Genomic DNA, 49,918 nt, shown 5'->3' with positions numbered 1-49,918 from the left:
CTGGCCCGCGGTGAAGTACTTCCCCGAGCTGTTCTTCACCATGATCCTCGGCGGCGAGGAACCGATCGATCACCTGCAGAAGTCGCTGCTGCGCGGTGGCGTGGACATGCACCCGATGGTCCACCGGGTGATGCAGATCCACGTGGCCGAGGAAGCCAGGCATATCTCGTTCGCGCACGAGTACCTGCGCAAGAACGTGCCGTCGATGAATCCGCTCACGAAAACCGTACTGTCGGTGGCCTTCCCGATCGCCATGCGGGTGATGCTGTCGATGATCGCGACGCCGCCGAAGGAATTCGTGGACAAGTTCGGTATCCCGGACGAGGTGATGCGCGAGGCGTACTGGGGCAGCCCGGAGTCACAGGCCACCAAGCGTGACGTCTTCGGTGACGTGCGTGCGCTGGCGGTCGGCACCGGCCTGATGAACCCGGTCGCCAAGCTCACCTGGCGTCTGCTCGGCATCGACGGCGCGGCCTCTCGCTATCGCAGCGAGCCCGCCCGCCGGGCCGCCTGAACCACGACGATCCGCTCCGACGGGCCGGTCTTCGATAGCCGGCCCGTCATCCGAACCCTTTCTCTGGAGTACTCCGTTGACTGCCGACCCCACCCGATCGCGCGCCGAGACCTGGTCGGCCCCCGCCTGGGCCGTCCTGCCCGACAACGACCCGTTCTATCAGCCACGGGCCGGATTCGAGCAGCACGCCGAGGGCACGATCCTGCGGTCGCGACCGATCGAGCTCGCCGCCTTCGGCCTGATCCCGCTGAAGGTGACCGCGTGGCAGTTGCTGTACCGCACCACCGACCTGAACGGACGGCCCGAAGCCGCGGTGACAACCGTGATCGCACCGGTCGGCGGACCCGGACCGGCGACGCCGCTGCTGTCGTTCCAGTGCGCGATCGACGCGGTGTCCTCGCGCGGCTTCCCGTCCTACGCGCTGCAGCGCGGCTCGCGCGCGATCGGCACGTTCGCCCACGTCGAACTCCTGTGTTTCGCCGACGCGCTGAGCCGGGGCTGGGCCGTCTCCATCCCTGATCACGAAGGCATGCTCGGTGCCTGGGGCGCCCCGCGCGAGCCCGGCTACCGGGCCCTCGACGGCGCCCGCGCCGCGCTGTCCTTCGCACCGCTGGGCCTGGATCCGCGGGCGCAGGTGGGTCTGTGGGGGTACTCCGGCGGTGGCCTGGCGACCGCGTGGGCGGCGGAGATGGCGCCCACCTACGCGCCGGAGCTCGACATCGTCGGCGCGGTCCTCGGCTCTCCGGTGGGGGATCTGCTCTCGACCTTCCATCGGCTCAACGGCAGCCTGCACGCCGGCCTGCCGACCCTGGTGGTGTCCGCGCTGCGCCGGGTGTATCCGGCCTTCGACGCCGTCCTCGGCGAGCATGTCAGCGAAGCGGGTCACGCCGTGCTCGAACGGGCGGCCCGCTCGACCACCGGTGGGTCGGTGCTGCGTCTGGCGCGCTATCACGTCGACCGGCACACGACCATGCCGATCGCCGAGCTGCTCGCGCTCGAGGAACTGGTGGCGGTGTTCGCCGATGCCGAACTCGGCACCAGGGCGCCGTCGGCGCCGCTGCTCGTCGTCCAGGCGGTGCACGACCAGATCATCGCGGCCACCGATATCGACGCCCTGGTCGACCGCTATCGCGCCCACGGCGCGCACGTCACCTACCTGCGCGACCGGCTCAGCGAGCACATCACGCTGCTGGCGTTGTCGACCCCGCTGAGCCTGAACTGGCTGGCCGACCGGTTCGCCGGCGCGCCTGCGACACCGTCGCAGACGCGCACGGTGTGGAGTGTGCTCGGGCTGCCCGCGGGCAGGCACGGCCTGGCCGGGTTCGTCCGGGCCGCCGCGCAGGTGCTGTTCGGACGGCGGCTCTCCGGCCCGGCGACCGGGCCCGCCGCCGGTACGCGGGCAGGCGCGGACCGCCACGCGGCGTGACGACTCGACAGGTGAGCACCGCCCGGCGGCGGTAGCGGGTGAAGTGAGGGGTTCTGTGGTGCTGGGGATCGTGGCCGACGCGCGCCGGGCGGTGCGCAATGTGTGGTCGGTGTCGTTCGGTGACGGGCTCGAATCGGCGCGGCCCGCGCCGTCGAGCACGGTGTACTCCGGTGCGCACCGGCAGTTGCGGCGCTTCGACCGCGCGACACCGGGCACCGGGAACCCGGTCCTGCTGGTGCCGCCGCTGGCGGTGACGCCCGCCTGCTTCGATCTGCGTCCGGGCCAGAGTCTGGTGCGCTTCCTGCTGGCGCAGGGCAGGCAACCGTATGTCCTCGACTACGGCCGATTCGGTTACGCCGACCGCGATCTCGGGCTCGAGGACTGGACGCACGACATCCTGCCCGAGGCGATCCTGCGGGTCGCGCACGAGCACGACGGGCCGGTCGACGTCATCGGCTGGTCGCTGGGCGGTGCGATGGCACTGCTCGCTGCGGCCGCCCACCCCGACCTGCCGATCGCCTCGATCACCGGCCTGGCCACGCCGATAGACCAAGCACGCACCCCGATGCTGGTGCCCCTGCGGTGGGCCGCCCGGGTCACCGGCGGCCGCGAGATGGCTGTGGCCACCCGGCTGATGGGCGGGATTCCCGAGGAATTCGTGCAGCTCGGCTTCCGCTTGCAGGCCATCGACCGGGAGCTAGCCCGGCCGATGTTCCTGCTCCGCAACGCCCTCGACACCGAGGCGCTGGCCAGGATGGAAGCCACGGACCGTTTCATGTCGAGCATGCCCGGCTATCCGGGCCGCTCGTACTGGCAGATCTATCGCAGCCTGGTGCTGCGCAACGAACTGGCCGACGGATCGATCCGGCTGCGCTCCGACCTGGTGATCGAGCTGGCCAAGGTCACCTGCCGGGTGCTGCTGGTCGGCAGTCGCGCCGACCTGGTCGTGCCCGCCCGCGCGGTGCGGCGCGGGCTGGACATCCTGCCGAACGCCGCCGAGACCCACTTCGTGGAAGTCCCCGGCGGACACCTCGGCCTGCTCGCCGGTCCGGCCGCGGCCGAGACCACCTGGCCGGCGATCGAGGAATTCCTCGGGCGCTGACCGCGGCCCACGCTGCCGAAAGGGTCCCGGCGGACTGGTGTTCCGAGTCTGCCGGGACCGGTGATCGATGTGCTCAGTTGCTGGTGACGGGCGCCGAACCGTGCAGCTTGCGCAGTTCGTGCTTGACCACCTTGCCGCCGGCATTGCGCGGCAGCATGTCCACCACGACGAGGTCCTTCGGGTGCTTGTAGCGGGCCAGGTGGGCGTTGAGGTGCTCCTCGAGATCGGCGAGGCCGATCGCCTCGGCGTCCTCGACGGCGACGATCGCCACCGGTACCTCGCCCCACTTGTCGTCGACGCGGCCGATCACCGCGGCCTCGCGGATCCGAGGATGGCTGAACAGCACGTTCTCGACCTCGGCGCAGTAGATGTTCTCGCCGCCGGAGATGATCATGTCCTTCTTGCGGTCGACGACGTAGACGAATCCCTCCTCGTCCTGGCGGACCAGATCGCCGGAGTGGAACCAGCCGCCGGCGAACGCGTCTGCGGTGGCGCGCGGGTTGTTCCAGTACTCGCGCATCAGGGTCGGCCCGCGATAGACGATCTCGCCGATCTCGCCGGGCGCGACGTCGTTCATCTCGTCGTCCACGATCCGGGTGGCGATCGTCGGGATCGGCTTGCCGACCGACCCGAGCTTGCGGATCGCGTCCTCGCCGTCGAGCACGCAGGTGATCGGCGACATCTCGGTCTGGCCGAAGACCGCCACATTCAGCGCGTCGGGGAAGGTCTCGGCCATGGCGCGCAGCACCGTGTCCGAGGCGGGGGCCGCGCCCCAGCTGATCACACGCAGGCGCAGATCACGCTGTGGCACCGAGGGATCGGCGCAGACGATCTGCCACTGCGCCGGGACCAGGAACACCGAGGTGGCGCGCTCGCGCTCCCAGGCGTCGAGGACCTCGGTGGCGTCGAAGGCCTTGAGCGGATGGATCACCGTCAGCGAGCCGAGCACGAAACAGGAAGCGATCGAACCCAATCCGGCGATGTGGAACAGCGGCGACGCGCAGAAGGCGATGTCGTCGCTGCTGTAGCGCATGGCGCGGATACAGGTGAGCGCCTGGGCGTTCATGTTGAGGTGGGTCAGCACCGCGCCCTTGGGGTTTCCGGTGGTGCCGGAGGTGTACATGATCAGGGCGGCGGTGTCCTCGGGCACGTCGAGCGGCTCGTGCGGTTCGCCCTCCTCGGCGAGCAGGTCGTCGTAGCCGAGCATGCCCTCACAGGTGCCGACGCCGACCACGATGCGGGTGTCGAGCCCGCCGGTCTGCGCGGCGACCGCGGTGACCAGCGGGGCGAACATCGCTTCGGTGATGATCGTCGAGGCGCCGCTGTCGGTGACCAGGTAGGCGATCTCGGGCGGGGTGAGCCGGAAGTTCACCGGGACCGCGATGGCGCCGAGGGTGTTGATCGCGAACACCGATTCGATGTACTCGGTGTTGTTGAGCATCAGGATCAGCACCCGATCGCCCGCCCCGACACCGCGCCGGGCCAGGGCGTCGGCGAGCTTGTGCACCCGCTCGTGCAGCTCGCGCCAGGTGGTGGTCTCGCCGAGGTAGCGCAGCGCGGGCGCGTCCGGGATGGTGGTGGCGTGGATCGCGATCTGGTTCATCCAGTGATTGCGTCGCGAGCGCATCGGTTCTGCGGCAATGGACATCGTCGTCTCCTCGAAGGGAACTAGGCCGGGTCGGCGATCGGGCGGGGAGCGCCGGCGAAAATCGGGGCGCGGCGGGTCAGCATCGCGGTCATCCCCTCCAGGAAGTCGGCGGAGGTGAGCAGTTCGGTCTGGCCGTCCTTCTCCCGCGCGAGCGCGCCGTCGAGCTCGGCCAGGGTCGCGGCGTTGATCGCGGCCTTGGTCAGCTCGAGTGCCCGGCGGGGACCGGTCGCGAGTTTCGCGGCGGCGGTGTCGACGTGCTCGGTGAGGTCCGCGGCGGGCACGGACCGGGTGATCAGGCCTGCCGCGGCGGCCTCGGTCGCGGGCAGGCGCGCGCCGAGCAGCGCCATCTCCGCGGCCCGCGCGCGTCCCATCGCCGCGGCCACCATCGCCGTCGCGCCACCGTCGGGCATCAGGCCGATGGAGGTGAACGGCAGCAGCAGGTAGGTGTCGTCGGCGGCGTAGATGAGATCGGCGGCCAGCGCGATCGAGGCGCCCACCCCGGCAGCGGGCCCGTTGACCTGCGCGATCACCGGCAGGGGCGAGTCGACGATCGCCCGGATGACGCTGTTGGCGGTGTCCATCACCAGTTCCGGCGTCGCCTCGTTGCCGCCGGCGGCGGCCGCCGCGGCGAGGTCGGCGCCGGTGCAGAACGCCTTGCCCGCGCCGGTCAGCACGATCACCCGGGTGGTGGGCTCGGCGGCGGCCGCGGTGATCGCCTCGGACAGTTCGGCCATGGTCGCGAGGTCGATCGCGTTCATCCTGGCCTGACGATCGATCGTGATGCGCAGGACACCGTGCTCGGAGTCGACGTGCAGGCTCTCGCTCATCGGGCGACCGCCTCGACGATCGTGCCCGACAGCCGGCCCGCGATGAGGTCCTCGGCCTCGCGCACGATGCGCGCGACCAGTTCGGCACAGGTCGGGATGTCGTGGATCAAGCCCTGACACTGACCGACGCTCCAGATGCCTGCGTCGACGTCCCCGTCCTCGTAGACCTTGCGGCCACGCGCGCCCGCGACCAGCTCGCGCACATCGGCGAATGTGCCACCGGCGCGCTCGATCTCGACGACCTGGCGGCTGACGGCGTTGTCGGCGACCCGGGCGGTGTTGTTCATGGTCCGGAAGATCAGCTTGGTGTCGAGCTCGGTGTTGGCCACGATCTGCTCCTTGACCGTGTGCGCGATCGGCGACTCCACCGTGCACAGGAACCGGGTGCCCATGTTCACGCCGTCGGCGCCCAGCGCCATCGCCGCGACCAGGCCGCGCGCGTCGGCGATGCCGCCCGAGGCGATCATCGGGATCTCGAGTTCGCGGGCGGCGGCGGGGATCAGCACCAGGCCGGGGGTGTCGTTCTCCCCGGGGTGACCGGCGCATTCGAAGCCGTCGATGCTCACCCCGTCGACGCCGACCTGCTGGGCCTTGAGCGCGTGCTTGACGCTGGTGCACTTGTGCAGCACCTTGATCCCGGCGTCCTTGAGGAAGGGCAGATGGGTGGCCGGATTGCCGCCCGCGATCTCCACGATGGGCACACCGCCGTCGATGATCGCCTGCCGGTACTCCTCGTACGGCGGCGGCGTGATCGACGGCAGGATCGTCAGATTCACCCCGAACGGCTTGTCGGTGAGGTCCCGGGTGCGGGCGATCTCCTCGCGCAGTGCCTGCGGCGTGGGCTGGGTCAGCCCGGTGACGATGCCCAGGCCGCCCGCGTTCGACACGGCCGCGGCGAGCTCGGCCCGGCCGACCCACATCATTCCGCCCTGCACGATCGGGTGCTCGACACCGAAAGCCTCGGTGAATCGGGTGCGCAGCATCGCGCCCTCCCTCTGGATTCGACGTTCCCGTCGGTCGCAGTCCGCTGGGAATGCTTTGCAACCGACGAGAACCATGATTAACTTAACGAGAATTGTGATTAACTTAACGGCGGTCGGCGCGACCTGTCAACAGTCCGCGCCGCCCCATTGGATCCCAGGAGTGTCCTGCTCGGCCGTCCGGCCGCGGGATGACCACCGAATTGGCTGAAGGATGGTCGAGGATGACCGAAACCCCCACTACCGCCCCTGTTTCTGCGACAATGATCGCCACCGCCAACCCGGCCACCGGCGCGCCGGTCGGCAGCTGGCCGGTCGACGACGACGCCGCGGTCGGCGCCGCGGTCGCGCGTGCCCGCGTGGCGGCGCAGACCTGGCGTGAACTCGGGTTCACGGAGCGGAAGCGGGCCTTACAACGGTGGGCAGCCCACCTCGTCGTCCACGTCGACGAGTTCAGCGCGCTGATCAGCGCCGAGAACGGCAAGACCGTCGACGACGCCTATCTCGAGGTGGTCACCGCCGTCGAGCACCTGAACTGGGCCGCGGTGAACGCCCGCAAGATCCTGGGGCCGAAGAAGGTGTGGCCCGGGATGATGATGGCCAACCACGAGGCCGTGATCGAGCAGCGACCGCACGGCGTGGTCGGCGTGATCGGGCCGTGGAACTATCCGGTGTACACGCCCAACGGCTCGATCGCCTACGCCCTGGCCGCGGGCAACACCGTCGTCTTCAAGCCCAGTGAGCTGACCACCGGCGTCGGCCACTGGTACGCCGACGCGTTCGCCGCGGCGAATCCCGAACTGCCCGAGGGCATTCTGAGCGTGGTGTCCGGTGCCGGAGAAACCGGCCGCGCGCTGGTCGAATCCGGCGTCGACATGATCGCGTTCACCGGGTCGACCGCGACGGGCAAGCGGATCATGGCGGCCGCCGCCGCGCGCCTCACCCCGGTCGTGCTGGAATGCGGCGGCAAGGACGCCGCGATCGTCGCCGAGGACGCCGACATCGCCGCCGCGGCCGACGCGATCGCGTGGTCGGCGATGGCCAATTCCGGGCAGACCTGTGTGGGCACCGAGCGCTGCTATGTCGTCGCCTCCGTGCTCGACGAGTTCCTGGCCGAGCTCACCAAGCGGGTCAGCGACCTGCGGCCCGGAACCGGCCCGGATGCCTCCTACGGTCCGATGACCCTGCCGAGCCAGGTCGACGTGATCACCAAGCATGTCGAGGACGCGCTGGCCAGGGGCGGTACCGCCGTCGTGGGCGGGCCCGCATCGATCGAGGCGCCGTTCGTCGGCCCGATCGTGCTGCTCGACGTGCCGGAGGATTCGGTCGCGGTCCGGGAGGAAACCTTCGGGCCCACCCTCACCGTGCGCTCGGTGCGCAATGTCGAGGAGGCCATCGAGCTGGCCAACGCCTCCGAATACGGGCTCGCCTCGTCGGTGTTCTCGCGCAAGCGCGGCATGGAGATCGCCCGGCAGCTGCGCGCGGGCGCGACCTCGGTGAACAGCCCGGCCGCCTACGCGGCGATCCCGGCGCTGCCGTTCGGCGGCGTCGGCGAGTCCGGGATCGGCCGTATCCACGGCGCCGCCGGCCTGCTCGGGTTCACCCGGCCGCACTCGATCGCGCGGCAGCGCTTCGTGATTCCCGGCATGGCGTTGCTCTCCTTCGCCCGCACCGAGTCGACGCTGTCGACGGTGCGCAAGCTCACCGCTCGCCGCTTCGGTCGAGCCAAGTAGACCCATCCATCGATCGGTACGGAAAGAAGAGGGACAGTATGGGCGTCGAATTCAGCCCGGAACAGAAGGATTTCGCCGCGGCAGTGGCCGCGTTCGCCAAGCGCGAGGCGGGGACGCGGGAGCAGCGTGACGCGCTGACCGATCACGACAAGGAACAGCACAATCCCGGCGTGTACGCGAAGATGGCCGAGCTCGGCTGGCTGGGTTTGACGGTGCCCGAGGAGTACGGCGGCTCGGACGCGTCGATGGTCGACATGTGCATCCTGCTCGAGGAATCGCTGCGCGGCATGCTCCCGATCGGCGCCATCGGCCCGACGCTGATCACCGGCGGCGCCTACGCCAAGTTCGGTACCGAGTCGCAGAAGGACACCGTGCTGCGCGGCATCGTGCGCGGTGCCTCCCAGTCGATCTCGATGTCGGAGCCCGAGGCGGGTTCGGATGTGGGCAACCTGTCGACCAAGGCGGTCAAGACCGCCGACGGCTGGCTGATCAACGGCCAGAAGACCTGGTGTTCCAACGCGCACATCTCCGAGAACATCCTGCTGGTGGCGCGCACCTCGAAGGAGGGCGGCAAGCACGAGGGCATGACGATGTTCCACGTGCCCGTCGACACCCCCGGTCTGCAGATCACGCCGATCGAGCTGATGGGCAATCAGAAGGAGACCAACGACCTGTACTTCACCGACTGCGTGCTGCCCGAAGACGCGGTGGTCGGTGAGGAGGGCAACGGCTGGCGTCAGCTGATGACCGGGCTCAACTTCGAGCGGCTCATCCTCGCCGCCATGAGCCTGGGCGCGGCCGAGCGGGCGTTCGAGGACACGATCGCCTTCGTCACCCAGCGCAAGCAGTTCGGCAGGCCGGTCGGTTCGTTCCAGTCGCTGCGGCACCGCCTCGCCGATCTGGCCACCGAGATCGAATGCACCAAGCTGCTGATCTACAGCGTGGCCAAGGAAGCCGACGCCAACCCGACCAAGGTGCTGGCCCGGGAGGCCTCGATGGCCAAGCTCAAGGCCACCGAGGTGAGCAAGCGGGTGGCGCTGGAGGGCATGCAGATGATGGGCGGCTACGGCTACGCCCGCGAATTCGACATGGAGAAGCACGTCCGCGGCGCGCTCGTGTCGACCATTTTCGGTGGTACCAGCGAGATCCAGCGCGACATCATCGGTCGTACCCTGGGTCTGTAGCGGTCCACCGACCCCTCGCCGCCGCTCCCTCTCGCAGGCGGCGGCGAGGGGTCAGGCGTGGCCGAACAGGGTGGTGCGGTGCAGGGTGGTGACGCGGTTCTGGGGGGCGATGCCGTCGTCGCCGAAGGCGCGGCCCAGGTCGACGACCAGGGCGAAGCCGGCGTGTACCAGGATGCGGGCCTCGGCGTCGGAGAGCTCGGGGCGGACCTGGACCAGGAGTTTGGTCCACTCGGCGATGACGAGCTGCTGGATGTGCTGCAGGGTCACCCGGTCCTCGGCGGCGACATTGCCGAACTCGGCGTAGTACACGTAGGTCAGCGCCCGCTCGGCGAAGGAGCCCTCGACGTACAGGTCGATCAGGCCAGACAGCGCGTCGGCGGGGGTGGCCGACGCGGCGACCATCGGGCCGATCGCGCCCGAGACGATGTCGGCCGCGCGGCGGAACGCCGCGGCGAGCAGGTCGCTCTTGCTGCGGTAGTAGCGATACACGGCCGAGGCGGTGGCCAGGTCGGCGGCGGTGGCGATGTCTTCCACGCTGACGTTCTGATAGCCACGCTCGTGGAACAGTTCGACCGACTTCGCCAGCAGCACCTCGTGCATGAACGGCGATCCGGGCTCCGGCTCGGCCGGGAGCGCCGTGGGCTCCGGTGTGGGCAGCTCGACGTCGATCAGCGCCCGGCAGGTCGCGGCCAGCAGGGGCGTGAGCAGCCGGGTCGGCAGGGTCGCGTGGTGATCGCCGATGCTGCTGACCACACTGAACACCGCCACCGAACGGACCGCGACATCGTCGCGGGCGAGCCCGGGGCGCACCTCGCGCACGATGCCTCCGAGCAGGCGCACGGCCTCGGCGAACTTGCCGTCGAGCGCCTGGCGGTCGTCGTCGTCGAGGTAGCGGCGTTCCCAGCGGACCAGCGCCGTGGTCGACCGGTTGGCGACGGTCTTGGCGATGACGGCGTCGATGACGTGATCGAGGCGTTCTCGCGGTGTCCACGCGTCCGCGTCCTCGGGCAAGGTCACCGCCTGCACGGTCACCTCGGCCAGGCGGAACAGCTCCTCGCGGAAGAGCGCGTACTTGCTGCGATAGTGCCGATACAGCGCCGCCGAACTGATCCCGAGCCGACCGGCGATGTCTTCCATACTCACACCGTGATACCCGTGCGCGCCGAACGCGGTGGCCGCTTCCGCCGCGATCTGGGCGCGCCGGTTCTTCGGCCGCCGCCGTACCACCCGTTCCGGCGCAGCCGTCTGCGTACCGGCTTCGGGCGCATTCGTTTCGGCCCGATGGTCGGTGTGGTCGGTGACGCTCATGGATCGATCGTACGGAGCCGCGCGTGTCGCCCGGACCCGTGGTCGCCACACCGCGTGTCTATCCGGTGCTTGCGCCGGTGGTATCGCGCGACAACTGAACGGCGAGGGCACCGAGGATGAGCACCAGCGCCAGGACGACGAGCCAGGCGGGCAGCCAGTAGGCGGCGATCGCGGCGAGGCAGAGCACGACCGCGCCCAGGACGCGGGGAATCCAGCCGGTGCCGGTTTCGCGACGGAAATAGAAGGCCTGCGACAGCAGATAGAGGGCGGGACCGACCAGGACGAGCACCCCCGCGAGCTGCGCGTCGGCCACGTGGGCGTCGGCCAGCAGGGTCTCGGCGCCCGCCGCGAACACGACCAGACCGGCGACCACGCCGTAGATCGCGCTCAGCCCGAGATGCACGGCCGCGATCGGGTCGGCGCTGCTGGTCAGATGGTCGACCACCTGCTGCTCGGCGCGGGCGAAGTACATCTGCCACAGGCAGACCAGCGCGAGGAAGAAGCCGAGGGCGAGGGTGATGCTGATGCCGAAGGGCCCGTGCGCGGTGGCGACATCGCGAACGGGCCCTTCGTCGGGGGTGCTAGCTGGTCACCGGGGTGTTCTCGACCGCCGGTGCGGGCGTCTCGGCGGGAACGCGGGGCAGCGTGAACGTCGCCACGACCGACAGGACGGCGACGACGAAGCAGGCCAGGGTGTACCAGAGGTTGCCGATGGGGTCGCCGTTGGTGGTCTGCCCGTCGACCGCGTCGAAGAACGCGGGCAATGCGGCGATCCAGAGACCGGCCAGCACGACCAGATACACGATGGCGTAGCGCTGGACGAAGGGGTTGGTATAGCGCGGTTCCGTCGCGCCGCCGCGGCGCAGCTCGCGCCAGCGCCGGACCAGCACGACCGCCGCCACCACCGAGAGCGCGATCAGCTCCAGCGCGTAGACCACACCGCGCACCGTGGTGCTCCCCGCGCCGAGCACCGTCGCGGGCAGCGGCAGCAGGAAGGTGCCGACCGAGGCCAGCAGGCCGATCACGACGGTGCGCCAGACCAACTCGACACCGCTGAAATCGCGGCCCTGGTCGACCTGACGTCCGACGAAGTACTGCACGCAGAACGCCAGCGACATCGGCCACAGCGCCGCGAACACCACGACACTGCCCACCGGAACCGAGTCGAACATCGGCTGATTGAGGGGATTGTCGACCGACCACTCCCACCACCGCAACTGCGGTCCGAGGTGGTCGAAGATCTCGTAGAACGCGTGGTGCACGAAACCCACACAGGTCGCGCCGACGAGGACGCCGTAGCGGCGGAAGACACCGAGCATCCGGACGATCCCGAAGGCCAGCGTGGCCATCAGCGGATAGATCGCGACGATGTAGATCGGCAGCCTGCCCCACAGGAAGTCGACGGTGAACACGTTGTGCGCGAACATCGTGTCGACGTGCTCCTCGATGCCGAACGCGGCGGGGAAGTACAGCGGCGGCTCGATCACGAACAGGTAGGCGGTGGCGCCGAACCACAGCACCAGATCGGTGGGATCGCCGTGGCGGCGCAGACGCACGATCGCGTAGACGAGCGCGAGCACCGCGCCGAGCACGATGGTGAGTTCGAGGACGGGCAGGGTCCAGTTCTCGAGGGCGAACGGATTGCGGAACTCGACGAGTCCGCCGGCCTCCTCGCAGGAGAAACCCAGCTGGGTCGCGAGATCGGCGAAGGTGGGGGAGCAGTGCTCGGCCATCGGGGTGCTCCTAGGAACTCACGGAATCGGCGGTGTACCAGCGGGTGACGTCGTAGCCCTCGTCGTAGCGGCGGAACCACTCGTCGGCGAGCGCGGGCAGATTCTCGTGCGCGGGATTGTGCCGCGGCATCTGGCTGCGGATGATGCCGCCCAGGGCGACGAGCTGCTCACCCAAGCCGAGATCGTCGAACGCGCGCGGCATGGTGCCGTTGTCGGCGGGGCGCAGCCCGGGCAGCAGCCGCCGCAGGGTCTGCCCGCGCCGGTAGTTGGCGAACATCGACAGCGCGTCGACCTGCCGATCCGCCAGGGGCACATGCTCGTTGAACCCCTCGCAGGCCACCCGGATCACCTGCAGGACGTGCCGGAAGATCGAGGGCGCCACCCGCATCCGGTACAGCTCGCTGTTCACCACGGAGTTGAAGATGATCAGCGCCGAACTACGGTGCTCGACCTCTTCGACGAAGTGCCAGATGAACAGGGAGGCCACCCGGTCGTCGCCGGGGGCGAACAGGGTGGCGTCGTTGTCGAGCATCAGCTTGAACACCGGCGTGAAAGTGGCCTCGAGATCGGCGGTGTAGGCCAACCGGTACTTGACCGGGGTGCTCGCGGTGAGCTTGTCGAACTCGGCGATCACCGCGTCGAGGGTCTGCTGCAGGCCGGGGTAGCGCCGGATGAGTGCCTTGACGTGCTGGCGGTGGGCGGTCGAGTGCTGACCCTCCTGGCGCATGAACGCGTCGGCCTCCTCGGCCACCTCGGGGTCGGTGATCTGCGGCTTCGCCTGCGTGATCAGCTGCACGATCATCTTCTCGAAGCCGATCGCCAGGAACGACACGGCGTTGGCCATCGAGGAGAAGGCCGGGTTCTGCGGGTTCCACAGGAACGGCACATCGTAATCGGCGAAGGCGAAGTCCATTTTGCGGACGTGGAGTTCGGTCACGGTGGAGTACCTCGTTGTCTCGGGCGTGCGCGAGCCGCTCGGATGGATTGAGGTAATCATACGAATAGGCCGTCGTGTGTATGATCACTTTCGCGGAATTCGCGCTGACCTGGGGTTGTGCTAGCGTCCACCCGGTGGCGCGCAGACGTGGATGGGGTGGCAGTCCACCGGTGGACGATGCGGAGGCGTCGGCGCGGATCATCGCCGCGGCCGTGGATCTCATCGGCCGGACCGGCGCGGAGATCAGCATCGCCGACGTCGCGGAATCGCTCGGGGTCATCCGCCAGACCGTCTACCGGTATTTCCCCAGCGCCGACGCGCTGATGACGGCCGCGGCCATCGCCTCGGTCGACGGCTTCCTCGACCGGCTGACCGCGCACGTCACCGGGCTCGGCGATCCGGCCGACGCGATGATCGAGGCCGTCGTCTACACCCTCACCGAGGTCCGCCGGACCCCGCACCTGGGCATCTTGCTGTCGAGCTCGTACTCGAACCTGCACGCCGACAGCCTCACCTCCGACGAGGCACAGGCCTTCGGCATGACGATGATCCGGCGCTTCGATGTCGACTGGCCCGCCTACGGATACGACGAACCGGCCCTGCGCGACCTCGTCGAGTACGCGCTGCGCACGATGCAGTCGTTCTTCCTCTCACCGGGCGATCCGCCACGCACCGACGACGAGCTGCGGCGCTACCTGCGCCGGTGGATGGGCACCGCGATCAGCGCCCAGACGGCGTTCACGCCGGGCCGCTGAGATCGGCCAGGGCCGTGTCGACGTCGGGCCCGGTCAGCGCGTGCCGGACGCTGCGCAGGACCAGCCGGCGCGGGCGCGGGCAATCCGCGGGCCCGGTATCGACGTCGGTGGGCACGATGCGCGCCGGGGCGCCGAGCCGGTCGCGCACCCGGGTCAGTAGTTCGTAGCGGCTCACCGTCTCCGGGCCCGCGAGATGGACCACGCCGGTCTCGTCGAGGAGCTGTTCGAGCAACGGCGCCAGACTGGGCAGATACAGCGGCGTGCCGACGATGTCGGTGCGCGCCGGGATCGAGGGCGCGGCGAAGCGGGCGAGGAATTTGTCCGAGCGAGGGCTGCGGCCGTAGACCAGCGGCAGCCGCACGACCAGGTGCCCGGCGCGGGCGAGCACCCGCTGTTCGGCACCGGCCTTGGTGCAGCCGTAGACATTGATCGGGGTGCGCAGCGCCGTTTCGTCGTAGGTGTCGCGGGTGCCGTCGAAGACGTTGTCGGTCGACAGGTACACCAGTTTGGCGCCCGCGTCGTCGACCGCGTCCAGCAGCGCCGCCATCGGCGCCACATTGGCCGCGTAGGCGGCGTCCGGATCACGTTGGGCGGTGGCCAGATCCACGATGCCCGCAGTGTGGATCACCACGTCGACGCGGTCCGCGACGAGCGCGCGGACCGCCGCGGCGTCGGCCAGATCCAGGGGTATGAGCCCGGCTCCGCGCCGGCTGGTCCCGACGACCTCGTGCCGTGCGCCGAGTTGCGCGTGCAGCGCGCCGCCGACGAAGCCCGAGGCGCCGAGGATCAGGATCCGCATGGTGGTCAGCGGGCCTGCCAGTTGGGCTTGCGCTTCTCGGCGAAGGCGAGGGTGCCCTCGCGTACGTCCTCGGTGCGCGCGACGCCCATGATCTCGCGGTTGGTCAGGTCCCAAGCGGCGTCGTCGTCGATCTTGCCGTCGACGAGACCGAGGGCGACCCGCTTGCTCGCCTGCACCGCCAGCGGCGCGTTCGCGGCGATCCGGCCCGCCAGCTCGAGCGCGGCGTCGAGCACCAGATCGGCCGGGACCACCCGATTGATCAGCCCGAGCTCGAGCGCCCGGGCGGCGGTGATCGGTTCGCCGGTCAGGATCATCTCCATGGCGACCTTGCGCGGCAGTTGCTCGGGCAGCCGGAACGCGCCACCGGCGGCGGCGAACAGGCCACGGGCGACCTCGGGCAGGCCGAAGGTGGCCGTCTCGGCGGCGACGGCGAGGTCGCTGGCCAGGACGAGCTCGGTGCCGCCACCCAGCGCGAATCCGTTGACCGCGGCGATGGTGGGCTTGCTGATCGGGTGGCGGACGTAGCCGGCCAGGCCCCACGCCTCGTTGCCCGGCGCCAGGATGTTCTCGCCGCGACCGATCGCCTTGAGGTCGGCGCCGGCGCAGAAGGCGCGCTCGCCCGCGCCGGTGAGCACGACCGCGCGGATCAGCGGATCGGCCTCGGCCTGCTCGAGCGCCGCGCCCACACCGGTGCTGACCTCGGCGTCGACCGCGTTCATGGCCTGCGGCCGGTTGATGACGACGACCAGCACATGCTCGCGTTGCTCGACGAGGACTGCGCTCACGATGGACTCCTAGACTCTCTGCCCGTCCGCTGACACGCGTGACAGGTCCCCTCGAGATGTATCACGTTGGGGCGCGATGGGTCCTCGGATCGGGCTACTCGCCGGTTCTCGCGCGGTCGCCGGTGGCTGTGGAAAACTCGGGGAAGAATATTTCGGTCGGTTGTCGATCGGTGTCGCAGCCCGTTCGACCTAGGGATGAACACGGACCCGCACCGGGTCCACGCCTACCCGAGGAGACAGACCATGAAGTACATGCTGATCATGCGCGCGACCGACGACGCCTGGGCCAAGGCCGCCGAGCTCGACTTCGACGAGATGCTGGAAACGATGGGCAAGTTCAACGACGAACTGATCCGGGCCGGCGTGCTCGTCGCCGCCGAGGGCCTCGACGACGCCGCCGAGACGGTGGTCGTCGACTACGCCTCGGAACCCCCGATCGTGACCGACGGGCCCTACGGCGAGACCAAGGAACTGTTCGGCGGCTACTACATCCTCAACGTCGCCTCCAAGGAGGAGGCGGTGGAATGGGCCAAGCGGATGCCGATGACCGGTCCCGGCGTCAAGACCGAGATTCGCCGCGTCCCCAGCATCGACGAATTCCCGCAGGACAACACGTGGATCCTGAAGGAGCGGGCCTGGCGCGAGGCCACCGGGCAGCTCTGAACCGGACGACGGTGATTCAGTCCTCCGGCCGGGAGGCGGTCGCGGCGGTCTGGCGGATCGAATCGGCCCGCATCGTCGGCGCGCTCGCCCGCTACACCGGCGACTTCGCGATGGCCGAGGATCTCGCGCAGGAAGCGCTCGCCGAGGCACTGGTGACCTGGCCGCGCGACGGGGTGCCGCGGCAACCGGCCGGCTGGCTGCTCACCGTCGGCCGCCGCCGGGCGATCGACGCCTACCGGCGGCGCGCCGCGCTCGACGACCGGTACGCCACGCTCGCCGGACATCTCGGTGAGGGTGGCGTGCTGACCGGCGGCGAGGCGGCCGATCCGGTCCGCGCTGCCGAGGCGGTGCTGTGGGATCCCGACCAGATCGACGACGACGTGCTGGCGCTGATCTTCATCGCCTGCCACCCGGTGCTCTCGCGAGAGGCACGGCTGGCGCTGACCTTGCGCGTGGTCGGTGGCCTGACCAGCGACGAGATCGCCAAGGCGTGCCTGGTGCCGACCGCTACCGTGCAGGCCAGGATCACCAGGGCGAAGAAGACGCTCGGCGCGGCCGAGGTCGCCTTCGAGGTGCCGCCCGCCGCCGAGCGCCACGCCCGCCTCGGCTCGGTGCTCGGGGTGATCTACCTGATCTTCACCGAGGGCTCCTCGGCCAGCGCGGGCGAGGACCTCATCCGCTTCGACCTGGCGGGCGAGGCGCAGCGCTTGGCCCGGGTGCTGGCTCGGCTCATGCCCGGCGAGCCCGAGGTGTACGGACTGCTGGCGCTGCTGGAACTGACGGCGGCGCGGTTTCCGGCCCGGACCCGGCCCGACGGCGAGCCGGTGCTGCTCGAGCAGCAGGACCGCCGCCGCTGGGACCACTCCGCGATCCGGCGTGGCCGGGCGGCGCTGGCCAAGGCCGCCCAGGTCGGTCGCGGGCTGGGCGCCTACGGGCTGCAGGCCGCGATCGCCGAATGTCACGCCGTCGCACCGTCGGTCGAGGCGACGAACTGGGAACGGGTGGTGCTGCTCTACGAGGCGCTGGGCCGGCTCGCGCCCTCGCCGGTGGTGGAGCTGAACCGGGCCGTGGCGGTGTCGATGGCCGACGGGCCCGCCGCCGCGCTGCCGATCGTCGAGGAGCTGGCGGACGGGGGAGCGCTGGGGCAGTCGCACCTGCTACCGAGTGTGCGCGGTGAGCTGCTTACCCGCCTCGGCCGCACCACGGAGGCGCGCGCCGCGCTCGCCGAGGCGATTCGCCGGTGCGGGAACGCACGGGAAAAGGCCGTCCTCGCAAGCAAACTCGCCGCCCTCGGCTGAACGCTACCCCGGGCCGCGACGCACGGCCGCGAGTGCGTCGTCGCGCGAGCAGATCATCGGCAGCGCGGTCAGCCACCAGGTCGCGCCCGCGCGCACGTACGCCTCGCGCTCGCGGTTGTCGGCCGCGGCGATGACCACCTCGAAACCGGACAGGTCGCCCCGGTGCTCGGCGATGATCCTCAGCATCTCGACGAGCTGATCCGGGCTCGCCTCGGGACACAATCCGTCGAAGCGGGCCGCGCGCCGCAGGGGCGCCTGCTTCACGGATTGGGCGGCCACCCAGATCGGGATGCGGGGGCGCTGTACCGGCCGGGGCAGGAATCGCAGTCCGTCGACCCGGTAGGCGGGTCCGTCGTGGTGTACGGCCTCCCCCGACCAGAGTGCGGTGAGTACGGTCAGTGCCTCGTCGAGGCGCCGGGCGCGATCGCGCGGGGCGGCGACCTCGCCGAGCCGGGAGAACTCGCCGGTCGCCTCCGAACCCAGGCCGACCCCGAGGGCGAGACGGCCACCGCTGAGCAGATCGAGCGCGACCGTCTCGCGGGCCAGGTCCTGCGGTCGCCTGCGCGACAGCGGCGTCACCCGCGGACCGAGTACCACCCGGCTGGTCGCGGCGGCGATCGCGGCCAAGCCGATCCAGGCGTCACCGACGGCGAGCCCCGGCTCCTTCGGACGGGCCACGTGGTCCCAGAGGAAGACGCCGTCGAAACCCGCCGATTCCGCCTCGGCCGCCAGCTCGGCCAGTACCCGAGGGTCGGCGAGTTCACCGAACGGCGGCAGATAGACCCCGTGGCGCAGCGGCATCTTCGCAGTGTAAAAGGGGTCTCGGGGGAATCGTCGCACAGTCGTAAAGTTTGTCCGCCCCCTTGTCGGGTAGCCCGTAGAGGCGACGACGAGAGGTTTGTGTAGATGTCACAGGAATCGAAATCGGTGCTGCATCGCGCGATCGGTGCTTCGGCGATCGGCAATGCGGTCGAATGGTTCGACTACGGCGTCTACGCCTATCTGGCGACCTATATCGCCGCGTCTCTTTTTCCCGGTGACGGTGCCGGGTCGAGCGTCGTCTACACGCTGCTCGGATTCGCCGTTTCCTTTTTGATCCGCCCGATCGGCGGCATGATCTGGGGTCCGCTCGGCGACCGGATCGGCCGCAAACGGGTGCTGGCGACGACCATCGTGCTGATGGCGGCCTCGACGCTGGCCGTCGGCCTGATCCCCAGCTACGAGGTCATCGGGATCGGCGCGCCGATCCTGCTCTACCTGCTGCGGATGGTGCAGGGCCTGTCGGCGGGCGGTGAATACGGCGGTGCGGCGACCTTCATGGCCGAATACGCGCCCGACCGCAAGCGTGGATTCTATGGCAGTTTCCTGGAAGTCGGCACGTTGGCCGGTTTCACGCTCGGCAATCTGGTCGCCCTGCTGCTGGTGAATATTCTCGACGATCCGGCCATGGAATCGTGGGGCTGGCGAATTCCGTTCCTCATCGCCGCGCCGCTCGGTCTGGTCGGTATGTATCTGCGGAGCCGGGTGGAAGACACGCCGGTCTTCCGCGAGGTCGAGCGCAACGACGAGACCGAGGAAACCGTCGGCGTCTATCGCGATCTGGTCACCAGATATCTGCGCCCGGTGCTGACTCTGTTCGGTTTGGTGATCGCGCTCAATGTCGTGAATTACTCGCTGCTCAGCTACACGCCGACCTATCTCGGCAACACCCTCGGCATGGCCGAATCCGACGCGCTGCTGGTGCCGTTGATCGGTCAGGTCGCGATGCTGGTGACGCTGCCGTTCCTCGGCGCGCTCTCGGATCGGGTGGGCCGCAGGCCGATGTGGCTGGCCTCGTGTGCGGCGCTGATGATCGTGGTCATCCCGGTGTACAAGTTGATCGGCAGCTCGCTGACCGGCGCGATCGTCGGCTTCGCGATCCTGGGCATGCTCTATGCCCCGCAGCTGGCGACCATCTCGGCGACCTTCCCCGCCATGTTCCCGACGATCGTGCGCTTCGCCGGCGTGGCGATCGGCTACAACGTGGCCACCTCGCTGTTCGGTGGCACCGCTCCGGTGATCAACCAGGCGCTCATCGATGCGACCGGCGATCACCTGTTCCCGGCCTACTACATGTTCGGCGCCTGCCTGGTCGGCCTCGTCGCCGCCTACTTCCTGATCGAGACCAAGGGTGTCTCGCTGCGCGGCACCCAGGTGCCGGGCACCCCGGAGGCGATCGAGGAACAGCGCGAGCTGGGCGACGATCCCGTCCCGGCCCGCTGAATCGGTGCCGGTCGCCGTCGCGGCGACCGGCACCGGGCTCAGCTCGCCGCGGCGGCGCGGAACACCGCCAGTGCCTCCTCGCCCAGGTGCGGCCCGCTGACCTGCACCGGCACGTTCGACGTGGCGACCAGATCGGCGCAGGTCAACGCGAAACTCGGGCCGCCGGGCAGGATCTGGCCGAACTCGGCCGACGCCGCGGCGAACACGATCCGCCCGACCTGCGCCCACACCATCGCGGCCGCGCACATCGGACACGGTTCGCCGCTGGCGTAGACGGTCGCGCCGCGCAGTCGGTCGGCCTTGCCCGCGGCGGTGGCCGTGGTGATCGCGGCCAGCTCGGCGTGCGAGGTGATATCGCCGCTGCTGCTCACCGCGTTCTCGCCCTCGGCGACGACGTGACCGTCACGGTCGACGGCGACCGCGCCGAAAGGGCGATCACCGCGCGCGGACGCCTGGCCGGCGAGCTCGATGGCCCGACGCAGGTGGGTGAGGTCGTTCTCGGTGAGTGCGGTCATGCGCTGAGGTCCACTTCCGTTCCGATGCCGTTGGCGCGAGCCTTGTCGATGAGCAGGCGGGCGGCGGCCAGGTCCTGCAGGCCGATGCCGACCGAGTTGAACAGGGTGATGTCGCGATCGCCGGTGCGGCCCGGTGCCCGCCCCGCGACGACCTCACCCAGCTCCGTGCCCACCGCCGCTTCGGTGATCGCGCCCTCGGCGATGGCCAGCAGCGTGTCACCGGACTTGGTGAGCGTGGTGCCGATCGAGTCTACGACGACCGTCGCACGGCGCAGGGCCTCGCCGTCGACCTCCCGGTGATCGGCCCGCGGTGGTGCGCCGACCGCGTTGACGTGCAGTCCGTCGCCGAACCACGCGCCGCGCACGATCGGCTCCCGCGAGGGCGTGAGCGTGCACAGGATGTCGGCGGCCCGGGTGACCGCCTCGGGCGAGGGTTGCGCCCGCACCTCGAGTCCGAGATCGGCGACCGCCGCGCGGAACCGTTCGACGGTCGCGATGGACCGTGACCAGACCAGGACCGTCGTCAGCGCGCGCACCTGGGCGATCGCGCGGGTGTGCTCGACGGCCAGCCCGCCCGCCCCGATCAGGCCGAGCACCGAACTGTCCCGGCGTGCCAGGTATTTCGTCGCCACCGCGCTGGCGGCGGCGGTGCGGACGGCGGTCACGAGCCGCCCGTCGATGAGCGCCTCGCAGGCGCCGTCGACGGCCGAGGTCACCAGGATCGCCGAGCGCTGCACCGGCAGCCCGCGCTCGCGGTTGGCGGGCAGATCGGCGAGCAGTTTCACCGCGGCGGCGCCGGCGGATTCGGCGGCCGCGACCATCGGCACGAAGGCCGCGCCGCCGAGCGTCACGGCGGGCGGTGCGGGGACCAGCGCGGTGCCGAGCGCGAGGTCGGCGTGCGCGCGTTCGACCGCGGCCAGCACCTCGGCGCGGTCGAGGACGGCGGCCACATCGGAATGCGACAGGATCAGAGTCAACGCGGGTGCTCCTCGAAAGCGGGGACGGGTCAGGACGTTCGGGCGAAGGCGACGGTCAGGTCGCGCGGCGAGCGGCTGTTGCCGACCAGGCCGCTGACGGCGACGATCGCGATCAGGTAGGGCAGCATCACCAGCAGGGCGAACGGCACGTCGACGCCCAGCGCGGGCAGCGCGAACTGCAGTGCCTGCGCGAGGCCGAAGAACACCGACGCCCAGATCACCCCGAGCGCGCGCCACCGGCCCGCGATCACCGCGACCACGGCGAGATAGCCGATGCCGCCGGTCATGTTGTCGCTGAACGAATGCACCTCCGACAACGCCAGCTGGGCACCGCCCAGGCCGGCGGCGACCGAGGCCAGCAGCACGCATCCGTAGCGGACGGCCCGCACGGACAGGCCGGTGCGGTCGGCGGCGACGGCGTCCTCGCCGATGGCGTCGACGACCAAGCCGAGCTTGGTGCGCCGGGAGAACACGATCGCGAGGACGGCGACGACGGCGATGCACAGGTAGCCGAGCGCGGTCTGGCCGAACAGGGCGGGACCGATCACCGGGATCCGGTGCAGCAGCGGAATCGCCAGCGGGTCGAAGCCGGGGACGGCGTGCCCCTTGCCGTCGGCCAGCAGCAGCCGCGCGCCGTAGGTGGTCGCGCCCAGGGCCAGCGCGTTGGCGGCGATGCCGACGACGATCTGGTCGGCCCGCAGGCCGATGCTCCAGACCGCTTGCAGCACACCGAAGATCAGCGCGGCGATCACGGCGGTGAGCGCGCCGAGCACCGGCGAACCGGTGGTGACGGCACCCAGCACACCGGCGAAGGCGCCGGTCAGCATCATCGCCTCCAGGCTCAGATTGAGCACGCCCGCGCGTTCGCTGACCAGTTCGCCGCTGGCGGCGACCAGGATGGGCAGGGTGAAGCCGATACCGCTGGTGGCGATGTCGGTGACCGTGTCGAGGCTCATCGCGGCGCTCCTGCCAGGTCGGTGGAATCGGCGGTGTCGATCGGGGAAACCGTCGGTGGCGAAGCGGGTTCGGACCTGCGCCACGATCGGGTCCACAGCGCCGCGCCCGCGATGAACACGATCATCAGCGACTCGACGACCGAGATGGTCGAGGCGGGCACGTTCGCCGCCAGCTGCAGATTGATCCCGCCGGAGACGAGGAAGCCGAGCAGCAGCGAGACGGCGACGACGGCCGACAGCGAGCCACGGGCCAGCAGGCCGACCACCAGGCCGGAGAAGCCGTACCCGGAGGAGAAGCCCTCGGCGAGCACGAACGGCGCGGTGGCGACGAGCAATCCGCCCGCGACGCCGGCGAACGCGCCCGCGGCCGACAGGCTCAGGAAGCGCAGTCGCTGTACCGGCAAGCCGAGCCGGGCCGCCGCGTCGGGGTTGAGCCCGACCGCCCGCAGCCGGGTGCCGAGCGCGCTGTGGCGCACCAGGATCGCCGTGCCGACCGCCGCAGCCACCGCGATCCACAGGGCGATCGTCGCGGGGGAGCGCTCGATGCCGAGCAGCGGCAGATGCGCCGCCGGGGTGAGCGGTTCGGATTGCGGCAGCGTCTCCGAGGACGTCACCGGCTGGCGCAGCAGCGCGGGTTCGTGCACCACCAGCAGCACCAGCGCCAGGCCGACGAAGTTGAGCAGCAGCGTGGTGATGATCTCGCTGGTGCCGCGCCGCACCCGCAGGTACGCCGCGATGGCCGCCCACAGCCAGCCCGCCGCCCCCGCACCCACGATGACCGCGGGCAGGGTGATCGCGGCGGGCGCGCCGGTGAGAGTGGTGCCGATCGCGGTGGCGGCGATGCCGCCCGCGCAGATCTGACCCTCCCCACCCACATTCACCAGTCCGGCCCGGTGCGCGATGGTGAAGCCGACCGCCACCAGCATCAGGGTCGCCGCCACATTGAGCGAGGCCCCGATCGCGTAGTCGCTGCCGAACATGCCCTCCCACAGGGCGGTCATCGTCGCCGCGGGCGCGGCACCGGCCGCGGCGGCCAGAAGCAGTCCGATGACCCCGGCGGCCAGCATCGCCGCCACGGCCACGACGAGCGGTTGATGCGCCCACCGGCGCAGGGGGATTCGGTTCGCGAGCGGAGCGATCATGCCGCGACTCCCATCATGAGTTCGCTGATCTGCTGGGCCGCCGTCGGATCGGCGGTCTCGACCGGACCGGCGAGCGCGCCGCGATAGGCGACGAAGACCCGGTCGCACAGGGCGAGCAGCTCGGGCACCTCGCTGGACACCACGAGCACCCCGCAGCCGTCGGCGGCGGCGCGGCGCAGCTGGGTCAGCACGAAATCGACCGCGCCGATATCCAATCCGCGCGTCGGCTGGGCGGCCACCAGACAGCGCAGGTTCGCGGTGGACAGCTCCCGGGCGAGCACCACCTTCTGCTGATTGCCGCCCGAGAGCGAGCCCATCGGTACCCACGGCCCCGCCGCCCGCACGTCGAACCGCTCGAGTTCGGCCTGCGCGGCTCGGCCCATGGCGCGTTTGTCGAGCAGGCCGAACCGGCGGAACCGGCCGAGCTGCCCGAGGAACAGATTCTCGGCGATCGTCATGTCGGCGACCATCGCGTCGCGGTGCCGGTCCTCGGGGACCACCCCGAGCCCGAGCCCGGTGCGGGTGGCCGGGCGCGCCGCGGTGATGTCGGTGCCGTCGAGGGTGACGGTGCCGCCGGTGACCGCGGCACCGCCCGCCAGCACGGTGACGAGTTCGCTCTGCCCGTTGCCTTCCACACCGGCGATGCCGACGATCTCGCCCGGCCGCACCGCGAGCCGGACCTCGTCGAGCGCGACGCTGCCGTCGGGGCGTCGCGCGCTGACGCGGTCGACCGCGAGCACCGGGGCGGTATCGCCGAGCTCGGTCGCCGCGCGCGCCACCGGTTCGGTCGCCGTGTCCAGGCCGAGCGTGGCGGCCACGGTCGGGTCCAGATCGGCGGCGGTGCGTCCGACCATGGCGGTGAGCAGTTGCGCGATACCGGTGTTCGACATCCGCCCGCCCCCGGCCACCGTGCCGCGGCGCAGCACGGTCGCGGCGTCGGCGACCCGGGCGACCTCGCCGAGCTTGTGGGTCACCAGGACCACGGCCTTGCCGTCGGCGGCGACGGCGCGGCAGGTGTCGATCAGCGCGTCGATCTCGGCCGGATCGAGCACGCCGGTCGGTTCGTCGAGCAGGATCAGCGACGGATCGCGCAGCAGCGCTTTGACGATCTCGACCTTCTGTCGCGCGCCGACCGGCATGGTCGCCACCCGCTGGTCGAGATCGACGCGCAGCCGGTAGCGGCGGGCGATCTCGTCGAGCCGGTCGGTCAGCTCCGCCCGGCGCATCCGCACGCCCCGCTGGGTGAGCAGCAGGTTCTCGGCGACGGTCATGGTGGTGACCAGGCTGAAGTGCTGGTGGACCATGGCCACGCCCGCGGCCATCGCGGCGGCGGGGGAGTCGGGCCGGAACTCGGTGCCGCCCAGCGTCATCCGGCCCGTGTCGGGCCGGTAGCCGCCGAAGACCAGGTTGCACAGCGTCGACTTGCCCGCGCCGTTCTCGCCGAGAACGCAATGGACGGTGCCGGATTCGACGGTGACGTCTACATCGTGCAGGGCCTGCACGTCACCGAAGCTCTTACCCAATCCCTGCAGGGTCAGTGCGGAAGCGCTCATCGGATCAGTACGGCTCGACCGCGCCGGTGGACAGGGCCGTCTTCGCCTTGGCGAGCGCGTCGGCGACGGCCGCGTCCTTGCTGCACAGCACGAAATCGGTGCCGTGGTTGGGCGAGGTGAGCCCGAAGCGGACATTCTCGGCCTTCCAGGAATTGTCCAGCGCGGCGTTCACGGCATACTCGACCTCGGCGCCGATGTCGGTGTGCACGTAGCCCAGGTAGACCGGATTGGTGCAGTCGCCGGGGATCGGGCCGCCGACCATGGCCGCGCCGGATTGGGTCGCGGCCTGCTCCATGCCCGCCTTGCCGAGGTTGACGATCTGGCCCAGCGCGCCCGCGCCGGCGCCGTAGTCGGCCAAGGCGGCCTGCTTGGCCTTGGCCGGATCGTTGAAGTCGCCGACGTACTGCGGGGTGAGCACCTTCACGTCGGGCTTGGCGAACCGGGCGCCGTTGCCGAAGGCGTTGGCGGCGTTGACGATCGCGGGCAGTTCGACGCCGCCGACGAAGGCGACCGCACCGGTCTTCGCGCCCGCCGCCGAGACCGCGCCGCTGAGGAATTCGGCCTCGGCCTGCTGCGGGTCGTAGTAGGCGAGGTTGGCCATCGGCGCGGCGTCGGCGGGACCGCCGATCTCGACGAACTTCACATTCGGGAACTGGGGGGCGACCTTGCGCACATCGGCGTCGGTCTGGCCGCCGAGGGAGATCACCAGGTCGTTGGTGGAAGCGAAGCGGACCAGGGCCTGCTGGTAGTCGCTGGCGGCGACCTGTTCGACCTTGCTCAGTTCCACCTTGTCGCCGAGTTTGTCGGCGATGCGCTGGTACCCGAGATACCCCGACTGCATGAAGCCGGTGTCCGACAGCGAGCCGGGGAAGAACACGCCGACCTTGAGCTTGCCGCCCGAAGCAGCGGAGTCGGAGGATCCGCAGGCCGACAGCAGGGCGGCGGCGGCGAGAGCGGCCGAGCCGAAGGCGATCGCGCGCCGAGTGGACTTGTGCACGGGGTACTCCTTGATCGAACGAACCGCTCACTTAGCGGTATACCGTTAAGTGTCAGCTTCGTGCCCGCAGATGACGGGCGGATTACCGAAACGTAAGAAACGGTCGCCGGTGGCCCGCGGTACTACCGTGGTGGACGTGCAGGCGCGGAAGGATGGTGCGGTGGCGGAGGAACCTGCGAAGAAATCGCTGCGGGATCGGGCCTACGAGGAGCTGCGCGACCGGATCATCGACCTGCGACTGAGCCCCGGTCAGCGGCTGGTCGAACGCGATCTCGCGACCGAATTGGCGATCTCCCGGATTCCGCTGCGCGAGGCGCTGCAGATGCTCGAGCGCGAGGGGCTGGTCGTCATCGTGCCGCGGCAGGGGGCCATCGTCGCGCCCTTCACCGTGACCGATGTGCGCGATCTGTTCGACGTCCGCGAGAGCCTGGAGGTCCTCGCGGCCCGCCTGGCCGCCGAACGCGCCGCCCCCGCCGACCGCGCCGCGCTGCGCGACCAGCTCGACGCCGCGCGCCGCGCCACCGCCGCCGGTGACCAGGCCGCGATCGCCGCCGCCAACGCCGGCTTCCACGCGCTCATCGTCGAGGTCTCCGGCAATCCACTGCTGCAATCGTTGCTGCGCCCCTTGGAATCTCGTGTCCGCTGGCTGTTCCATCTCACCAAGGAGCGCGACCCCGGCACCCAGTGCGAGGAGCACGAAGCCCTCTACGCCGCCATCGCCGCGGGCGACCCCGACGCCGCCGCCGAGATCGCCTACCGTCACGTCGCCTCGGGCCGCGAACCCAGCCTCGCCCTCTCGGCCCAGTGGTCCATGCCCGCCATCGACCCGGTCTCGGCCACCCGCACCCGCCAGCGGACTCCGCACCGGGAGAGGACCGCCGCGGGCGGTGGGTGATCGGTTGCCGGAACGGGTGACCGGGCCTGGCTTTCAGGCGATGTCCGCGGCGCGGGCCGCCGCGCGCAAGGCGGTGCGAGCCGCGTCAAGAGCGGGGTGGTCGGCGGTGCCGTTGCGGTAGGCGAGATGGGTGCGGCGGCGGGTCGTCAGCGGGGTGAGGACGATGTCGCCGGGTGGGGAGTGCAGGGCGAGGGCGGGGACGATCGCGGTGCCCGCGTCGGCGGCGACCAGGGCCAGGACGGTGTTGAAGTCGTCGGCGTGGTGGCGGATGTGGGGCGTGAAACCTGCGGCCTGGCAGGCGCGCAGGGTGACCGTGTGGCAGAGGGTGCCGGGAGTGCCCGCGATCCATGGGGCTTCGCGGTGAGCGCGGAGGGCCTCGGTGGTGACGGTGGGGTGTCTGGTGGCGAGATAGACGGTCTCGGTGTGCAGGGGCTCGGTGTGGATGGCTGGGTCGGTGGTGGCGGGGACGAGGTCGTAGTCGTGGGTCAGGGCGATGTCGAGGGTGCTCGCGCGCAGGGCGTCGGGGACGTCGGCGGGGTCGATCTCGGTGACCGTGAGTTCCAGGCGGGGGTGGTCGGTGCTCAGGGTGACCAGGGCGGGGGAGAGCAGGGTACGGGCGGCGGTGGGAAAGGCGCCGATGCGCAGGGTGCCGACGAGTTCGTCTCGGGCGCAGGCCAATTCGGCATCGGCGCGTTCGAGCGCGGCCAGCACGGTCTCGGTGTGGCCGACGAGGACGTGCGCCGCCGGGGTGAGCCGGACGCGTCGGCCCGTGCGCTCGAGCAGCGGGACGCCCGCTTCGCGTTCGAGGGCGGTGAGCTGCTGGGAGACCGCCGACGGCGTGTAGCTGAGCGCGTCGGCGACCGCGGCGATGGTGCCGCGATGGGCGAGTTCGCGCAGCAGACGGAGTTTGCGGACGTCGAGCATCAGATCAGCTTACGTTTATCGTCACGAACGTGAACTGGACCTGATGAATCCGTGGCTCGACGATGGACCCATGACATCGCTGCAGGGACTGTTCGTTCCCATGATCACCCCCTTCACCGCCGACGGCGAGCTCGCGCTCACCGCGCTGGACGAGCACGCGCACCACGTGCTCGACGCGGGTGCGACCGGGCTGGTCGCCCTGGGCACCACCGCCGAACCCTCGGCACTAACGGCCGGGGAACGGGCACGGGTGCTGGATCGCTGCGCCGCCGTGTGCGCCGACCGGGACGCGCCGCTGATCGTCTGCGCGGGCGGCAATGCCACCGCCGACTCGGTGCGGGCGGTCGGCGAACTCCGGCAGCCGGTCGCCGGCGTGCTGGCGGTAGTGCCGTACTACGTGCGGCCCAGCGAGGAGGGCGTGATCGCGCACTTCACGGCGCTCGCGGCGGCCAGTCCGGCCCCGCTGTACGTCTACGACGTGCCCTACCGCACCGCGCGTCCGCTCGGTGGCGAGACTCTGGTGCGCCTCGCCGGGATTCCGAACATCGCCGGGTTCAAGCATTCCGTCGGCGGTATCGACGCGGCCAGTGTCGAGCTGATGGCGCGGGCGGGGGAGACCACGACGGTGCTGGGCGGCGACGACCGGTTCGCCTCGGCCCTGCTCGCACTCGGTGCGCGCGGCGGCATCCTGGCCGCGGCCAATGTGGCGCCCGCCGCCTACGCCGAGCTGGTCGCCGCCTGGCTCGCCGGTGACGTCTCCCGAGGACGCGCTCTCGGCCACGGCCTCGACGCCCTCGGCGCCGCCCTGTTCGCCGAACCCAACCCGACGGTGATCAAAGCGGTGCTCGCCGAGCGGGGGCAGATCCCCAGTGCGGCGGTCCGATTGCCGTTGTTGCCCGCTTCGTCCGAGTCCCTGGTGGCGGCGCTGCGGGCGGCCGAGGCGGCGGAAAAATTCCACTGGTCTTCGGCGTCGAAAGGTGCCAGGCTCAAGCGGTGACGAAACCTCCGGATATCGGCGCCGCCGATCCCACCTCCGACAAGCTGGACGCAGCCGTACTCAAAGTGGCGGGCGTAGTCGTCCTCGGCGCGGTGATGTCGATCCTCGACATCACCGTGGTCACCGTCGCGATTCCGACGTTCATGGCGGACTTCAACGCCTCCGTCGAGGTCGTCGCCTGGACCATGACCGGCTACACCCTGGCCCTGGCCTCGGTCATCCCGATGACAGGCTGGGCCGCCGACCGCTTCGGCACCAAACGTCTCTATATGGCCGCGCTGAGCTTCTTCATCCTCGGCTCGGTGCTGTGTTCGATGGCGTGGAGTATCGAGTCGCTGGTGGCCTTCCGTGTCATCCAGGGCATCGGTGGCGGCATGCTCATGCCGCTGGGCATGACGATCATGACCCACGCCGCGGGCCCGCAGCGGATCGGGCGAGTGATGGCGGTCCTCGGTGTGCCCATGCTGCTCGGCCCGATCTGTGGCCCGATTCTCGGCGGCTGGCTGATCGACTCCTTCAGCTGGCACTGGATCTTCCTCATCAACCTGCCGCTGGGCCTGGTCGCTCTGGTCCTGGCCTACCTCGTGCTCGCCCCCGACAAGCCCAAGCCGTCGGAATCGTTCGACTTCCTCGGCATGCTGCTGGCCTCGCCCGGTCTGGCATTGTTCCTGTTCGGCGTCTCCTCCATCCCGGAGAAGGGCACGGTGCTCGCCGCGCGCGTGCTCGTTCCGGCGCTCATCGGCGCGGTGCTGCTGGTGGCGTTCGTGTTCCACGCGCTGCGCACCGAACATCCGCTGATCGACCTGCGCCTGTTCCGCAATCGGTCGCTGCGCTTCTCGGTGCTGACCATGTCGCTGTTCGCGACGGCGTTCTTCGGCGCAGGCTTCCTGCTGCCCAACTACCTGCAGCAGGTGCGCGGTGAGACGGCGTTCGACTCCGGTCTGCTCATGGCGCCACAGGGTATCGGCGCCATGTTGACGATGCCGATCGCCGGCTTCCTGGTCGACAAGATCGGGCCGGGCAAGATCGTGTTGTTCGGCATCACCTTTATCACCGTCGGCCTGGCCGGGTTCACCCAGCTCGAGGCCGACACGTCCTACCTGATGATCGGCGGCGCGCTGTTCGTGATGGGTCTGGGCATGGGCTGCACCATGATGCCGGTGATGACCGCCGCCATCCAGACGCTCTCGCACGCCCAGGTCGCGCGCGGCTCGACGTTGATGAACATCATCAACCAGACCGCGGCTTCGATCGGCACCGCGACGATGTCGGTGGTGCTGGCCGCCCAGCTCAACGATCACCCCGCGACGCAGATCGGCATCGCCTCCAACGCCAAGCCCGAACTCGCGGCGCAGTTCCCGCCCGAGGTGATCCAGCACGGCTTGGACCTGGCCGCCGAGGCGTTCAGCCACACCTACTGGGTCGCGGTGATCCTGGCCGGGTTGACCTTGATCCCGGCGTTCTTCCTGCCGCGCACCAAGCCGGACGCCCCGGTCGACGCCGAAGCCTCGCTCATGGTCTGATCGGCCGATCGAACCGGAAGGCCCGGGTGGAACACGATGGTCCACCCGGGCTTTCGCGTCGTCGCGGCATCGGGCGGGTGCTCGCGCCGGACCCACGCCACGGCAGGCGCCGACGTGACCCGAGGGCACCGCCGGTCGGGCGGACCACCTCAGCCGTAGAGCTTCACGAATGCCTCGAGCGAGCGTTCGATGTCGCCGCGCAGTGCCTTGGCCACGGCCGAGCCGATCGGGCCGAACAGCGGTGCGCCGCCGAGGTCGATGTCGACGCTGACCTTCGAGCCGGTGCCCTTCGGTTCGACCAGCAGGGCCAGGCCGAACTTGGTGCCGCCGATGCCCGCGCCGGTGAGCGCGAGACGGCGCGGGGGCTCGGCGGTGCGCACGGTCCAGGTGACCTTGTTGCGGAATCCCTTCACGCGCGCGATGCCGACCAGCACGGTGCCGGGGGTGAGGTCCTCGGGCAGGGTGCCGCGCCAGGCCTCGTGGATGGTGAGCCAGTCGCCGAGTGCGGGCAGGTCGGAAGCGTGGGCCCACGCCTGGTCCGGCGGGACGGGGACATCGACGGAGAGCTTCAGTTTCGCCACGCCGGGATGGTATCCGGTACCCGAGGTTCCGACTCGACCGGACCGCGGCATAGCAAACCAGAATAGATCAAGCGCCCAGGTGGACGGGCGGGAATTCTGATGCCGGACAGGACGATCCGCGCCGAAGTCGATCATGGTGCTGCTACTGTGTGCGGGTCGCTGGAAGCGGGGCGTGTGGATCGGATATCCGACCCCACCGCGCCCCCGGGCGAATGCCTCCCGGGCGGGCCGGTGAGGGCCCACCGGCCAGGGCGTGGTGTGGTCGACGACGACGAAAGATCTGATGAACTCAGGAATCGCGGTGCTGTTACTCGTCATCGGAGCGCCGCTGTTACTGCTCGCGCTGGCCGTGACGGTGTTCGCCATGCGCAACGAGCGCCAGCAGCGGCTGCGGGCCGATGCCGCTATCCGCGAGCGTGTCGCGTGTGAGAACGCGCTGATCCAGCTGGCGCAGACGACGCTGCCGGCGATCACCACGGCCGTGCGCAGGCACGAGATCCCCTCGGTCGCTGTCGATCTGCCCCCCGAGCTGCAGGAGTCGCAGGTCGGCCAGGTGCTGCAGATGATCGCCACCGGTCACGCGGAGGATCTGCGGGTGGTCGCCGAGGAGACCAGGGCGATGGTCGAACGCTACGGCGAGCAGCGGCGCATCAGCGAGGTGCAGGCTGCCCAGGAGGCCGCGCGCGACGAACTGTCGGCCACCTCGCGGGCCGCCACCAGTGCCGCGGTGCGCTCGTTCGGCACCTCCGTGGTGAGCCTGGGCACCGACCTCGGCCAGGTGGTGAGCGCGGCGCTGCGCGAACACCGCGACGACGCGATCTACGAGACGCTGACCAGGATCGACCACACCGTCCAGCAGATGATCCGGCAGGCGCAGTCCTATGTGATCGTCTCCGGTGGTCTGCCCGGGCGGCGCTGGCCGCAGCAGTCGCTCACCGATGTGGCGGGCGGCGCCACCGGCCGTGTCCGGGAGTACCTGCGGGTGCGCTCGGGACAGTCGGACCGGGTGGTGATCAGCCGCGCGGTCGAGCCGCTCGTGCACACCCTGGCCACGCTGCTGGACAACGCGTTGCGCTATTCGCCGCCGTCGTCGTTCGTCGAGGTGGGGTTCCAGGAGGGGCATCACGGCGTCACCGTGATCATCGACGACGCGGGCATGCGGATGAGTCCGGAGCAGCTCGAGGACGCGCGGCAGGTGCTCAGCGGCGAACGCGCCGTCGACATCCACGATCTGGGACCCGCGCCGAAGGTCGGCTTCCCCGGTATCGCGGCGCTCGCGCGGCGCTACGGGTTCTCCGTCCACGTCGACGGGCCGAACATCTTCGGCGGCATGCGGGCGATGGTCTATGTGCCGTCGGCGCTGCTGGTCAGCGGTGCCGCGCCGCGGCTGCCCGAACCGGAACTGGCCGCGCCCGCGCATCTTCCGGTGCCCGTCCCCGCGCTCGTCGAGGACGACGCGCCGCACGCCGAGGTACACGAGATCACCAGTGGGGGACTACCCAAGCGCCGCCGCAGGCCGGTCGCGCCGGATTCGGCGGGAGTACCCGCCGAAGAAGCGGGGCAGGCTCGCCCCGACCTCGCCGCTGCCTGGCACAGCGGCTCCCGCAGCGGTCGCCTCGCTGCGGCCGAGCGAACCACGGAAGGAACAGCCGATGAGCACACCGGTAGCCGATAGCACGAACCGATTGGCGTGGCTGCTCGAGGATCTGGAGATCCCGGGCGTCCGCTTCGCGGTGCTGCTCTCCGATGACGGTCTGCGGATCGCGCACTCCCGTGGCGTGGCCAAGGACGACGCCGAACGCTTCGCCGCGGCCGCCTCCGGCCTGCGCTCGCTCGGCAAGGCCCTCGGCGAGTTCTGCGGTGGTCCCGCGAACACTGTGCGCCAGAACATGACCGAATACGACGAGGGCATGGTGATGATCACCGCCGCGGGGTCCGGCGCGCTGCTAGGCGTCGCCACCACCGCCGATGTCGACGTCGCGCTGGTGGCGCACCGGATGAACGAGCTCGCCTCGCGGGTCGGCCACGAGATCGGCAGCGCGCCGCGGCACGGTGGCAGGTAATGAGCCGGGGCAGGCGCGATCCCGACCTGGTCAGATCGTATGTGCGCACCGGTGGCCGGGTTCGGGCCGCCCATGAACTGGACCTGGTGACCCTGGTCCGCTCGGTCGCCGACGCACGACCCGATCACCGTCCCGACGAGCGCCGGGTCCTCGCGCTCACCAGCCGCCGCGGTGCGCTCTCGATCGCGGAGCTGTCGGCGTATCTGGATCTGCCCGCGTCGGTCGTGAAGATCATCGTGTCCGATCTGCTCGACAGCGGCCATCTACAGTGCCCGACTCCGGCCGAAGTGAAGCCGGAACTCGCGTTGATCAAGGAGGTGCTGCATGGTCTCCGTGCCATCGCGGGGTGAGGTCGACTACGTCGCGGAGACCGTGACGCGATCGGTGAAGATTCTGGTCGCGGGCAATTTCGGCGTCGGCAAGACGACCTTCGTGTGCGGGGTGTCCGAGATCCGGCCGCTGCGCACCGAGGAGACCATCACCGAGGCCAGCATCGGCGTCGACGATCTGGCCGGGCTGGGCAGCAAGGTGCAGACCACCGTCGCGCTGGATTTCGGCAGGCTCACCCTGAATCCGCAACTGGCGCTGTACCTGTTCGGCACGCCCGGCCAGGAACGCTTCGCCCCGCTGTGGGAGGAGCTGGCCCGCGGCGCGCTGGGCGCGCTGGTGCTCGTCGACACCCGGCGCATCGAGAAGGCCGACGACGTGCTCTCGGCGCTGGAACAGCGCGGGGTGCCGTACGCCGTGGCGGTCAACGAGTTCGAGGGCTTCCGCCGCTACCCGCTCGAGGAAGTGCGTGAGGCGCTGGACCTGGCGCCGGAGACGCCGGTCGTCGCGGTCGACGCCCGGCGGCGCGACCACGGTCTGCGCGCGCTGATCACGTTGGCGGAGTATCTGTTCCGCAGGCAGGAAGCAACAGCGTCATGACAGTGGACCTCGCGGCCGACGAGCGGGTACCGATGTACGCCCCCGAGTTCGCCGCCGATCCCCAGGCGGCCTACCGGGAGATGCGACGCCGGTTCGGTTCCGTGGTGCCGGTCGAGCTGTCGCCGGGGATCCGCGCGACGCTGGTCATCGGATATCACACGGCGGTGCGGATCCTCAACGATCCCGAGCACTTCCCGGCCGACCCGCGGATGTGGCAGCGCAACATCCCGCAGGACTGCCCGGTGCTGCCGATGCTGCAGTTCCGCCCGGCCGCGCTGCGCACCACCGGTGCCGAGCACGCCAGGTACCGGCAGGCCAATGTCGCCGGCATCGCGGGCGTGGACCTGTACTCGATGCACGCCACGATCGAGCAGTTCGCGATCCCGCTGATCAACAGCTTCTGCACGACCGGCTCGGCGGACCTGCTGAGCCAGTACGCGTTTCCGCTGGTGTTCCAGGCGCTGAACTCGATGCTGGGCTGCACGCCCGAGATCGGTCAGCAGGTGGCCACCGGCATGGCGCAGATCTTCGAGGGCGACGACGCCGAGGCGGGCAACAACCTGCTGGCCTCGGCGCTGACCGACCTGGTCGCGCTGCGCCAGCGCGAGCCGGGCGACGACGTCGCCACCCGGCTGCTGCACCATCCGGCCGCCCTCACCGACGAGGAGATGGTGCACCAGCTGCTGGTGCTCTACGGCGCGGGCATCGAGCCGATGCTCAATCTGGTGGTCAACACGCTGCGGCTGATGCTCACCGACGACCGCTTCGCCGGCAATGTCCTGGGCGGCAGCCTGTCGACCCGCGACGCGCTCGACGAGGTGCTCTTCACCGACCCGCCGCTGGCGAACTTCTGCATGACCTACCCGCGCCAGCCGATCCTGGTCGACGACATGTGGCTGCCCGCCAACGAACCGGTCGTGATCAGCATGTCGGCCTGCAACAACGACCCGGCCATCGCCGGGCGCGACGTGGTGGACAACCGGGCGCACCTGGCGTGGAGCGCGGGCCCGCACGGCTGCCCGGCCAAGTCGGTGGCGTACTTGATCGTGCAGGACGCGATCGACCAATTGCTCGACGCCCTCCCGGAACTGCGGCTGGCCGTGCCCGCCGAGGAACTGGTGTGGCGGCCCGGCCCGTTCCATCGTTCGCTGGCCGCGCTGCCGGTCGAGTTCCCGAAGACGCCGCCGCTGCCGCTGCCGTGATCCGCGCTCAGCGCGGGCGCAGGGCCGGGCCGACGAACCGTTCGACGAGCTGACGTTCGGCCGCGGCGTCGGGCAGCGGCCAGGTGAGCAGCGAGAGCACGACCCGCACGATCCAGCCCGCCGCCGCGTCGTCGGGGGCGATGCGGGTGAGCGCGGTCGCGATCCGGCCCAGCTCCGGTGCGTCGGCGAGGAATTCGTCGGTGTCGGGGGAGCGGTGCCGGACCAGCCACTGCCGCAGCACGGGATCGGCGCGGATCGCCGCCACGGCCGCCAGGATCGCCTCGACCGGACGTCGTCGGGCGGGCACCTGGTCGACCGCCGCCTCGACCCGGCCGGCGACGGTGCCCGCCGCCCGGACCATGACCGCGCGGACCAGGCGTGGCTTGCCGCCGACATGGCGATACATCGTCGCGCGTGAGCACCCCGCCGCGGCGGCGATGTCGTCGGCGGTGACGTCGTCGATGCCGCGTTCGAGGAACAGCTTGAGCGCGGCCCGCTCGATCCGGTCGATCGCCACGGCGCGGCGTTCGCCGCCCGCCAGCCAGTCGGTGGTCATCCCGGTCTCCTTCGCTGTCTCGAGGTGAGACGGTTTTGCCACTTTGTCTACCTCAGCTCGCGCAGGAAGAAGGACCCTTTCGTGTATCGGGTGAACCCCTGTTCTCCGCATCCTCCGTCTCACCCTGAGACGGATGTTGACCTCCTCATCACCCCGGGGAACCGTGAGCGCGACAACCTGATCAGGAAAGGCGGCGACGATGACCACGGACCTCGGGGCGATCGATCTGTTCGACGCGGCAGTACTCGACGACCCCTACCCGCTCTACGACGCGCTGCGCGAGCACGCCCCGGTCCACCGGGTGCCCGGCACCGACTTCTACCTCGTCGCATCGTGGGCCGCCGTCACCGAAGCGACCGCGCGGACCCAGGACTTCTCCTCCCATCTGACGGCCGTGTTGGTCGCCCAGCCGGGCGCGGCGCCGCTCACCTTCGACCTCGACGCCACCGGCGCGGGCGTGCACGTGCTCGCGACCGCGGACGGCGCGGTGCATGCCGCGCACCGCAGCGTCGTCGGCCCCGCCTTGGTCAAGCGGGTCCGGACGCTGGGGCCCGTGGTCACCGACCTCACCGAACAGCTCTGGACGGAAGAACTCGACGGCGACCGGATCGATTGGGCCACCGGCATCGCCGACCGGCTGCCGCTGGCGCTGATCGCCGACCTCGGCGGCTTCCCGCGCGCCGATGTGCCGCGGCTGCTGGCATGGGCCTACGACTCCACCGAGATGCTGGGCGGCGTGGTCGCCGAGGGCCGGATGACCGAGCTGGTCACCTCGGCCGCCGCACTGGCCCACTACGCCTACCTGGCGGTGACCGCGGCCATCGCGCGGGCCGGCAGGCAGCGGGCGCCGCAGACACTGGTCGACGTGCTCGCCGCGGCCGTGGCGGCGGGCCGGATCGACGAGCAGCAGGCGGTGCTGATCGTGGTCCAGCTGATCGGGGCGGGGGGCGAGTCCACCGCGGGACTGATCGCCTCGGCGGCCCGGCTGCTGGCGACCGACCTCGACCTGCAGGACACGCTGCGCGAGCGTCCCGAGCTGGTGCCGGCCTTCCTGGACGAGGCACTGCGCGTGGAGTCGCCCTTCCGCGGTCACCACCGGCACGTGACGGCCGACACCGAACTGGCCGGGGTGGCGCTGCCGGCGGGCAGTCACCTGCTGTTGCTGTGGGGTGCGGCCAATCGGGATCCGGCGATGTTCGACGCACCGGACATCGTCGATCTGGCCCGGCCACGCGGTCGAGCGCACGCGGCCTTCGGCGCGGGCGCGCACTTCTGTATCGGGTCGGCGTTGGCCCGACTCGAGGCGACCGCCGCGCTCACCTTGCTGCTCGAGCGCACCGCGAGGTTCACCCTCGTCGAGGATGCGCCGCCCCGATGGGTGCCGAGTCTGTTCGTCCGGCGGCACGCGAGTCTGCCGATGCGGGTGGTCGTGCGCTGATCGACCGGCCGTGCGGATCGACCGGCCGCGCGGATCGGGCGATCCCGCGGCGGCCTCGCGCCGGACCACATGACTGCCCGACACGAGGTCCCGGGTGCGGGGTAGTGGCCGGCGGAAGGGCACCACGCAGGGTGTCGGGAGTGGCGGACGGGCGCGACGCCGGGTGCCCCGTGCCGGCGGCGGGGTGCCCTGCGGCGCAGAGCGGACGCTCTGACGGGTGTCCGGCGACCCGCGATGCCGCGTGTGGCACCGTGGCGGGGTGCGCACCACGCTGCTCCTGCCCGTCTGCCTGCTTCCGGCTACCGTGCTGTTCGCCGGATGTGCCACCACCCCGGCGTCTGCGCCCGCTCCCGTGGCGGTCGAATCCTTGACGAAAACCGGCCCTGCCCAGGCGATCCCGTCCGCGTCACCGGTGTCGTCGGTGGCGCCGCCGGTGGCGGGCCGCACCGTCGTCCTCGATCCCGGACACAACGGCGGCAATGCCGCGCACCTCGAACAGATCACCGCGCAGGTGCCCGACGGCCGCGGCGGCGCCAAGGCCTGCAACACGACCGGCACCGCCGCGGCGAGCGGATACACCGAGCACGAGTTCACCTGGGACGTCACCCAGCGGGTGCGCGAGGCCCTGAGCGCGCGCGGCGTGCGGGTGATCCTGACCCGCGACGACGACACCGGCGTCGGCCCGTGCGTCGACCGGCGCGCGGCGATCGGCAACGACGCGATGGCCGACGCGGTGGTCTCCATCCACGCCGACGGCAATACCGGCGCGGACGCGCACGGCTTCCACATCGCCTATGCCGACCCGCCGCTGAATCCGGTCCAGGCCGAGGCGGGCGTGCGGCTGGCGACGGCCCTGCGAGACGCGATGGTGGACGGCGGCGCGGTGCCCGCAACCTATGTCGGCTCCGCCGGACTCGACCCGCGCGCCGACCTGGCCGGTCTCAACCTCGCGCAACGCCCGTCCGCCCTGGTCGAATGCGGCAACATGCGCTCCGGCATCGACGCCGAACTCATCGAGACGCCGGCGGGCCGGGCCCGCTACGCCGAGCTCATCGCCGCCGGGATCGTGGCCTTCCTCGGCTGAGCGACACAGCCCGCCGGACGAATTTCGAGGAGTCGCGCAACGTTCGCCGGGCTCGCCGCCCAGCGGTGCCGCCGACTCCCGGTAAGCATCCTTGTTGCCAACTCGATGGCATTTCGGCAACTTCCGGCAAACCTGCCGGAAGTCCAGAACTGGGCTGATAACCGGATGATTGCCGGATGTGCGAACCGGTCGGTCCTGATCGGTGATTATTCGCTGTCTTCGCATCGAGTGTGTCGCGGAGTCGAATACCCGTGAGTAGTCGCTTTTTTCGCTATTGGCGATGGTTGACGAGTGATCTTCCTCGCCCTACTGTCCCTGTCACGGTTCGATATCGAAGTGTTCGTGACATCGCTCGAATGGTTTCCCGGACGGCACGCCGGCCCCTGCCGTCCTCCGTGTGCGTTTCCTAGGAGTATTGACAGTGCGAAGCCGAATTCTGTCCATCGCCGGAGCCATTGTCCTGGCACCCCTCACCACCCTGCTGGTTCCCACCGCGAACGCGAATGCCCACGGCTGGGTCACCGGCCCGGCCAGTAGGCAGGAACAATGTGCCCGCGGATCGGTGTCCTGCGGTGCGGTGAAATACGAACCGCAGAGTGTCGAGGGTCCGAAAGGGCTGAAAAATTGCAGTGCGAACAAATATCCCGAACTCGACGACGACAGTCTCGGCTGTGTTCCGCAGAAGGTCTCCGGACGCGCCACCTTCACCTGGAAGAACACCGCCAACCATCGCACCCTGAATTGGGAGTACTTCATCGGCACTACGCGCATCGCGGTGATCGACGGACGCAACGAACAGCCGCCGATGGAGGTGAGCCACACCATCGACCTGTCGAACTATTCCGGCCGCCAGAAATTGCGCGCGGTCTGGAATATCGGTGATACCGCGGCCGCCTTCTACAGCTGCGTCGACCTCGAAATCGGCGGCGGCGGAACACCGACGACCGCACCGAAACCGACCACCACCACGACACCGTCCACGACGACATCGCCGACCAGCACGACCAAGCCGTCGGCCACCACGACACCGCCCGCCACCACCACCCACCAGCACCCGACCACCACGGCCCCGGCCGTGTCCGGGTGGCGCCAGGGCTCCACCTACGCGATCGGCGACAAAGTCACCTACCAGGGCGTCACCTACAGCTGCCGACAGGCCCATACCGTGCACGACCCGAATTGGACGCCGCCGAACACTCCCGCCCTCTGGTCGCGCGTGTAGTGGACCGGGCCGGGAAACGTTTCGTGTGTTCTCCCACCATCGGTCGCGCGATGGGGTGAGGATTGACCTCGACTCGTCGGCCTCGCGTTCGGCCGGCCCCGCAGCACAAGGACGTGAGATATGAGTGACAGGAAATTCGCCTTCGCCATCGCGGCCACCGGGACGGCGTTGCTGGCCATGACGGTCGGCTCCCCGTCCGCCTCCGCGGCGGTCTCGCAATTGACGGTCGACCCCGGACTCAGCGTCGGGATGGCAACCAACTACGGCACCGGGTGCACCCATCACCTGGTCGCCCGGCTCAGCGTCGACCTCGAACCTGTCTCCTTCTACGACAACGGCACTCTGCTGGCCGTGGTCGTCCCGCTCGACGGCACCGCCAGCATCGACTGGATCCCGTCCAGCAGCGGTCCACACAGTCTGGCGGCGTTGCAGGGCGGGATCGGCCGCGGCGCCGACGTCCGCGTCGGCAAGGGCTACCGCTTCGGTGAATCCTGCGTGGTCACCGGCGGCTGACCCGCGGCGAACGACGATGGCCCGGTCCGCGCGGACCGGGCCATCGTCGTTCGCCGCTACTTCTTCGAGGAGGCGAGCTTCTTGTCCTCGCCCTTCTTCGCCGACTTCTTGGCGGGCTTCTTCGCCTGCGACTTCGGCGCGGACCCGTTGGTGTCGGCGGTGTTCGCCGCCGCCTGGGCGGTGACGACCAGGTCGTCGTCGGCGGTGTCGACCTGCACGGTGGCGCCCGGGTCGAGGCCGCCGTCGAGCAGCAGCCGCGAGATCCGGTTGTCGAGTTCCTTCTGAACCGTGCGGCGCAACGGCCGGGCACCGAACTCGGGCTGGAATCCGCGTTCGCCGAGCCAGTCCACCGCCGAGTCGCTGATCTCGAGCCCGATGTCCTGCGCCGCCAGCATGCGCCGGGTCTTGTCCAGGATCAGGTTCACGATCCGTTCCAGCTGCGTCTTGTCGAGGCGATGGAACACGATCTGCTCGTCGATGCGGTTGAGGAACTCGGGCCGGAAGTGCTGGCGCAGGCGCTCTTCCAGCTCGGGCACGATCGAGTCCAGATCGCCCTCGGGTGCCTTCAGGATCAGATCGGAGCCGATATTTGAGGTCATGATCACGATGGTGTTCTTGAAATCGACGGTGCGGCCCTTGGAATCGGTGACCCGGCCGTCGTCGAGCAGCTGCAACAGCACATTGAACACATCGGGGTGCGCCTTCTCGACCTCGTCGAACAGGATCACCGAGTACGGCTGCCTGCGCACCTTGTCGGTGAGCTGGGCAGCGTCGTCGTAGCCGACGTATCCGGGTGGGGCGCCGACGAGCCGGGAGACGGTGTGCTTCTCCTGGAACTCGCTCATGTCGAAGCGGATCAGCCGGTCCTCGTCACCGAAGACGGCCTCCGCCAACGCTTTCGCCAGTTCGGTCTTGCCGACACCGGTCGGGCCGAGGAACAGGAACGAGCCGATCGGGCGGTTCGGATCCTTGAGCCCGGCCCTGGCCCGGCGCACCGCCTCGGCCACCGCGACGATCGCCTCGTCCTGCCCGATGACTCGCTTGTGCAGCACGTCCTCGAGCTGGAGAAGGCGCTGCTTCTCCTCGGCGGTCAGGTCGGCGACCGGGATGCCGGTCTGCCGCGAGATCACCTCGGCGATGTCGACGACCTGGACCTCGGGCTCGCCGGATCGCACGCCGGACTCCTCGAGTTCCTCTTCCTTGGCCGCGATATCGGCCTTGATGGCGTTGGCCTTCTCGTAGTCCTCGTTGTCGACGGCGGCGTCCTTCTCCCGGTACAGCCGCGCGATCTCCTCGTCTCTGGCCTTCGCCTCCGGATCGGGGGTGCCCGAGCGCAACCGGACCCGCGCGCCTGCCTGATCGATCAGGTCGATCGCCTTGTCGGGCATGAACCGGTCGGTGATGTAGCGATCCGAGAGCTGGGCCGCCGCGATGAGCGAGTCGTCGGAGTAGCGCACCTGGTGGTGCTCCTCGTAGACGTCGGCCAGGCCGCGCAGGATCTCGATGGTGTCCTCGACCGAGGGCTCCGAGACCATCACGGGCTGGAACCGCCGTTCGAGTGCGGCGTCCTTCTCGATGTACTTGCGGTACTCGTCGATCGTGGTCGCGCCGACGACGTGCAGTTCCCCGCGGGCGAGCGCGGGCTTGAGCAGATTGCCCGCGTCCATCGAGCCCTCCCCGCCGCCACCGGCGCCGACGATGGTGTGCAGTTCGTCGATGAAGACGATCAGCTCGTCCTTGTGCGCGCGGACCTCGTCGAGGATCTTGGTCAGCCGCTCCTCGAACTCGCCGCGATACTTGCTGCCCGCCACCAGCGTGCCGACGTCGAGCGCGATGACGCGGCGGTCGGTGAGGGTCGATGGCACGTCGTTGTTGACGATCCGCTGCGCCAGACCCTCCACGATGGCGGTCTTGCCGACACCGGGATCACCGATCAGCACCGGGTTGTTCTTGCGCCGCCGCGACAGGATCTCGATCGTCTGCTCGATCTCCTCGGCCCGCCCGACCACCGGGTCGACCAAACCCTCGCGGGCCTCCGCGGTCAGATCACGGCCGTACTCGTCCAGGGTCGGCGTGTCGGTCTTCTGCTGCCGCTTGGCCGGTGCGCCCGTGGTGGCCGGACCCGAGGAAGTGCCGCTCTGGGTGGCGGCGATGCCCGCCATCAGCGACTGGGCGGCGACGGAGTCGGGCAGCGAGGCAATGCCGAGCAGGATGTGCTCGGGCCCGATGTAGCTGCTGCCGGACTGGGCGGCCTGGCGTTGAGCGGCGCGCAGCGCCATCTTCGTGCCGGGACTGAGGGTGATGTCGGAGAGGTCGTTTTCGCTGGGCGAGCCGGTGTCGAGGAAGTCCTGCATCTGCTCGGCAACCTGGTCGGGGTCGAGGCTGAGCTCGGCGACGATGCTGCGGCCCGGCTCGGCTTCGGTGGCGGCGTAGAGCAGATGCTCCGGGGTGATCTCGGTATTGCCCCACTCCTGGGCGGCCTCGCGCGCCGATCCGATGAGCAACTTGGCGTTGTCGGTCATCAGTCTGCCCAGGTCGATGCGCTGCACGGGGGGTTTGGCCGACATCCCGGGGCCGAAGAATCGCTGGAAGATGTCGTCGAAGGAGTTCATCGAACCTGGCCAGCTCGCTGTCATATCCACACCTCTTCGCTCGTCGTGCCGCGCGGGGCGGCGACTTCTGCAGATCGGGTCGGTACTGCTAGCAATACTTCGGCATCCCCGGGTGGGGTGCAAGCGATTGGACAGTTTCACATCTACAACGTCGTGACGTGTGGCGCGCAAACCAAAGTCCGGCGGAAGCGGTCCGAAACCACCGGTTTTGTCTGATTCTGGATCGAGGAGCGGCACGGACGGGTAGCGTGACGACCCGCGCCGCGGTATCGACCGCGGCGCCCAGATTTGCCCGCCGACCGACTGGTCGAACAGGCCGACGGGAAGAGCACGGAGTTTGGTCACCGACGTCATCGATGTCTCCGCGGATTTCACGATCGCGCGTCAATCACTGTGGGACGTACTGCTGGACCCACAGAGCTACCCACGAATGTTCACCGGCATCGGCAGTTGCGAACGGGTCGAGCGACCCGACGGCTCGGTGGTCTGGCAGGTCCGGGTCGGCTCGGCCGCCGCGGGCATCCAGACCCACGAGTTCGTGCTCGAGATCGGACGCTGGTACGAGAGTTTCGAACTGCGTAGCTCCGCGCTGGGCAGCTTCGCCGCGATCCGCCTGCGCGGAGACGAGCAGCGCACCCGCCTCGACATCACCCTGTTCGCCGCGGCCAGGGTGCACCCGATGCTGGACGCGCGCAGCAATTCCGTGGTCACCGACTGGGTGAAGGCGGGTCTGCGCCGGACCGCCGACATCATCGCGGGCACCAGATCCTCGATCGTGATCAACGCCGAGCGCTCGGTGCTGCGCCGCAATACCGGAGTGGTCCGCAGCATCGCGGCCACCGGCCTGATGCGTCCTGAGCCCGTCTCGATCGTGAAACAGCTTCGCTCCCTGGCGAAGTGGGGCTTCAACCTGGCCGGTGGCTACGCCGCGGGCGCGGCGCACACCCCGACGCGGCTCGCGTTGATCGACCCGCACGGCACCCGCACCTTCGCCGAGGTCGACGCGCGCTCCACCGCGCTGGCCGGGGCGATGTACTCCCTGGGCCTGCGGGCCGGCGACGCCATCGGCCTGCTGTCGCGCAATCACGCGGGCATGGTCGAAACCATGGTCGCGGCGGGCAAACTCGGCGTCGACGTGGCGCTGCTCAACGCCGGGCTGTCGGGCCGGCGGATCGAGGAGATCGTGCAGCGGCACCGGCTCAGCGCGGTCTACGTCGACGGGCCGCTGGAGACCCTGATCCGCTACCTGCACAGCGACGTACCCCGGTTCACCACCGACGACCAACCGCCGGACCCGGAACGCACGACCATCGACGGTCTGATCGCGTTGGCGCAGAACGACTTTCCGGTGCCCGCCCACCCCGGACGGCTGATCGTGCTCACCTCGGGCACCAGCGGCTCGCCCAAGGGCGCGCGCCGCCCGCACCCCAAGGGCTTCGGCACCATCGCGGCGCTGCTGTCGCGGATTCCGATGCGGGTCGAGGAGGTCGTCCTCATCCCGGCGCCGCTGTTCCACACCTGGGGGCTGGCCGGATTGCAGCTCAGCACGGCGCTGCGCGCGACCGTGGTGCTCACCGACGGGTTCGACGCGCTCGCCTGCCTGCGCGCGATCGTCGCGCACCGGATCACCACGCTGATCGTCGTCCCGACCATGGTCGAGCGGCTGCTCGACGTGCCCGACGAGGTCCGCGCGAGCTTCGACCTGTCGAGCCTGCGCCACGTCGTCAGTTGCGGCGCGCCCCTGGCCGGGGCCACCGTGCTGCGCTTCCTGGACACCTTCGGTGACGTGCTCTACAACGTGTACGGCTCGACGGAGGTGTCCTGGGCCAGCGTCGCCACCCCCGCCGACCTGCGGGTCTCGCCGACCACCGCCGGTCGCCCGCCGCTGGGCACCCGGGTGGCGGTGCTCGGTCCCGACCTGCGACCGGTGCCGGTCGGGGCAACCGGGCACATCTTCGTCGCCAACCACATGCTCTTCGACGGCTATGTCAACGCCGCGCCGCCGGAGGAGGCCGATGGGATGCTCGACACCGGCGACCTCGGCTACCTCGACGCGGCGGGCCGGTTGTTCGTCGCGGGCCGCGACGACGAGATGATCATCTCCGGCGGCGAGAACGTCTTCCCCCGCCCGGTGGAGGAGGCGCTGGCCCATCTGCCGCAGATCACCGAGGTGGCCGTAGTCGGCGTGCCGGATCGGGAGTTCGGGCAACGGCTGGCCGCGTTCGTGGTGAAACGCGAAGGGGCGGGTCTGGATTCGGACATGGTGCGGACCTACATCCGCAACCGGCTCAGCCGCTTCTCGGTCCCGCGCGATGTCACCTTCCTGTCCGCGCTGCCGCGCGGGGAGACCGGCAAGATCCTCAAACGGGTGCTGGTGCGCCCGGAGTCAGCCCTGAGCGAGTAGCCGCCGCACCGCCCGCTCGATCGCGGCCGCGGTCTGCTCGCGAGACAGGCCGCGCCGATCGCGCAGATGGTGGTGGGCGGGCCAGGCCAGCGCGCCGTCGACCAGGTCGAGCAGCTGATCGTCACCGGCCAGCTCGGGGGCGAACAGCGCCGCCAGGGTGTCGCGGATACGCTCGTCGGTGCGGCGCATCCGCGCGTCGATCGCGGGCACCGAGCGGGACTCCTGCAGGCCGGGCAGCCGCGGCGAGCGCTGCAGCTCGAAGATCGCCGCGCTCTGCCGGACCGCCAGCGTGATCCGATCATCCAGCGGCAGTGTGGGATCGGGGGTGATCAGGCACGCCTCCACCGTCGCCGACTGGCGCTCGACCGCGGCGACGAGCAGGGCCTCGCGATCGGCGAAGTGCACGAAGATGCTGCGCTCGGAGGTGCCCGCCCTGGTCGCGATCGCGCGGGTGGTCGGCGCGAAGTCGCCGTCGATGAGCGCGGCGAGCAGTCCGTCGATGATGGCCTCGCGGGTCTTCTCCGGATCGCGCCGCCGCGGCGGGCGCGCCGTACGCTCGCCCGCCGCCGCGACTTCGTGCCCTGAACTCATCGGCCCATCACAGCACAGACCGCCCGGACCCGGGCTATGCGCTCGGCGGGACCGCCGTCCGGTTCATCACCGAATGCGTGCGCGAGTAGCCGAAATAGACGACCAGACCCACCATCAGCCACACCAGGAACCGCACCCACGTCTCCCACGGCAGCGAGTAGATCAGGTACGCCGAGAACCCGATGCCGACCAGCGGGATCACCGGCATCAACGGCAGCCGGAACGAGCGCGGCGCGTCGGGCCTGGTGCGCCGCAACACGATCACCGCGACGCACACCACGATGAAGGCCATCAGGATGCCGATGTTGGTGAGCTCGGCGACGGTGTTGATCGGCAGCACGCCGGCCAGGATCGCCGCGCCGACACCGACGATCCAGGTGACCCTGGTCGGGACCTTGCGGGTCGGATGGGTCTTGGCGAACCACGCGGGCAGCAGGCCGTCGCGGCTCATCGCGAACCACACCCGGGTGACACCGAGCATGAACGTCAGCACCACGGTCACGATGCCCACGATCGCGCCCACCGCGATGATGTTGGCGACACCCGGCATCCCGACCGACTCGAACGCGGTGGAGAAGCCGCTGGTCGGGCTGATCTCGGTGTACTTCTGCATACCGGTGAGCACCAGCGTGGCCAGCACGTAGAGCACCATGGCGATGGCGAGGGAGTAGATGATCGCCTTGGGCAGGTGTTTGCGTCCGTCCACCGATTCCTCGGCGGCGGTACTCATCGCGTCGTAGCCGAACACCGCGAAGAACACCGTCGCCGCGCCCGTCCACACCGCGCCGGTCCCGAACGGGAAGTACGGGTCGTAGTTGGCGCTGTCGATGTGGAACACGCCCAGCGCCACGATGAGCACGACCAGCGCGACCTTGATGCCGACCGCGATCGTCTCGAACCGGCCGACGCTGCCGATCCCGCGCGAGAGCACCCACGCGGTGCCCAGGCAGAACAGCACGGCGAACAGGTCGACGACCCGTCCCTCGCCGGTATCGGGCGCGCCGAGCATCCATTCGGGCAGGGTCAGGCCGACCTGGTCGAGCAGGAACCCGAAGTAGCCGGACACGCCGATCGCGACCACCGCCGCCACGGCGATGTACTCGAGCAGCAGATCCCAGCCGATGAACCAGCCCGCCAGCTCACCGAGCGAGACGTAGCCGTAGGTATAGGCCGACCCCGCCTTGGGCACCATGCCCGCGAACTCGGCGTAGCACAGCGCCGCCGCCGCGCTGGCCACACCGGCGATCAAGAACGAGATCAGCACCGCCGGACCGGTGACCGAGTGGGCGACCGAACCAGCCAGGGTGAAGATGCCCGCGCCGATGATGCCGCCGACGCCGATCGCCGTCAGCTGCCACAGGCCGAGCGATTTGGCGAGCCGTTCGTCGCTCGGGATCTCGTCCTCGACGTCGACGAGGGGTTTACGGCGCAGCATCTGGGCGCGCAACTGTGCGAAAGACATTCGCGTTCCTTCCGTCGGCGCACACCGCCGCGTCGCGATGTACGAGCCGACCTCCTGCCGGGAGGCTCAGCTGAGTACACCGCCACGTCGGGGCCGCGGGCGCCGAGAGTGAATATTGTTCAGCGGTGGTGCCCGAAGGGACAGCCGGTCGTCACCCGCGCCCGCCGACCAGCGCGCGCAGGAAGAACCCCAGGTTGGCCGGCCGTTCGGCCAGCCTGCGCATGAAATATCCGTACCACTGGTCACCGTAGGGGACATAGACGCGAACGTGGTTGCCCGCGGCGGCGAGTCGCTGCTGTTCGTCGGCGCGGATGCCGAACAGCATCTGGTACTCGTACTCCTCGGTCTTGCGTTGCGCCGACTGCACCGCCACCCCGGCCGCCGCGATTACCGCCGGATCGTGCGAGGCGATCATCGGGTACCCGCCGCCCGCGGTCAGGATCGCCAGGCAGCGCAGATAGGACGCGTCGACCTCGGCGCGGTCGCGGAAGGCGACCGACTCGGGTTCGTCGTAGGCGCCCTTGCACAACCGGATGCGCGAGCCGGGACCCGCCAGCGCGCGGCAGTCGTCCTCGGTGCGGCGCAGGTAGGCCTGCAGGACGGTGCCCAGCCACGGGTAGTCGGCGCGCAGCTCGCGCACGATCTCGAGCGTCGAGTCGGTGGTGGTGTGGTCCTCGGCGTCGACGGTGACCCACAGTCCCGCGGCCTCGGCGGCCGCGCAGATCTGGCGGGCGTGGTCGCGGGCGATCGCGTGACCGTCGCGGGGGAGGGCCTGACCCAGCGCGGACAGCTTCACCGAGACCTCCAGTGGCCGAACGGCGCCCGCCGCGACCTCGGCCTGGGAAAGCCGGCCGAGCGCGGCGATGAGGGTCCGGTACTGCGCGACGGTCGATTCCGCGCTCGCCAGGTCGGTGGTGTCCTCGCCCAGATAGTCGACGCTGACGAAGCGGCCGGAGCGCAGCAGTGTTTCGGCCGCGCGCACCGCCTGGTCGGTGGTGGTGCCCGCGACGAAACGGGCGACCACGGCCCGGCTGACCGGCAGTCGGGTGACGGCGCGTTCCAGCCGGGGTGAACGGGCGGCGGCGAGCAGGGTCGAGCGCAGGAGGGCGGACATCAGCGGACCTCCGGGTCGGGTGCCTGATGGGGATAGCGGTGCTCGGTCGGCGGGGTGAAGGTCTCCTTGATGGTGCGTGCCGAGGTCCAGCGCAGCAGGTTCTGCGCCGAGCCCGCCTTGTCGTTGGTGCCCGAGGCGCGTCCGCCGCCGAAGGGCTGCTGGCCGACGACCGCGCCGGACGGTTTGTCGTTGATGTAGAAATTGCCCGCGGCGAAGGTGAGCCGCTCGGTGGCCGCGGTGATCGCGGCGCGGTCCTCGGCGATGATCGACCCGGTCAGCCCGTAGGCGCTGCCGCGATCGACGAGGTCCATGGCCGCGGCGAAGCCGTCGGGGGTGCGGTCGTCGTAGACGTGCACGGCCAGGATCGGGCCGAAGTATTCGGTGTGGAAGATCTCGTCGGCGGGATCGTCGCCCACGACGACGGTCGGCTCGACGAACCAGCCGACGCTGTCGTCGCTGTGGCCACCGGCCACCACGGTCAGCCCCGGTGTCGCCTTGGCCCGCTCGAGAGCGGCGGCGTTGCGTTCGAAGGCGCGCCGGTCGATCAGCGCCCCACCGAAATTCGTGAAGTCGGTGACGTCGCCGTAGCGCAGCGCCGTCGTGCGTTCGATCAGATCCTCCGACATCGCCGCCCACACCGAGCGCGGGACGAACGCGCGCGACGCGGCCGAGCACTTCTGGCCCTGATAGTCGAACGCGCCGCGCAGCAGCGCCGTGGTGAGCACGGCGGGGTCCGCCGAGGAATGGGCCAGCACGAAGTCCTTACCGCCGGTCTCGCCGACCAGGCGCGGGTAGCTGCGGTACCGGTCGATGCGCTGCGCCACCTCGCGCCACAGGTGCTGGAAGGTGGCTGTCGACCCGGTGAAATGCACGCCCGCCAGCCGCGGATCGGCGAGCACGACCTCGGAGATCTCCGGTCCCGCGCCGTGGACGAGGTTGATCACCCCGGCGGGCAGTCCCGCGGCCTCGAGCAGGCGCAGGGTCAGGTAGGCGGCCACAGCCTGGGAACGGGCCGGCTTCCACACCACGGTGTTGCCCATGAGCGCGGGCGCGGTCGGCAGATTGCCCGCGATGGCGGTGAAATTGAACGGCGTGACCGCGTAGACGAAACCCTCCAGCGACCGGTACTGCATCCGGTTCCACACCCCGGGCGCCGAGATCGGCTGTTCGGCCAGGATCTGGCGGGCGAAGGAGACGTTGAAGCGCCAGAAGTCGACCAGCTCGCACGGCGCGTCGATCTCGGCCTGATAGGCGGACTTGGACTGGCCGAGCATGGTCGCGGCCGAGATCCGCTCGCGCCACGGTCCGGCCAGCAGGTCCGCCGCGCGCAGGAAGATCGCGGCCCGGTCGTCGAACGACATCGCCTGCCAGGCCGGTGCCGCGGCGTCGGCCGCCTCGACCGCGGCGGCGGCCTCGGCGGCGGTCGCGTCGTGCAGGGTGCCGAGCACGGCGGTGTGCCGGTGCGGCTGGACGACCTCGAAACTCGGGCCGTCGCCGCGCAGGTGACGGCCACCGATCACGTGCTGGATCTCGGTGGGTGTCGCGGACAGGTCGGCGAGTGCGGTACGCAGCCGGGCGCGCTCCGGGGTCCCCGGGGCGAAGGTGCCGACCGGCTCGTTGACCGGCGGCGGAGTGGTCGCGATGGCGTCCATGAAGGCGGCTCCTGCGTCGAGTAGGGGCGGGATGTGACGTAGTCAACACCGATGGGGAGGCGGC

General features: G+C 70.1%; 46 protein-coding genes. 22 read left to right on the top strand and 24 right to left on the bottom strand.

Annotated elements, in window-relative coordinates:
* The 3 genes from ACIO52_RS30285 to ACIO52_RS30275 form a co-directional block, all read left to right on the top strand.
* A partial coding sequence (locus tag ACIO52_RS30285) for a diiron oxygenase (protein ID WP_402648684.1) occupies positions 1-514 on the top strand: 514 nt, incomplete at its 5' end.
* 76 nt (positions 515-590) lie between these two features.
* Positions 591-1,940, top strand: coding sequence for a lipase family protein (locus tag ACIO52_RS30280; protein ID WP_402648681.1), 1,350 nt, complete (start codon positions 591-593; stop codon positions 1,938-1,940).
* 58 nt (positions 1,941-1,998) lie between these two features.
* Complete coding sequence (locus ACIO52_RS30275; protein ID WP_342801771.1) at positions 1,999-3,042, top strand: alpha/beta fold hydrolase; 1,044 nt, start codon at positions 1,999-2,001, stop codon at positions 3,040-3,042.
* Positions 3,043-3,115: 73 nt separating this feature from the next.
* On the opposite strand, the gene fadD5 is transcribed toward ACIO52_RS30275, so the two are convergent.
* The 3 genes from fadD5 to ACIO52_RS30260 are packed head-to-tail and all read right to left on the bottom strand — an operon-like array spanning position 3,116 to position 6,500.
* Entirely contained in the window at positions 3,116-4,690 is a 1,575-nt protein-coding gene (fadD5, locus tag ACIO52_RS30270; RefSeq protein WP_316574597.1) for a fatty-acid--CoA ligase FadD5, read from the bottom strand.
* A 20-nt stretch (positions 4,691-4,710) separates the two neighbouring features.
* A complete protein-coding gene (locus ACIO52_RS30265; RefSeq protein ID WP_316574598.1) occupies positions 4,711-5,517 on the bottom strand; it encodes an enoyl-CoA hydratase-related protein in 807 nt (268 codons plus the stop codon).
* Positions 5,514-6,500, bottom strand: coding sequence for a nitronate monooxygenase family protein (locus ACIO52_RS30260; protein WP_218716378.1), 987 nt, complete (start codon positions 6,498-6,500; stop codon positions 5,514-5,516). Before ACIO52_RS30260 ends, ACIO52_RS30265 begins: the two co-directional genes overlap by 4 nt.
* A 221-nt stretch (positions 6,501-6,721) precedes the next feature.
* Here ACIO52_RS30260 and ACIO52_RS30255 point away from each other — a divergent pair, with 221 nt between their 5' ends.
* Both ACIO52_RS30255 and ACIO52_RS30250 read left to right on the top strand, forming a co-directional pair.
* Entirely contained in the window at positions 6,722-8,230 is a 1,509-nt protein-coding gene (locus ACIO52_RS30255) for an aldehyde dehydrogenase family protein (protein WP_255586821.1), read from the top strand.
* A gap of 38 nt (positions 8,231-8,268) precedes the next feature.
* Positions 8,269-9,414, top strand: coding sequence for an acyl-CoA dehydrogenase family protein (locus ACIO52_RS30250; protein WP_402648676.1), 1,146 nt, complete (start codon positions 8,269-8,271; stop codon positions 9,412-9,414).
* 51 nt (positions 9,415-9,465) lie between these two features.
* Here the strand turns inward: ACIO52_RS30250 and ACIO52_RS30245 are convergent, their stop codons facing one another.
* From ACIO52_RS30245 to ACIO52_RS30230, 4 genes are all read right to left on the bottom strand, one after another.
* A complete protein-coding gene (locus tag ACIO52_RS30245; protein ID WP_218716376.1) occupies positions 9,466-10,722 on the bottom strand; it encodes a TetR/AcrR family transcriptional regulator in 1,257 nt (418 codons plus the stop codon).
* Positions 10,723-10,780: 58 nt separating this feature from the next.
* Complete coding sequence (locus tag ACIO52_RS30240) at positions 10,781-11,242, bottom strand: low temperature requirement protein A (RefSeq protein WP_402648700.1); 462 nt, start codon at positions 11,240-11,242, stop codon at positions 10,781-10,783.
* Between the two features lie 61 nt (positions 11,243-11,303).
* The gene (locus tag ACIO52_RS30235; protein ID WP_402648673.1) at positions 11,304-12,455 is read right to left on the bottom strand and encodes a hypothetical protein; all 1,152 of its coding nucleotides are present in this window, start codon (positions 12,453-12,455) and stop codon (positions 11,304-11,306) included.
* Positions 12,456-12,465: 10 nt separating this feature from the next.
* Complete coding sequence (locus ACIO52_RS30230) at positions 12,466-13,392, bottom strand: metal-dependent hydrolase (protein WP_218716373.1); 927 nt, start codon at positions 13,390-13,392, stop codon at positions 12,466-12,468.
* 134 nt (positions 13,393-13,526) lie between these two features.
* On the opposite strand from ACIO52_RS30230, the gene ACIO52_RS30225 reads away from it, so the two are divergent.
* A complete protein-coding gene (locus tag ACIO52_RS30225; protein WP_218716372.1) occupies positions 13,527-14,147 on the top strand; it encodes a TetR/AcrR family transcriptional regulator in 621 nt (206 codons plus the stop codon).
* Here ACIO52_RS30225 and ACIO52_RS30220 read toward each other — a convergent pair.
* Together ACIO52_RS30220 and ACIO52_RS30215 are read right to left on the bottom strand one after the other, a co-directional pair.
* Positions 14,131-14,946, bottom strand: a complete 816-nt coding sequence (locus ACIO52_RS30220; RefSeq protein ID WP_402648670.1) for an SDR family oxidoreductase — start codon at positions 14,944-14,946, stop codon at positions 14,131-14,133. The two genes, ACIO52_RS30225 and ACIO52_RS30220, sit on opposite strands and share 17 nt — an antisense overlap.
* A 5-nt stretch (positions 14,947-14,951) precedes the next feature.
* Positions 14,952-15,734, bottom strand: coding sequence for a crotonase/enoyl-CoA hydratase family protein (locus ACIO52_RS30215; RefSeq protein ID WP_218716384.1), 783 nt, complete (start codon positions 15,732-15,734; stop codon positions 14,952-14,954).
* Positions 15,735-15,974: 240 nt separating this feature from the next.
* Here ACIO52_RS30215 and ACIO52_RS30210 point away from each other — a divergent pair, with 240 nt between their 5' ends.
* Positions 15,975-16,394: a YciI family protein gene (locus tag ACIO52_RS30210; protein WP_402648667.1), complete on the top strand. Its 420-nt coding sequence runs from the start codon at positions 15,975-15,977 to the stop codon at positions 16,392-16,394.
* The gene (locus ACIO52_RS30205; RefSeq protein WP_402648698.1) at positions 16,367-17,692 is read left to right on the top strand and encodes an RNA polymerase sigma factor; all 1,326 of its coding nucleotides are present in this window, start codon (positions 16,367-16,369) and stop codon (positions 17,690-17,692) included. The genes ACIO52_RS30210 and ACIO52_RS30205 overlap by 28 nt, the downstream gene beginning before the upstream one ends.
* A gap of 3 nt (positions 17,693-17,695) precedes the next feature.
* Here ACIO52_RS30205 and ACIO52_RS30200 read toward each other — a convergent pair whose 3' ends face one another.
* The gene (locus tag ACIO52_RS30200; RefSeq protein ID WP_402648664.1) at positions 17,696-18,493 is read right to left on the bottom strand and encodes an LLM class flavin-dependent oxidoreductase; all 798 of its coding nucleotides are present in this window, start codon (positions 18,491-18,493) and stop codon (positions 17,696-17,698) included.
* A 105-nt stretch (positions 18,494-18,598) separates the two neighbouring features.
* On the opposite strand from ACIO52_RS30200, the gene ACIO52_RS30195 reads away from it, so the two are divergent.
* Positions 18,599-19,954 (top strand): MFS transporter, encoded by a 1,356-nt coding sequence (locus ACIO52_RS30195; RefSeq protein WP_218716368.1) that lies wholly within the window; start codon positions 18,599-18,601, stop codon positions 19,952-19,954.
* A 38-nt stretch (positions 19,955-19,992) separates the two neighbouring features.
* On the opposite strand, the gene ACIO52_RS30190 is transcribed toward ACIO52_RS30195, so the two are convergent.
* Genes ACIO52_RS30190 through ACIO52_RS30165 form a run of 6 tightly spaced genes read right to left on the bottom strand, consistent with a single transcriptional unit; the run spans position 19,993 to position 26,094 of the window.
* Positions 19,993-20,469 carry a nucleoside deaminase gene (locus ACIO52_RS30190; protein WP_218716367.1) on the bottom strand — a complete coding sequence of 159 codons (477 nt, stop codon included), beginning with the start codon at positions 20,467-20,469 and terminating at the stop codon, positions 19,993-19,995.
* Entirely contained in the window at positions 20,466-21,446 is a 981-nt protein-coding gene (locus ACIO52_RS30185) for an ornithine cyclodeaminase family protein (protein ID WP_218716366.1), read from the bottom strand. Before ACIO52_RS30185 ends, ACIO52_RS30190 begins: the two co-directional genes overlap by 4 nt.
* A 29-nt stretch (positions 21,447-21,475) precedes the next feature.
* A complete protein-coding gene (locus ACIO52_RS30180; RefSeq protein ID WP_218716365.1) occupies positions 21,476-22,402 on the bottom strand; it encodes an ABC transporter permease in 927 nt (308 codons plus the stop codon).
* Positions 22,399-23,544: an ABC transporter permease gene (locus tag ACIO52_RS30175; RefSeq protein ID WP_218716364.1), complete on the bottom strand. Its 1,146-nt coding sequence runs from the start codon at positions 23,542-23,544 to the stop codon at positions 22,399-22,401. Before ACIO52_RS30175 ends, ACIO52_RS30180 begins: the two co-directional genes overlap by 4 nt.
* Positions 23,541-25,097, bottom strand: a complete 1,557-nt coding sequence (locus ACIO52_RS30170; protein ID WP_342802298.1) for an ABC transporter ATP-binding protein — start codon at positions 25,095-25,097, stop codon at positions 23,541-23,543. The genes ACIO52_RS30175 and ACIO52_RS30170 overlap by 4 nt, the downstream gene beginning before the upstream one ends.
* A gap of 4 nt (positions 25,098-25,101) precedes the next feature.
* Complete coding sequence (locus ACIO52_RS30165; RefSeq protein WP_402648658.1) at positions 25,102-26,094, bottom strand: BMP family protein; 993 nt, start codon at positions 26,092-26,094, stop codon at positions 25,102-25,104.
* Between the two features lie 136 nt (positions 26,095-26,230).
* Here ACIO52_RS30165 and ACIO52_RS30160 point away from each other — a divergent pair, with 136 nt between their 5' ends.
* A complete protein-coding gene (locus ACIO52_RS30160) occupies positions 26,231-26,989 on the top strand; it encodes a GntR family transcriptional regulator (RefSeq protein ID WP_402648655.1) in 759 nt (252 codons plus the stop codon).
* Between the two features lie 33 nt (positions 26,990-27,022).
* On the opposite strand, the gene ACIO52_RS30155 is transcribed toward ACIO52_RS30160, so the two are convergent.
* A complete protein-coding gene (locus ACIO52_RS30155; RefSeq protein ID WP_402648652.1) occupies positions 27,023-27,913 on the bottom strand; it encodes a LysR family transcriptional regulator in 891 nt (296 codons plus the stop codon).
* A gap of 70 nt (positions 27,914-27,983) precedes the next feature.
* Between ACIO52_RS30155 and ACIO52_RS30150 the strand changes: the two genes are divergently transcribed.
* Both ACIO52_RS30150 and ACIO52_RS30145 read left to right on the top strand, forming a co-directional pair.
* A complete protein-coding gene (locus ACIO52_RS30150; RefSeq protein WP_402648649.1) occupies positions 27,984-28,910 on the top strand; it encodes a dihydrodipicolinate synthase family protein in 927 nt (308 codons plus the stop codon).
* Positions 28,907-30,433: a DHA2 family efflux MFS transporter permease subunit gene (locus ACIO52_RS30145; RefSeq protein WP_316574612.1), complete on the top strand. Its 1,527-nt coding sequence runs from the start codon at positions 28,907-28,909 to the stop codon at positions 30,431-30,433. The genes ACIO52_RS30150 and ACIO52_RS30145 overlap by 4 nt, the downstream gene beginning before the upstream one ends.
* 149 nt (positions 30,434-30,582) lie before the next feature.
* Here the strand turns inward: ACIO52_RS30145 and ACIO52_RS30140 are convergent, their stop codons facing one another.
* A complete protein-coding gene (locus ACIO52_RS30140; protein WP_218717403.1) occupies positions 30,583-31,014 on the bottom strand; it encodes an SRPBCC family protein in 432 nt (143 codons plus the stop codon).
* A gap of 283 nt (positions 31,015-31,297) precedes the next feature.
* On the opposite strand from ACIO52_RS30140, the gene ACIO52_RS30135 reads away from it, so the two are divergent.
* The 5 genes from ACIO52_RS30135 to ACIO52_RS30115 are packed head-to-tail and all read left to right on the top strand — an operon-like array spanning position 31,298 to position 35,206.
* Positions 31,298-32,689, top strand: a complete 1,392-nt coding sequence (locus ACIO52_RS30135) for a sensor histidine kinase (RefSeq protein WP_316574613.1) — start codon at positions 31,298-31,300, stop codon at positions 32,687-32,689.
* A complete protein-coding gene (locus ACIO52_RS30130) occupies positions 32,667-33,077 on the top strand; it encodes a roadblock/LC7 domain-containing protein (RefSeq protein ID WP_218717405.1) in 411 nt (136 codons plus the stop codon). The genes ACIO52_RS30135 and ACIO52_RS30130 overlap by 23 nt, the downstream gene beginning before the upstream one ends.
* A complete protein-coding gene (locus ACIO52_RS30125) occupies positions 33,077-33,427 on the top strand; it encodes a DUF742 domain-containing protein (RefSeq protein WP_218717406.1) in 351 nt (116 codons plus the stop codon). The genes ACIO52_RS30130 and ACIO52_RS30125 overlap by 1 nt, the downstream gene beginning before the upstream one ends.
* Positions 33,402-34,004, top strand: a complete 603-nt coding sequence (locus ACIO52_RS30120) for an ATP/GTP-binding protein (RefSeq protein ID WP_218717407.1) — start codon at positions 33,402-33,404, stop codon at positions 34,002-34,004. Before ACIO52_RS30125 ends, ACIO52_RS30120 begins: the two co-directional genes overlap by 26 nt.
* Positions 34,001-35,206, top strand: coding sequence for a cytochrome P450 (locus ACIO52_RS30115; RefSeq protein ID WP_218717408.1), 1,206 nt, complete (start codon positions 34,001-34,003; stop codon positions 35,204-35,206). Before ACIO52_RS30120 ends, ACIO52_RS30115 begins: the two co-directional genes overlap by 4 nt.
* Before the next feature lie 7 nt (positions 35,207-35,213).
* On the opposite strand, the gene ACIO52_RS30110 is transcribed toward ACIO52_RS30115, so the two are convergent.
* Positions 35,214-35,762, bottom strand: a complete 549-nt coding sequence (locus ACIO52_RS30110) for a TetR/AcrR family transcriptional regulator (protein WP_402648643.1) — start codon at positions 35,760-35,762, stop codon at positions 35,214-35,216.
* A gap of 199 nt (positions 35,763-35,961) precedes the next feature.
* Here ACIO52_RS30110 and ACIO52_RS30105 point away from each other — a divergent pair, with 199 nt between their 5' ends.
* The 4 genes from ACIO52_RS30105 (at position 35,962) to ACIO52_RS30090 (ending at position 40,019) form a co-directional block, all read left to right on the top strand.
* Positions 35,962-37,200, top strand: coding sequence for a cytochrome P450 (locus tag ACIO52_RS30105; RefSeq protein WP_402648640.1), 1,239 nt, complete (start codon positions 35,962-35,964; stop codon positions 37,198-37,200).
* A gap of 259 nt (positions 37,201-37,459) precedes the next feature.
* The gene (locus ACIO52_RS30100; RefSeq protein WP_402648637.1) at positions 37,460-38,284 is read left to right on the top strand and encodes an N-acetylmuramoyl-L-alanine amidase; all 825 of its coding nucleotides are present in this window, start codon (positions 37,460-37,462) and stop codon (positions 38,282-38,284) included.
* A gap of 421 nt (positions 38,285-38,705) precedes the next feature.
* Positions 38,706-39,506, top strand: coding sequence for a carbohydrate-binding protein (locus ACIO52_RS30095; protein WP_402648634.1), 801 nt, complete (start codon positions 38,706-38,708; stop codon positions 39,504-39,506).
* Between the two features lie 120 nt (positions 39,507-39,626).
* Positions 39,627-40,019: a hypothetical protein gene (locus ACIO52_RS30090; protein ID WP_342801366.1), complete on the top strand. Its 393-nt coding sequence runs from the start codon at positions 39,627-39,629 to the stop codon at positions 40,017-40,019.
* A 56-nt stretch (positions 40,020-40,075) separates the two neighbouring features.
* Here ACIO52_RS30090 and ACIO52_RS30085 read toward each other — a convergent pair whose 3' ends face one another.
* Positions 40,076-42,655 carry an ATP-dependent Clp protease ATP-binding subunit gene (locus ACIO52_RS30085; RefSeq protein WP_402648630.1) on the bottom strand — a complete coding sequence of 860 codons (2,580 nt, stop codon included), beginning with the start codon at positions 42,653-42,655 and terminating at the stop codon, positions 40,076-40,078.
* A 313-nt stretch (positions 42,656-42,968) separates the two neighbouring features.
* On the opposite strand from ACIO52_RS30085, the gene ACIO52_RS30080 reads away from it, so the two are divergent.
* Positions 42,969-45,035: an AMP-binding protein gene (locus tag ACIO52_RS30080; RefSeq protein ID WP_218717413.1), complete on the top strand. Its 2,067-nt coding sequence runs from the start codon at positions 42,969-42,971 to the stop codon at positions 45,033-45,035.
* Here the strand turns inward: ACIO52_RS30080 and ACIO52_RS30075 are convergent.
* The 4 genes from ACIO52_RS30075 to pruA all read right to left on the bottom strand — a co-directional run bounded on the left by ACIO52_RS30075 (position 45,018) and on the right by pruA (position 49,854).
* On the bottom strand, positions 45,018-45,626 hold the full coding sequence (locus ACIO52_RS30075; protein WP_402648627.1) for a TetR/AcrR family transcriptional regulator: 609 nt from the start codon (positions 45,624-45,626) through the stop codon (positions 45,018-45,020). The two genes, ACIO52_RS30080 and ACIO52_RS30075, sit on opposite strands and share 18 nt — an antisense overlap.
* Positions 45,627-45,660: 34 nt before the next feature.
* On the bottom strand, positions 45,661-47,088 hold the full coding sequence (locus ACIO52_RS30070; protein WP_218717415.1) for an amino acid permease: 1,428 nt from the start codon (positions 47,086-47,088) through the stop codon (positions 45,661-45,663).
* Positions 47,089-47,239: 151 nt separating this feature from the next.
* Positions 47,240-48,202 carry a proline dehydrogenase family protein gene (locus tag ACIO52_RS30065; protein ID WP_316574618.1) on the bottom strand — a complete coding sequence of 321 codons (963 nt, stop codon included), beginning with the start codon at positions 48,200-48,202 and terminating at the stop codon, positions 47,240-47,242.
* Complete coding sequence (gene pruA / locus ACIO52_RS30060; RefSeq protein ID WP_218717417.1) at positions 48,202-49,854, bottom strand: L-glutamate gamma-semialdehyde dehydrogenase; 1,653 nt, start codon at positions 49,852-49,854, stop codon at positions 48,202-48,204. The genes ACIO52_RS30065 and pruA overlap by 1 nt, the downstream gene beginning before the upstream one ends.
* Between the last annotated feature and the right edge of the window lie 64 nt (positions 49,855-49,918).

The sequence above is a fragment of the Nocardia sp. NPDC087230 genome (genome assembly GCF_044744725.1).
GTDB lineage: Bacteria > Actinomycetota > Actinomycetes > Mycobacteriales > Mycobacteriaceae > Nocardia > Nocardia canadensis.
Note: the sequence above shows the minus strand (reverse complement) of the source record. Positions and strands in the feature narration are given on the sequence as shown.

Coding starts and splice junctions, on each gene's coding strand:
- ACIO52_RS30190 (WP_218716367.1), bottom strand. CDS start 20,469: ATGACCGCACTCACCGAGAACGACCTCACCCACCTGCGTCGGGCCATC.
- ACIO52_RS30090 (WP_342801366.1), top strand. CDS start 39,627: ATGAGTGACAGGAAATTCGCCTTCGCCATCGCGGCCACCGGGACGGCG.
- ACIO52_RS30155 (WP_402648652.1), bottom strand. CDS start 27,913: ATGCTCGACGTCCGCAAACTCCGTCTGCTGCGCGAACTCGCCCATCGC.
- ACIO52_RS30265 (WP_316574598.1), bottom strand. CDS start 5,517: ATGAGCGAGAGCCTGCACGTCGACTCCGAGCACGGTGTCCTGCGCATC.
- fadD5 (WP_316574597.1), bottom strand. CDS start 4,690: ATGTCCATTGCCGCAGAACCGATGCGCTCGCGACGCAATCACTGGATG.
- ACIO52_RS30180 (WP_218716365.1), bottom strand. CDS start 22,402: ATGAGCCTCGACACGGTCACCGACATCGCCACCAGCGGTATCGGCTTC.
- pruA (WP_218717417.1), bottom strand. CDS start 49,854: ATGGACGCCATCGCGACCACTCCGCCGCCGGTCAACGAGCCGGTCGGC.
- ACIO52_RS30130 (WP_218717405.1), top strand. CDS start 32,667: ATGAGCACACCGGTAGCCGATAGCACGAACCGATTGGCGTGGCTGCTC.
- ACIO52_RS30110 (WP_402648643.1), bottom strand. CDS start 35,762: ATGACCACCGACTGGCTGGCGGGCGGCGAACGCCGCGCCGTGGCGATC.
- ACIO52_RS30085 (WP_402648630.1), bottom strand. CDS start 42,655: ATGACAGCGAGCTGGCCAGGTTCGATGAACTCCTTCGACGACATCTTC.
- ACIO52_RS30255 (WP_255586821.1), top strand. CDS start 6,722: ATGACCGAAACCCCCACTACCGCCCCTGTTTCTGCGACAATGATCGCC.
- ACIO52_RS30195 (WP_218716368.1), top strand. CDS start 18,599: ATGTCACAGGAATCGAAATCGGTGCTGCATCGCGCGATCGGTGCTTCG.
- ACIO52_RS30175 (WP_218716364.1), bottom strand. CDS start 23,544: ATGATCGCTCCGCTCGCGAACCGAATCCCCCTGCGCCGGTGGGCGCAT.
- ACIO52_RS30200 (WP_402648664.1), bottom strand. CDS start 18,493: ATGCCGCTGCGCCACGGGGTCTATCTGCCGCCGTTCGGTGAACTCGCC.
- ACIO52_RS30120 (WP_218717407.1), top strand. CDS start 33,402: ATGGTCTCCGTGCCATCGCGGGGTGAGGTCGACTACGTCGCGGAGACC.
- ACIO52_RS30075 (WP_402648627.1), bottom strand. CDS start 45,626: ATGAGTTCAGGGCACGAAGTCGCGGCGGCGGGCGAGCGTACGGCGCGC.
- ACIO52_RS30070 (WP_218717415.1), bottom strand. CDS start 47,088: ATGTCTTTCGCACAGTTGCGCGCCCAGATGCTGCGCCGTAAACCCCTC.
- ACIO52_RS30065 (WP_316574618.1), bottom strand. CDS start 48,202: ATGTCCGCCCTCCTGCGCTCGACCCTGCTCGCCGCCGCCCGTTCACCC.
- ACIO52_RS30235 (WP_402648673.1), bottom strand. CDS start 12,455: ATGGCCGAGCACTGCTCCCCCACCTTCGCCGATCTCGCGACCCAGCTG.
- ACIO52_RS30135 (WP_316574613.1), top strand. CDS start 31,298: ATGAACTCAGGAATCGCGGTGCTGTTACTCGTCATCGGAGCGCCGCTG.
- ACIO52_RS30150 (WP_402648649.1), top strand. CDS start 27,984: ATGACATCGCTGCAGGGACTGTTCGTTCCCATGATCACCCCCTTCACC.
- ACIO52_RS30260 (WP_218716378.1), bottom strand. CDS start 6,500: ATGCTGCGCACCCGATTCACCGAGGCTTTCGGTGTCGAGCACCCGATC.
- ACIO52_RS30250 (WP_402648676.1), top strand. CDS start 8,269: ATGGGCGTCGAATTCAGCCCGGAACAGAAGGATTTCGCCGCGGCAGTG.
- ACIO52_RS30245 (WP_218716376.1), bottom strand. CDS start 10,722: ATGAGCGTCACCGACCACACCGACCATCGGGCCGAAACGAATGCGCCC.
- ACIO52_RS30210 (WP_402648667.1), top strand. CDS start 15,975: ATGAAGTACATGCTGATCATGCGCGCGACCGACGACGCCTGGGCCAAG.
- ACIO52_RS30125 (WP_218717406.1), top strand. CDS start 33,077: ATGAGCCGGGGCAGGCGCGATCCCGACCTGGTCAGATCGTATGTGCGC.
- ACIO52_RS30105 (WP_402648640.1), top strand. CDS start 35,962: ATGACCACGGACCTCGGGGCGATCGATCTGTTCGACGCGGCAGTACTC.
- ACIO52_RS30220 (WP_402648670.1), bottom strand. CDS start 14,946: ATGCGGATCCTGATCCTCGGCGCCTCGGGCTTCGTCGGCGGCGCGCTG.
- ACIO52_RS30170 (WP_342802298.1), bottom strand. CDS start 25,097: ATGAGCGCTTCCGCACTGACCCTGCAGGGATTGGGTAAGAGCTTCGGT.
- ACIO52_RS30115 (WP_218717408.1), top strand. CDS start 34,001: ATGACAGTGGACCTCGCGGCCGACGAGCGGGTACCGATGTACGCCCCC.